The sequence below is a fragment of the Runella limosa DSM 17973 genome (assembly GCF_000482465.1).
Taxonomy (GTDB): Bacteria; Bacteroidota; Bacteroidia; order Cytophagales; family Spirosomataceae; genus Runella; species Runella limosa.
This window is the reverse complement of sequence record NZ_AXVJ01000065.1, coordinates 1-57,671: the sequence shown is the minus strand read 5'-3', so window position 1 is coordinate 57,671 and position 57,671 is coordinate 1. Positions and strand designations below refer to the sequence as shown.

The following is a 57,671-nucleotide window of genomic DNA, read 5'->3' as shown; positions in this document are numbered from 1 at the left end:
GAACTATTTCAAGATAGTGTTTTGCAATAATAATGGATATTTAGACTTCCACCAAAAAATGAATCTCCTAAGTAGCTTTACGAAAATTAAACACTATTTGGCAGAAATAGACCTGCTTCAGCGCGTCTAACTATTGTCCTACAAATACCCTGATTTTTGGGCGTAATGGCTTGAAATAACCCAAAAACAGGTTTTTTGAAAAAGAGTATTTAGAGTTTCACTAACAATTGTGGCGAGTTTGCTACTTCCAAAAAAGTAGTTTCTCCTCCAACAATACTAAAGAAAAAAAGAATAAAAAACTACGAAGGCATTGAAGGAAGGTAATAATTTGTTGACAAATCGTGTGGTTAAGCTTTGAAAAGATAACCAACTCCTTTGAGGGTAATGATTTCGAGGGCAGGGTCGTTGCGGAAGTAGTCGCGGAGGCGGGCGATATAGACGTCGAGGTTGCGCGAATTAAAAAAGGAGTCGTCGCCCCAAACGCGCAAAAGGATGTCGCGACGTTGTACGGTGAAGTTGAGATTTTCGGTCAAAATAGAAAGCAATTCGGTTTCGCGGTGGGAGAGTTTCCGAACGTTTCCTGCTTGGTGAAGTTCGTAGCGGTGAGGTAAAAATTGGTACTGACCGAGCGCGATGGCTTGATTAGGGGAAATGGCGGCGGTTGTAGCGGTTTTTTGTTGGGTAAGGTGCAGCAAATTCTGAATCCGAACAATGAGTTCTTCCATACTAAAAGGTTTTCGGATAAAATCATTGCCGCCTACTTGAAAACCTTTCAAAACGTCTTCGGTTTGGGTTTTTGCCGTCAAAAAAATGATGGGCATATCGGGTTGTAATTGACGGATGTCTTGGGCCAATGCGTATCCGTCGCGGTACGGAAGCATGATGTCAAGCACACAAACGACGGGCTGAAAGGACTTAAATTGAGCAATAACCTCTCTTCCATCGGCAACCATACAGACCTCAAACCCGCGACTTTCGAGGCTTTCTTTTACAATTTTTCCTAAAAATGGTTCGTCTTCGACGTAGAGAATTTTGGTTGACATGGCTTACGCTTTGGGTAATGTAATGGTAAAGGTACTGCCTTTTCCCGCTTCGCTTTCTACGGTAATGGTTCCGTGGTGCTGTTGTACCACCGAAGCGACGTAGTTGAGTCCCAAACCGTAGCCTTTGACGTTGTGGGTGTCGCCCGTGGGTACGCGGAAAAATTTATCGAAAACACGGGTTTGGTATTCGGCGGGGATGCCAATACCCTGGTCGCTGACGATGAGGGTCAGCTGGGTCGGTGTTTCGGACAGTTGCAACGCAATCTCAGGGGTACTTTCGCTGTATTTCAGGGCGTTGTCTAATAAATTATAAATAACGTTGGTCAAATGAACGCGGTCGGCGGTGAGCAAAAAGTCGCTGCCTTGGGTCGTAAACTGTACGTTGGCCCGAAACTTTTCAAATTGAATTTTCATGGATTGAAGCACTTGCTCGACCAGTTGTGCGGCATCCAACTCCTCTTGGTTTAGCTGTAAACCTTGTTGCTCAAAGGTGGCCATTTTTAGTACTTTATCCACCAGCAAAGTCAACCTACTAAGCTCATTTTTAGAGATTTCTAGGTATTCTTGGGTTAATTTTGGGTTTTGAGCCGCGCCAAAATTTTGCAGTGCTTCGATGGCGACACTCACCGTGGCAATGGGCGTTTTCAGCTCATGCGTCATGTTGCTGATAAAATCATTTTTCAGTTCGGTCAATCGGCGTTGCTGCTGAAAGTTTCGATAAATGGCCCCAAAAGCCAAGCCAGTGATGGCTAACAAAAGGAAGGAAAATAGACTTTGCGGGATGATTTTTTTTAACAAATATCCCTGATAATCAGCAAAAATAGCGCGATAGGTGCTTCCCATTGGCAGGGCTGTTTTCACGGCCGAGGTGGCTAATGCCCTCAATGAGTCAGCTTTGGCAGTGGTATCAGTTGTCTTTTTACGAATGACTTTAAAGGGCAACTGAAGGCGCGCTTGCTTTATTTGACGCCCATAGACTTTCTGTATGTCGTTGAGTTGAAGGGAATCTTGATCGAGGCGAATGACGAACTGCTTTTCCAAAGCAGCGTTACTTTTTGTCGTAGTCATTCCTACTTCTTGTTTCTTGCTTTCATCGTCTGTTTTCCGAATGGAGATTTTGATGTTCCCGATTTGTTTAAACTTGGCTGGCTGACGAGTACTGTCATTGGGAATATTTAGACGAATAAATGCCCGCGCGACTTTCCCTACCATGTCTTGAAGGGTATCTGTTTTGGGCAAAGAACGCACAAACATGATGTCCGACTTCCCCGTTGCGGAAGAATCTTGAATAGTCATGGTGGTAATCGTGATATTCCCAACCTGATTTACTCGAATGGCTCGTATGTCTTTGGGTTTTGTATTCATTAAAACCTCGTAAAATCTATCTTTTGTAAAAATACTACTATCTTTAAGTTGAGGAGCATTAAGGCGGGACATGAAACGATGAACAGATGCGCTGGTATCTTTAAACGTTTTGTTAGATTGAACAATGGTGTAAGTGGGAATCGGTGGTGTAAAATCTTTTGCTAGGGCAGCGTGCCTTACCGTTTTTTTAAGATTAGGCTTTTTTTTGATAGCTGTTTTTATACTTGGGTTTTTGATAGTATCAAGCGGCGCAGAAATTTTTTGCTGAATCACCGAGTCTTCCATCGTTTGGATGGTGGTTCGGAAGAGGATGTCGGTTTCTTTTTGGAGGATACTTTTTTGCTCTTGGTATTCTTTACGCAACCAAAATACCAGAAAGGCCGCTAGTAATAGCATACTAGCGACCATAAGCAGCCCTCCTGTGCGGGTAGCGTACGACCCCGACGATAACGTATTTTTCGTGCCTTTGCTCATCTTTCTCCAATTTTCCCTGGTTGGGTCAGGAATTTTTTAATTCCGAATAATCCGAAAACCTCCTCCCGAAGCACCCATTTCTTTCATGTACTCGTCGCGCTTCTTGTTAAACTCGGCATTGGTGATTTTCTTGCCTCCCGATGGCGCTTTCAAGTCGTTGGCCGTGAGGCTTTTGAAATCAATTTTGGTGGTCAGATAGACCATGTCGCCGTCGTTGACATCGACTTCCAAAATTAAGCCAGGAAGTCCACCAAAACCAGCGGGACCACTTGGAACGGGTATCGCTTCCGTAAACCACGCCACAATCGGCTGATTGTTGGCTTTATTAATCATCGTGGCTTTCATGCAGTCGTAATTTTGGATTTTCTTGGTTTCGCCCGTCAATTTCCACGGTGTCCGTTTGAGGGTATCTTCTACCAAAAATTTTTGTCCCGCCAACTCACGAATTTCAACGTTTTTTTGCAAATCATAATTGCGATAAGTCTCATTTTGAGGCACCCGAATCACCATCCGTACAGTTGCGCCGTTACCATCGGTACTTTCCGACTCGTCGTTTTGCTGCTGCACCGCCGCTTTATACAATGACTCACTCCCCTTAAAGGTAAGTTGCATTTTATTAATACGAAACTCAGGCATCATTGCTTTCATCGACTCATCTTGAATACGTTTGTGCATGTTGATTTTTTGGTCGTACGACACCACACCTTCGTTTTGTTGGGCCATGACAGTCACAAAAGGACTCACCGCCAAAAGAAATACTAAGAGTTGTTTTTTCATTGGTTTATAAGTTAAAGTAAAAATTGATTCTTCATTTGGAGTGTTTGGGTTGTGAGCAACCCTCAGCACGGATTCTGTACTCGACACTCAAAAAACTCGGGATGTGAGCATCCCTCAGCACGGATTACAAAAATTGATTCTTTATTTGGAGTGTTCGGGTTGTGAGTAACCCTCGGCACGGATTCTGTACTCGACACTCAAAAAACTCGGGATGTGAGCATCCCTCAGCACGGATTACAAAAATTGATTCTTTATTTGGAGTGTTCGGGTTGTGAGTAACCCTCGGCACGGATTCTGTACTCGATACTCAGAAAACTCGGGATGTGAGCATCCCTCAGCACGGATTATTCGACCTTCTGCACTCTGCATTCGACATTTACTTTTATCCTCGTTGAATCACTCGAATACCTCCCGAAGGCGCACCACCACCCAGCAGATTTTTGAGGCTATAAGTGAAACTGAGCAAGTAGTAGCGCCCAAGTGAACGAATGCGCTCATCTTGAACGAAGTTGGCCTGCGCTGTTCGGTTGATGCTCACGTTGCGATTAAGCATATCCACCACCGAAAACTTCAACTCTCCACGTTTGTTTTTCAAGAAAAACTGCGAGATAGAAGCGTTCCAGATGGGCACTTTTTGGTTGAACGACGAACCCGCAAAGTTATAAATGCTATAGTCGAGCGACGAGCTTAGGTTGAGCGACTTGGTGAGTTTAAAGTTACCTTCTACGTCGTAGCGCTGGTTGACAAACGATTGATTTAGCGCACTGTTGAGCGAATAAGCCGTTTGGTTGTACGTGATACTTCCGCTGCTCGAAATGTCAAAAAACTCTTTATAGCGGTATTCCAAACGGAGGGTGTTGCGGCTCTCGAGGCGGCGCGTGCGATTATCGACGTCATTGACGGGAGTGATGCCACGGTTGAGGAGCAAATTGCTACTGAAATTCACCCGCGTGTTGAGCGCCTTAATGCGGAAGCCTTTCGACAAGTTGGCGTTGAGGGTATAGTCATCTTTGACGTTGACGGGGCGGTAGGTTCGCACCAAGTTTGCGTCTATTTGTTGGGCGTTAGTAATGCGGTTGGCCGTGTAGGTAAAATTGGCAAACGCAAAGAAATTGCTAAAGTTCAACTGGTTGAAATTGAAAAAGTTGAGATTTACGCGATGATTGTATTCGGGACGCAAGTTGGGGTTTCCCAAGACAATGTTAAGCGGGTCGCTGTTGTCAACAATCGGTGAAAGTTGCTGAATACTTGGCTCGCGCACGTCAGCATCGTAGGTAAGGCTGAGATTACGACTGGTTGAGAAATTATATTGGTAACGGAGGTTTGGCAAAAGGTTTGTAAACGAGCGTTTGATTTGGGTATTTTGTAAAATCAACTCCCCGTCCAAGGTCGATTGCTGCACGCTTAGACCCGTCGAGAAATTGTACTTTTGACCGTTGAAACGTAGGTTGAAACCGCCTCGTTGATAGATAAAATCATTACGGAATTGATTGCTCAACAATGCGTTGAAACGAGGCGAGCGGCCGTCGCCGTTGACATCATACACTTGACGATTGACGTCGTTTTGGGTCAAATTGAGGGCATAATTTACTTCTAAAAAGCGACGTTTTCCCAAGGGCTCCGTGTAAGAAGCCGTAAGACCATAGCTTTGGCGGTCGTTGGTTTGCGTATTGGTTTGGCGCAGGGTATCCACGCGGTTTTTCGCTCCCGACGGCGCATAGAACGAATTGACAGCTTGGAGGTTGCCGTTGCGGTCGCTTTGCTCTATCCCAAGGGTGAAGTTGGTGGAAAGGGTACGTCCTTTTTTGGCAAACTTATGACGCCACAACAACTCTGAGTTCAAACGAAAGGTATTTCCTTTGGAAAAAGACTGGCGTGTCCCCTCGTTTTCCAACGCTCCATTGGCGTTGGTGGTGCTGGCACTGCTACCCGTATTGGCACTGTTTTGGGCGTAGTTGGCGTTATTCGTCCATTTGAGCGAGTTAAGTGAGTCAATTTTATGGTCTATTGTCCAACTGGCACGGTGGGTGTTGTTAGTGGTATTTTGGGCGGTATTCTGTTTTGATATAAAACTACCCATAGGGAGAAAAGACTCTCGATTGGTCTCTCTGTCAATGAGTTGGTCGAGTTGGTTGTAGAAATAACTGCTTTGAAGTTCCGTTTTTTTGCTGAGTTGGTCGTTATAATTAATCCCTACCCCACCCGACTTGACAAAGCCGTTGTTACGACCGTTAAAATTGAGGGGAATGATGGCGTCGTCATCGGAGTTAAATTGTAGGCGTATTCCGTTACCTGCCATCATTCTTTGGGCGGCTCCCGTAAAATTCATGTAGTCGTCGATGGAAAAACCTTGCTGGTTGACGTTATTGGCCATTCCCAAAAATGAAAATTGACGTTTTTTACTAAATCGGTTGAGGTTGGCCTTCACCGAATAGCGGCTGTCGGGGCCTAAACCCGCCGTAGCCATCCCAAACATTCCTTTTTTCTTCTCTTCTTTCAGTGTCAGGTTGATGGTTTTTTCGCGTTGGCCATCGTCGATGCCCGTAAACTGCGACTGGTCTGATTTTCTATCAAACACTTGTACTTTGTCCACGGCATCCGCAGGGAGATTTTTGGTAGCCATCTTGGGGTCTCGGCCAAAAAACTCCTTGCCGTCCACCATCACGCGGCGTACTTGCTGGCCTTGGGCTTTTACCGTTCCGTCGCGGTCCACTTCCACGCCTGGGAGGCGTTTGAGGAGGTCCTCCACCACGGCGTTGGGTTGTACCTTAAAAGAACCTGCGTTGTACTCAATCGTATCTTGTTTAATTTTGACGGGGTCTCGCTCTCCCTTGACAACCACCTCGTTAAGATCTTTGGGGACAGGTAACATTTTGATGACGCCAAGGTCAACCAACTCAGTTTTTGAGGGAGTAATGGTCTGTTGGACAGGCTGTAGTCCTACATACGTGGCTTTGAGAAAATACGCCTCATTGGCAAGGTTTTTAAACTCAAAAAGTCCTAAACTTTGAGAGCGAGCAAACGAAACCAACGACGTGTCCTTTCCGTCGAGCAGCATGATGGTAGCTCCTTCCAGCGGTCGGTTGGCGGAGTCGCGCAAGGCGCCTTTGATACTGATTTTTTGGGCAAAAGCCCCGCTCGAAACAAGCGTAAATACTAAAACGTACAAATAGTTCTTCATAAAATAGCTGTTGGGTTAATTTTAGAATGTCGAGTGCAGAGTAAAGTGTCGAGGGTTGCTCACAACCCGAGCGACGACGAGCCCCCGAGCGATGCAAAATGCCGAATAGGTAACGTTAGCCCACAAATTCGACACTCTCCGTTGAATGGACGACTCTATTAGAGTACTCGGGCTGTGAGCAACCCTCGGCACGGATTGAGGGTTGCTCACAACCCGAGCGACGACGAGCCGCCGAGCGATGCAAAATGCCGAATAGGGAACAGTTAGCTCACAAATTCGACACTCTCCGTCGAATGGACGACTCCATTAGAGTACTCGGGTTGTGAGCAACCCTCGGCACGGATTGAGGGTTGCTCACAACCCGAGCGACGACGAGCCGCCGAGCGATGCAAAATGCCGAATATGGAAAAGTTAGCTCACGAATTCGACACTCTCCGTTGAATGGACGACTCCATTAGAGGACTCGGGTTGTAAGCAACCCTCAGCACGGATTCGACATCGCTCGGGCGACCCCGTCTGCATTTTGCACTCGACACTCAACTCGACATTAAAATTCATGGCTGTAAGGATTTTGATGGGACAAAACTAGAGCAGCGTCAGGAAGAAGTAGGTTAAAGGCCGTTGAAAGAATGTTAATTAAGGTTAAAGCCAAATCTCCTATCTTTGTGAGTACTCATCTTATCCTCTAAAAACCATGCATTGTTACTTCAATGGCGCAATCATGCCTGTCGAACAGGCTTCTGTCAACATCAACGACTTGGGGCTTTTGCGCGGCTATGGCCTTTTCGATTATTTCCGCACCTACAACGGTGTCCCTTTTCAGTGGGATTGGTATTGGGCGCGCTTTGTTCGCTCGGCAGAGGTGTTGCATCTCCGTGTGCCTCTTTCTCAAGAAAAAACTGCCGAAATTTTGGCCGAATTGCACCGTTTATCAGGTCAACCCGATATTGCGTTTCGCTTTGTGCTAACGGGTGGCTACTCGCCTGATAGCGTGAGTGTGGTGGAGCCTAACTGGTTGATTATTGCCGAAAACTTACCGAAAGACAACCCTGAGGGGCGGGTAAGGGGCATCAAAGTCCTGCCCTTTGAGTTTGTGCGTGATTTGCCCGAGCTCAAAAGCACGAACTACCTTCACATGATTCGTCTAGCGGCCGAAATGAAGTCGCAAGGAGCAGCTGATTTGTTGTATTATAAAGACGGCGAAGTAAGTGAGTTGACGCGAAGCAACTTCTTCATTTTCAAAGGAGACACGTTGATCACTGCTGATAAAAACATCCTCCACGGTATCACCCGCAGAGTTGTGTTAGAGCTCGCAGAAAAAGAATTTAAGGTAGAGATTCGTCCGATGTTGGTGTCGGAATTGGAAGAAGCCGACGAAGCTTTCACGACGAGTACGACCAAATGGGTAATGCCTGTGGTGCAAATTGGCCGTCAGATAGTAGGCGACGGCAAACCTGGCCCACGTACACTCAACTTACTGGCTCAGTTTGAAACATTGGTCAACGGCTACGGAAAATAGCTTTCATCGTACGTTCTTAACCCAAGTCAATCATTTTCTTGTTGGTGGCTTCGACCTTTGTGGTTGAAAAAACGAACAAGAAAATGAATAAGAAAGACGTATTATCAACGATTTGGGTATTTGTTTCCATCAATTACCTCTACTGCGACCTCATTGGCCTCATGGACGCCTCACTCTTGAAGCAGTACTTGACGGGGCGGGTCGAAGGGATGACTATTTCTAGGGAATTTTTGTTGTATGCGGGTATTTTGATGGAAATTCCCATTTCGATGATTCTTCTTTCAAAAATCTTACCCGACAAGGCAAATGCTTGGGCAAACATCAGCGCGTCGTTGGTAAAAACCCTTGTCATGGTGGCGACGCTATTTATGGGGACGCCTACGATTTATTACCTCTTTTTTGCGGTGATTGAGATTTTGACTACGATTTTTGTTTTTGTATATGCCCTGCAATGGCTCAAAATGCTCAGGGTTTCGTCGCCAATCGCCGCCTAATCCTACTCAATGATTCGGGCTTAACACCAATGTAACTGGCAAGCTGATACTGCGGAATACGTTGGATAAGGCTAGGTCGGGTTTCCATCAGCCGTACATAGCGTTGCTCGGGGGTATCGGTAAGATAGGTAGTGACGGTCGCTTGAAATTCGGCGAAGGTATTTTCGACAATTTTTCGCGCAATAAATTCAAGACGCGGGTGTACTTTAAACAACGACTGTGCGGCTGCGTCGTTGCCAACGAGCAAAACGCAATCTTCGTCGCACACCCAAGAATGGGGTGAAGGTTTGGGCGTACCAAAACTACTGAGTGAAATAATCCATTGGCCTTCCGTGAAAAAAGCAGTTGTTTTTTCTTCGCCGTCCACGAGGCTGTATTGGCGCACAAGTCCTTGAAATACAAAAAAAGTAGAAGTGGTCATTTGTCCTTCTTGGAGCAGAAATGTCCCTTTTTCAAACGTTTTGATGATTGCGCTGTCAGCAATAGCCGTGGCTTCGTCGGGCGAAAGAGGCGAAATCTTGGAAAAATACTCAACCAGTTGGTTTTTCATGATTTTATTGACGTTGTCATAACTTCTTTTTAGACTCTCCAGCTACTTCTTCGCCAGCCGCCGCCTAATTCTGCTCAACGATTCGGGGGTGATGCCCAAATAACTCGCAATTTGATGCTGAGGAACGCGTTGGAGTAAATCGGGTCGATTTGTTTGCAAATTGAGGTACCGTTCTTCGGGCGAAGAGGTGATAAACGTGGCAAACTCTTCTTGGGTTTTACCAAAACCTTGCTCCACCATCATTCGAGTGAGCGATGCTAATTTTGGGAACTTCTGGTACATTTCTTGTTCCTCGCTTGGATTGCCCACGACAGCCGTCACGTCTTCTACGCACACACAATAATGCCTTGAAGGCTTTTGTTGAAGATAACTATCAAATGGCACAACGGCCTGACTTTCTGTATAAAAGAACGTTGTTTTTTCGATGCCATCGTCCAGCAAATACTGCCTGACACAGCCCTTGAGAACGAAAAAGCATTTGGAAGAAATTTCACCTTCCCGCAAAATGTGCGTGCTTTTAGGGAAAGTTTGAATATCCAGTAAAGCCACAATCGCTTCCATTTCCTCCCGAGGCAATGGTGCATCTCCAAATAATTGTTGTAGAAGGTCGCTGTTCATTAGTTTTTCTTGGGGGGTAATCACACTTTTTTGTTCCCCATTTTACCCCTCAAAATACGAAAAGTGTAACGCGGATTTGATAGTTTTATGCCAATTTTTCTACGACAAACCTACATTTATGAAACCAGCGAGTTATTGGGTCGAAAAATACAACATGTTGCCGCATCCCGAAGGTGGTTACTTTGCCGAAACGTATCGCTCGACAGAGGTGGTTCCCCAAGCAGCGTTGCCTGCCCGTTTTGGAGGTGACAGGAGCTTTAGCACGGGTATTTATTTTTTGCTTGAAAACCATCATTTCTCTACCCTTCACCGCATTGAGGCCGACGAAATGTGGCATTTTTACGCAGGAGGCCCTCTCGAAGTGTTCGTTATTTATCCCGATGGAAAACTAGAAATCATCAAGCTAGGCGCCAACCCCGACGTGGGCGAAGTGTTTCAGGCGGTGGTGCCTGCGGGAACGTGGTTTGGTTCTAAACCCATGACCGACAGTGCGTATTCGTTGGTAGGCTGCACGGTAGCTCCAGGTTTTGATTTTGCCGACTTTGAGCTAGGCGAACGAGCGCAACTATTGACGTTATTTCCCCAACATGAGGCAATCGTTCGGTTGTTGACGCACTAATGACGAATGATTCTCCCGTCCGACATTTCAATGATTCGGTCGCTGCCGTTGGCAAAGTCAGGGTCGTGGGTGACGGTAATGATGGTTTGTCCGTTTTCGTGAGCGATTCGGCGAAAAATATCAAAAACAAGCCCCGAATTGGCTTTGTCGAGGTTGCCCGTCGGTTCGTCGCCCATGATGATGGTGGGGTCATTGATGAGCGCGCGCGCAATGGCCACCCGCTGTTGTTGCCCTCCCGAGAGTTTGGACGACTGCTTGCGGGCGTGTTCGGTCATATTGACAAGTCGCAGTTTTTCGTAAGCTCTTTCTTCAATCTCTTTGTTGGAATATTTTCCCAACTTCAACGCGGGAAGCATCACGTTTTGCAAGACCGTAAACTCGGGCAGCAAAAAGTGAAACTGAAAAACAAAGCCCAAATGTTCGTTGCGAAAAGCGGCCAACGTGTCTTGGGGTAATCCCGTGAGGCGTTCGCCATTTACTTCGAGCGAGCCTTCGTAGTCGGTATCCATGGTCGAAAGGATGTACAAAAGGGTCGATTTACCACAGCCTGATTTCCCAATAATCGAAAGAAACTCCCCCCGTTTTACGTCGAAATTCACGTCTTGCAATACCTGAAATTTTTCAGGTTCAAAGAAGTATTTATTGATGTGTGATGCGCTAAGAACTGTCATCTTTTTGTCTTTTTTTATCCTCTCAATATAGCCACAGGGTCGATTTTGGCGGCTTTGCGCGACGGGAAATACCCCGCTAAAACGGTCGTAATCACCCCAAACGCCAGCCCCATCAAGTAATACTGTACCTCAAAAAGCACAGGAAAAGTTTTGAGGCTAATCATATCTCCCGTCTCGAAAGGGGTAATTGACAGGGCATAACTGATACCAAAACCAATGAGTAGCCCTAAAAATCCGCCCAAAATCCCAATAATAACAGCCTGTAATAAAAATACCGCCACGACGTCTTTGCTCCCAAAGCCCGTAGCTTTCAAAATGGCAATGTCTTTGAGCTTGTTGATGACGTTCATGTTCATGATGTTGTAAATCCCAAAGCCTGCCACCACAAGCAAAGTCATTGAAATAACGAAGGTCATCACGTTACGAATCTTCTTCCCCGCCAAAATCGCTTGGTTGGCCGTGCCCCAGTCCTCGGTGTGGATGTCAAACTGTTTTTGAAGGGTTTGGGCAAAATCCAATGCTAAAAGAGGGTCGGTCATTTTGAGGTGAATGTCAGTGATGTAGCTGGCATCTTTTCCCAAAATCTCCTGCACGGTACCGATGCTGGTGTAGCAGCGAATGTTATCAATAGTACCAATGCCAAAACCAAAAATACCTACTACACGCAGGGTAAGGTTCCCGCCCGTTGGGGTCGTAACGCTGACCTTGTCACCTACATTAACGTTTAGTTTCTTGGCCAAATTAGCCCCCACTACGATGCCTTTGGGGTTGGTCAGCAATGCCTGAAAACTCCCCGATTTAATCCTACTATCGAGGTTGTATAGGCGATTTTCGCGCGGATAGTCGATTCCTGCCATGCTTCCTGAAATCTGAATGGGGCCGTTGTTGAAAAATGCTTGGGAACTTACTTCGGGCGAGACGCCCAAAACGCCTTTCATTTTTTCGATGAGTCGCACCATTTGCAACCCATTTTTGATGCGCGGCAGTTGTTGTTTAGGTTTTTGGTGGTGAACGATATTTACATCACTATCGGCAGAATGGGTCTGGTCTAAAATGCTCGGACGCTGCGTGTTTACTTCGTTGTAAATCCGAACGTGGGGGCTCGCATCAAGGGCAGAATCTTCCAAAAATTGATTGACGCCTTGCATAAAACTAATCATGACGATAAACATCGCAATCCCAAACGTAACACCGAGCATGGCCACGAGGGTTTGGCGTTTTTTTGCCAACAAGTGGGTTTGGGCTATTTGGAAAGATAGTTTGAGATTCATGGTTTTACAATGACGCTTTTGTCGGTGAGGCCATTTTTAACTTCTACTAATTCAAAATTCTCCGCCCCCTTCGTGATTTTGATTTTTTGTTTGTCTTTATCAGCCCGTACCCACACGCTATCGTCGCCCATTAAATAGGCTTTTGGAATGGTGAGCGCTTTCGGAGTTTGGGAGACAACAATGTTGGCTTCGACCGTCAGACCATAATAAGCTTGCGGAACTTCGCCAGCAAAATCGGCGTCCACCCGAAACGATTGGTCCACTTTGTTGAGCTTGGGGTATATTTTCGTAATGCGCGCTTTGAACACTTTGTCGCCGTAGGCATCCATTTTAACCTCAATATCTTGCCCAACGCGGAGTTTTGAAAAATCAGTTTCGTCCACCGCCAACTGAAGATACACCTCGTTTGGATTGCCCAGCAAAGCCACGGCTTCTCCTCGGCGTACGAGTTCTCCCACCTTTTTATATACTTCATAGATGCGAGTAGCTTCGATGCTTTTGATGCGGTAGTTGTCGCCTTCGCGGGCGTTTACCCGAAAGTTGGAGCGTGAATTTTGGAGGTCAACGTACAATTGATTTTTGGTGCGTTGCCACGTTTTTTGGCGGGCCGCTACGTCGTTTTTGGACGTCCGATAGGCCAATTCTGCCCGTTCTACCTCGACTTTGGCCGTGGCGTTTTGGTCATAGAGGGCTTTGTACCGAAAATAATTGACCGAGTCGTTTTCCAGTTTGGTACGGGCATTGCGCAGGGAAACTTCCAACTCAGCCAACACGGGCGAGTTGTCCGAAAAATTGGCTTCCGATTGGCGATAAATATTAGCAGCGGCTTCGGCGCGGGCATCTTGCGACAGGCTTTCCAGCGAAAATAGCAATTGCCCTCCCTTCACCACATCACCTTCGGCCACCAGTTGCTGTTGTAAATAGCCGTCGGCGTTTGCGACAACTTTGTATTCATTTTTGGGAAAAACATTACCCGAAGCATACACGGCTTCGGTCAGATTTTTGTAAGCGGGAGTGGTCGTTTCGGCGTCGGGCGAGCAAGCCGCTACTGCCCATAACAACCCTAAAACTGCCGCAGATTGGGTATATCGTTTCATGATTCAGAGGTCTTTACTTTAGCAATTGAATGTAATTTGGGAATTAGTCAATTTGAATACCAGAGCTAACGCCTCAGCTCCAGCAGCTTTCCATTAATCATTACGTCCGAAAGGGTACGGAGGTATTTGTTTTGGGCGGCAAGTGCATCGTTAAAAACGTTCAAGTATTGGTCATAGCTAACCACTCCCCCTTGGTACTTAATACGCACAAGTTTCAAATTCTCTTCACTGAGTTGATAGGCTTCTTCGTTGATTTTCAATGAACTGATTGCTTGTCGGTAAGAGAGCACTATCTCGTCGGTTTCGGTGTCTATTTTGCGTTTTTCGTTTTCGAGTTGGAGCTGTGCAATGTCGGCGTTGACCTGCGCACGCCCAATGGCACTTTCACGAATACGCGCCGTGTAAATTGGCACCTCAAAACGCAGCCCTGCTACGCCAATCCCGTACCATTTTTCATTGAAATTCAGGAAATTAAACGTAGCGCGTTGGGCTTGTTCTTGATAACGGGCAAAAGCCGACAGCGTGGGTAAGCGGAGCAGTTTCTCCTTTTTGAGCTGCGCCTGCGCAATGACCAACTGCTGCGCCCGAAGTTGTAATTTAGCAAGTCCATCGCTGGGCACTTCTCCCACGGATGGAAAGGTAGTAGGCGGGCGATAAGGAGCTAATTTTAGGTCAGGCGTTGCCAACAGCAGCCGCAATTGGCTAGTGTTTTTCGCGTATGCCAATTCGTTTTGTTTCAATACATCTTCAATGGCAAGACGCGTGGTGCGGCTGCGGTTATATTCCAGCTGGTCGATAAGCCCCTTTTCTTTGCGTTCGCGTGCTATCTGAACGATGCTATCGGCATTGGCCAAATTTCGTTGGGTGATGTCAAGGTAGAGTTGTGTAAATACCGCAGCAAAATACAGACGAGCGACTTGCGTACTTAGGTCGTCAGTGAGAACGAGGGTTTGCAACTCCGTCAGTTTTTGGTTGTGTTGCGCAAGTTGTACGTCTTGTTTAAGCCCTGCATTCCACAGCGGAGCATTGGCTTCGAGACCCGCCGTGAGGTTGAACGGCACCCCAAACTGCACCCCACGGTATTCCCCTTCTTTCCCCCCAAAAAACTGAGCGGGAATTAGCTGCGTAGGTAGTACAAAATTGTAATCGAGGGCGGTGGTAAACTTTAATTGCGGTACGCGGGTGCTTTTGGCTGCCGTGACGCTCCACGATTGGAGTTGGGTATTTTGCCGCGAAATGTGCAGGTCGGCATTTTGTTTTTTTGCCAATTCAATGGCTTCATCCACGTTGGCGATGGTGGTTTGACTGCGCCCCAGGCAGACAAACAAAAAAGATGAAACACAGGCAAGAATGAGCTTCTTCATACGGCTCGAAGTTTCAGTATCTGAGGTGTAGTGATTACATTTGGTAAAAATCACACAACAAAGCAAAAGTATCCATGACATACGTCAGCCATGAAGGTTGATGAAGCGGAAGAAAAGCGATTGAAAACGGAATTTTATTAGTAAAAAGCCTGTGTTCTAGGCAAACGGCTTGAGCGCATTAAAGTCTAGCTTTACTATTTATTGCTCCAGAAGAGCTACGTCTTAATAGAAAGAACCACCCAAGTCTCCGCCAAAGCTCCGATGGGACGGCCGACGCTCGGTAGAGGTTATTTTTTTAATGCGTTTAACTCGACGGGCAGTAGGAATAAATTAAAAAGTATATTGCGTTTTATGCTAATTACAGTGTTAGCTAAGGTTTTTTAAGTTTTACCCGCAGATTGACGCAGATTAAAAGCCGCAGATATTCGCTGATGAGACTAGCTTCATTAAGTCATTTATCAGCGAAAATCTGCGTTTGTTTGTATTGTTCTGCGGGATTCTGCGGGTAAAAACTTAACAGTGTACTAAGTCATTTGAAACCAGATTTAATCGACTATCTGACCCCAATCGTATTCTCACAATCTTTACAAAAACCTTTTCCCTAAAACCACCTTTAACTCGCGATGAATTCTCTTTACATCTTGACCATGCTGTGTGCCAATGTCGTATTGGCCGAATGGCTGACCAAGTTCCCTTACCTGCGTTCGATGGGTGCCGCGCTGCTGGTCATTATCACTACGGCCATCACGGCCAACCTAGGTCTGATTCCGTCGTCGAGCGGGGAAGTGCCTGTCTATGATGGCATTTTCTCGTATTTAGCCCCTTTGTCCATCTTTTTTTTGATGCTAAAAGCCAATTTGCGCAGCCTGCGAAAAGCGGGTGGTGTCATGCTTTCGCTGTTTTTATTGGGGTCAATCGGAACCATTTTGGGGGTTATCGTGAGCGTACACCTTTTTGATGTACCCCGCTCGTTGGGCGAACTTCATTATGCCATTGCGGGCATGTTTACGGGGACGTACATTGGTGGAAGTGTCAATTTCAACGCCGTTGCGCTGCATTATGGGGTTTCCAAAGCAGGGACGTTGTACGCGGCTACCACGGCGGCCGACAATATCATCACGGCCATTTGGATGGTAGGAACGCTAGCTATTCCTCAATTTTTGAATCGCTTGTATCCTCGCCAAAAACGCCAAGAAACGGTCTCGTTGGTGGAGTTGGAAGAAGAGTTGAGTGAAAACGAAACCGTAGGCCCCAAAAACGTAGCGTTGTTGGTTGGTCTGGGTATTCTCAGCATTTACCTCTCACAGCAAATTGCCCACTGGATTCCTTCTATCCCTGTGGTGTTGATTCAAACGACCTTGGCGTTAGGTTTGGCCCAAATCCCCGCCATTCATCAGTTGGCTGGCTCGCGGATGCTGGGATTGTTATGTGTCTATTTATTTTTGGCAGTCATCGGCGCCTATTGCGACATCCCCGCCTTGATTCACGATGGGAAGTTGGCCTTTACCCTTTTGGGAATGATAACCGTCTTGGTCCTTATTCACGCTAGTATTGTGTTTGGAATTGGTGCCTTATTGAAACAAGATTGGGACATGCTCGGGATTGCCTCTCAAGCAAACATCGGGGGAGCAAGTTCGGCATTAGCATTGGCCAAAAGCCTTCATCGCCCCGACTTACAGCTTCCTGCGGTTCTGATTGGCGTCTTAGGCAATGCCATCGGAACGTATTTAGGGATTTGGATTGCCGAATGGGTGAGATAATCAATAACTTTGACCCAAAAATTAGACTGAAAGAATGCACGTTACGGGTTTTACCTTTATTCGCAATGCCGTCAAGTTCGACTTCCCTATTGTGGAAGCCATCACTTCTATCCTACCCATTTGTGATGAATTTGTGGTGGCCGTAGGCAAAAGCGAGGATGCGACGCTGGAGCTCGTTCGGCAGATTGACCCCAACAAAATCCGCATCATCGAAACGGTTTGGGACGAGTCGCTGAAAGACGGAGGGGTAGTATATGCCAAAGAAACCGACAAAGCGTTTCAAGCGATTTCGGCTCAAAGTGACTGGGCATTTTATATTCAGGGTGATGAAGTAGTACACGAAGACGATTTGCCCAAAATCAAAGCCGCCATGGAACGCTGGAAAGATGATAGTAAGGTGGACGGACTGTTGTTTCATTATACCCATTTTTACGGTTCCTACGATTACATCGGCGACTCCCCCACGTGGTACCGCCACGAAATCAGGGTAGTGCGCAACAACAAGCGTATTTATTCGTACCGCGATGCGCAAGGGTTTCGGAAAAACGACAACGAAAAACTGCGTGTGAAGCTCGTAGATGCCCGAATTTACCACTACGGCTGGGTGAAAGACCCGCGCGTGATGCAGAAAAAATACGTGCATATTCACCAATACTGGCACGGAGGTGAGGTAGAAAAACACGTAGATGTGTCGGCCGAAGGCTTTGATTATTCGCAGATAGATTCATTGGCCAAATTTACGGGAAAGCACCCCCGCGTGATGCTGTCCCGTATTGAGCGCCAAAACTGGCAGTTTAGCCACGATATTTCGCACAAAAACCTCCGTTTTAAGTACCGCCTCAAAATGTGGGTAGCACGTCTAACGGGTTGGTACATTGGAGAATACAAAAATTACAAGTTGTCTTAAAAACCTGCCATTCGACATTCTCCCCTCTAAACTCGACACTTAACAAATGGTTCAATACGCCGACGCCGACGATTTTTTGGCCAGTCAAACCCCCGAAATTCGGCACTTGTTGTCGTACGTTCGGCAGTTAGTGATGGTGGCGCATCCCAAAATGAGGGAGCGGTTTATGTACAGCAGCACCCTCTTTTTTATGTGCCAAGATTATGTTTGTTATTTTGGTAAAATTTACAAAACCCAGGGCGTTGAGATATGCTTTGTAAAAGGGTTTTTGCTCAAAGACGAAGCGGGAATATTGGAATCGAAAGGCCGAAAAATCATTCGTGGTATGACATTTCAAAACCTAAAAGATTTTCAAGCGCGGGAGGACGCCTTTTTAGAAGTGTTGCAAGAGGCGATTTTATTGAACGAAACTCAGCCCGAAAAAACGTTTGCGAAGATTATGTTCGAGCGGCGTAAAAAATAAGGGCTGCCCAAAAGCTTTTGCTTTTAGACAGCCCCAAAAAGAGCAAGACTCCGTTGTTATTTTTTCTCAGGAAGTAACACTACTTTGATGAAGTTGGCGTCGTTGAGGTACTTGTTGGCTGTCGCCTTTGTACTCTCTACGGTTACTTTATTCAATTGTTTTTCCCAACCCAAAATATCTACTGGGTTTTCGCCAATGCTATACGCTCCAATCAATTGGTTTTGCCAGAATCCATTTTCTTTCATCTGAACTTCCATTGAGCGGCGGGTTTCGGCTTTGAATTTGTCAATATCGACTTGGGTTGCGCCGTTTTTCTTGATTTCGTCCAAAACAGCCAACGTCTTAGTCGCCAATTCTTCTACGCGCTCAGGGCCTGTGCCGTATCCGATACGAAGCGTGTAGCGAGGAGCAGGAGTTTTGCTGTAAGAAGCGCGCGCGCCGATACCATATACACCGCTTTCTTTCTCACGAATAACCTCGATGAGCTTGATGTTCAAGATTTCTTCGAGGGCGTCGAGCTGCCAGTTGTTGTCTTCGTTATAGACGTAATCTCCACTGAAAATCAACGAAGCTTGGCTTTTTTGCTCAATTCCTTTATAGACTTTCTTGTCAAGACGTCCCGACGGAGTGCGGATACCTAAGTCGCGGAAGTTTTCTTTTTTGTTTTGCGACGGAAGCGCGCCCAAGTATTTTTCCAACAAAGGCTTCACTTCATCCACCTTGAAACTTCCCGTGAAGAAGAACGTAAAGTCAGAAGCATCGGCAAAGCGCTCTTTGTAGATTTGGTAAGCGCGGTCGGGATTAATCATGTCCCAACGCTCTACCGAAATAGGCTGACGGCGGAAGTTGTTATTTCCCAAAATACGGCTCAACGAATCCTGGAACACCACTTCAGGCGAAGGCGAAGCGTTGCGGTTTTTGATGGCCGAGCGCTGCGACGTTAAGAAACCTTTGATGATGTCGTCGTCTTTGCGAGGTTTGGTAAAGTATCCATACACCAATTGCAAAGCCGTTTCGAGGTCTTTAGGACTACAGTTTCCGCTGAATCCTTCTTCGTTTTCCCCTACAAATGGGCTCACGTTAGCTACTTTACCCGTAAGGTATTTTTTCAAAGCAGGCGTGTTGAACTCGCCAATGCCACTTTCTTCTACCACGGCATCAGCCATGCCTGCGCTCATATAGTCTTTTTCATCGTAGAGCGATGTTCCGCCTTGGCTACGAGCGCCAATCAAGATTTCGTCGTTTTTGAAGTCAGTTGGCTTCAATACCACTTTTACGCCGTTGCTCAAGGTCAACTCAGTAACCCCAATTTCTGGAATTTGCTTCGTAGAAACCGTACGACCCGCAGCTGGAAGGTTTTCGATAAGCGGTTTGTTGACTACCTTGTCTTCGTAAGCGGTAACGTCTTTGCCCGCAGTATTGATCCACTCCAAAATCGTCGCTTCGGTAGGCAATTTTGCTTTGTCTTTTTCAGAAGCAAGTACCAAAACCGTACGGTTATCAGCAATCAAGTACTTGTTGGCAAGGGCATTGATTTCTGCAATGGTGATGCCATCTAACTGTCCTTGCACAAACTCAAATTGAAACTCGATACCTGGAATAGGTGATTCTTCAAGAAAATTTCCCATGTATTCGTTGACGTACGAAGCTGACTTGGTTTTGTCTCTTTCTTTGAAACGTTTTTCGGTAGCAGTGAGCAATTGTTTTTTGGTACGGTCTAGTTCCGTAGCCGTAAAACCAAATTTCTTCACGCGGGCACCTTCGTCCAACACCGCCTTAACGGCGCGTTCTAGGTTGCCATCTTTGGCTACGGCGATGTTGATAAACGAATCATAATCACCAATAAAACCACCGTAACCTGCGCCCCCGTACAAGAAAGGAGGGTTGGCTTGCTGCGTTTGTTCTTGTAAGCGTGCCTGAAGCATCTGGTTAAACAAGTTACGCTTGATGCTTTCGCGGGAGTCGCCCAGGGTTTTTTCTTCTGCTTTTGGCAACTTCGTAATTATCTGTGCCACCATGTAAGGTTGCTCAGGGTCAGTTACGATGGCAACGCGTGTTCCTTTAAAATCGGCTACGGGAAACTTGCCCAATGGGCGAGGTTTAGCCGCTTTAGGAATCGCTCCGAAGCGCTGTTTGATCATTTTTTCTACTTGGTCGATGTCAAAATCTCCCACGGCTGCAATCGCTTGCAAATCGGGACGATACCATGTTTTGTAGAAATTACGGATGGTCTCATGGCTGAAATTTTTCAAAATATCTTCCGTACCAATGATGTTTCGCTTACCATATTTTGAGTCTCCTACCAAAATAGGAAGCCACTTATCGCGCATCCGTTGTGGTGCGCCTTTTCCACCACGGAGTTCTTCCAAAATAACGCCGCGTTCTTTGTCGATTTCAGCACCTTCAAACGTGATGTTGTGTGCCCAGTCTTCCAAAACCACAAACGCTTTGTTGAAAATATCGGCTGAGTCGGTCGGTACAGGTAATTGATACACCGTTTGGTCTTGTCCCGTGAAGGCGTTGAGGTCATCCCCAAACTTCACCCCTGCGCGTTGGAGGTAGCTCACCAACTCGTTTTTGGGGAAGTTTTTGGTACCGTTAAACGCCATGTGCTCAGTAAAGTGGGCGAGTCCGTTTTCTTTGTCTTCTTCCTGAATCGCCCCTACTTTGTTGATGAGGTACAATTCAGCGCGTTTTTTGGGTTCTTCGTTTTTACGAATGTAGTAGGTCATACCGTTGGGAAGTTTGCCGTAGCGAACTTTGGGGTCCATCGGAATGGGTTTCTTGAGATCGGTTTGGGCACTGGCTGTGGCTGCCCAGCCGAAAGCTACAGTAAGAAAGAGTAGTCTGGCTTGTTTCATAGATGTTTGAAGTCTATTTAGAGGATTGATTTGGAGGTAAAACAACTTATTTACGGAAGTGTTCATAAATTATTGTGATAAACGGTCTGAAACGAGGTTTAGCTCATTAAAACCTGATAGGTTTCTAAAAACCTATCAGGTTTGTACTACTTTTGAATATTTTCACAAAAATGAATGTATTAGTTTTTTTTCTAAAAAGAAATAATTTTCCATGTTATTTGACGATAGCTATAAAACCATAGACGCTCCTACTGAAGGTTTTTTTCGCGACCGAGGTAGCAAATTTTTAGCCTACGCATACCCCATCAAGACCGAAGATGACGCCAAAGGTCACCTAAACGAGTTGTACGAACTCCACCCCAAAGCCGTGCATCATTGTTACGCCTACCGATTGGGGTTAGACCGTACTCAATTTCGCGCCAACGACGACGGCGAGCCTTCGGGGTCGGCGGGAAAACCAATTTTGAATACCATTTATGCCCACGATCTCACCAATGTATTGGTCGTAGTGGTGCGGTATTTTGGGGGAACCCTGCTAGGCGTCCCTGGCCTTATCAATGCTTACAAAGTAGCCACCGACGAAGCCCTCAAGGTAGCAAAGGTAGTGACATTGCATGTGCGCGATGTTTATACCTTGGTCTATCCTTATGAGCAAATGAACGACGTAATGAAGGTCATCAAGGCGTTTGACTTAGTACCCCAACAGCAACATTTTGACAACGAATGTAGTCTTCAACTCGAAATCCGAAAAACGATGCTGAATCAAGTGCTTGGCAAACTAGAAAAAATCGACTCATTACGCTTGGAGTTTGAAGGGACTATTTAGAAAGCCATTTTTGGGGAATTACAGCGTACAAAATGGCCGCCATTTCAACGAGTATGCCAAGCCCTAGTAGAGTGTACCCAAAGGCAGCGGCAGTCGAGGAAACAAACAAGTAGCATCCTGCTAAAACAAGCATGATACCGATTAGAAGAAATTTAAAGTTAGCGGGCATTTTTTTATTGGTTTAAAAAAAATACAATTAATGGTTAGAGACAATCAAGCACATTGCTATGATGAATTTCAATAGAAAATCACGTAAAAACCAAATCGTAACATTAGTTTTTTGGCAAAAAACCGTGAAACCTACTTTTTAGCCCGTGAAATCTACACAGAATTGCATTTTTTCAAATGTTTCACGGAGGGCAATAAATGAAGGAATAAACTACTTATATACTATTGGTATAGTGTATAAGTATATTTAATAAAATGGTGAAAAGAGAGGGTTGTTAGAAAAGTACAAATAGAAGAAATAAATACTTTAGCGGATAGTCCGATAACACGCTTTTTGAGCGCACTATCGGACTATGCTTTTTTACAAATTCTTCAATACCCAATCTGTCATCATTTGGTAGCGGTGAATGAGGGTATTTCCGCCGCCAATGCCATGGTTGCGGTTGGGATAATAAAACGAATCAAACTGCTTTCCTGCTTTGATGAGGGCGTTGACAAAATCAACGGAGTTTTGAAAATGCACGTTGTCGTCGCCTGTGCCGTGGATTAGTAAAAACTTCCCTTTGAGTTTTCCAACGTGCTGAATTGGCGAGTTGTCGTCGTAGCCTGCGGCGTTGTCTTGAGGGCGTTTGAGGTAGCGCTCGGTATAAATCGTATCGTAATAACGCCAAGTGGTAACGGGCGCTCCCGCAATTCCTGCTTTGAAATAGTCGGCGCCAATGGTCATACAAAGCGAGGTCATGTAGCCACCGTAGCTGTGGCCGTGAATCCCAATACGACTCGCGTCCACGTACGGGAGGGTTGCCAAGTACTTCGCTCCTTCGATTTGGTCTTCGGTTTCTAGCTTTCCCAGCTGCGCATACGTACAGGTACGAAACGCGTTTCCGCGCGCTCCCGTCCCGCGTCCGTCCACCGATACAATCAAGTAGCCTTTGGATGCCAATACTTTAAACCAGCCAATGAGGGCATTGGTCCATGTATCGGTGACGGTCTGCGAGCCTGGGCCGCCATAGACGTACATCAACACGGGGTATTTTTTAGCCGCATCGAAGTTGAGCGGCTTAATCATCCAACCGTTTAGCTCGGAACCTTGAGTGGTGGTAAACTTGAAAAAGTTTTGGGTGGGAAGGTCGTACTCGGCCAAACGTTCGCGGAGCTTTTGGTTGTTTTCGAGTACCCGCACGGCTTGGGTGGCGGTGCTTTGATGTAAACTCACCGTCAGAGGCTCTTGCGCCGACTGATTATACACCAAGTAGTAGCTGCAATCGGGGCTCATATTGATGGCGTTATTGCCTGCTTTTTCGGTGAGTTTGACGGGCTGTGGTGCAACTACTGGCGCGGCTTTCTTGGATTTTTTGGCTACTGGCGTTGCAAAACTCAAACTGTATAAGTGGCGCTCCATGGGCGACACCATCGACGAAGTAAAATAAATCACTTGTTTTTTCTCGTCAATCCCCAAAATATCAGTCACTTCCCAGTTGCCCGAAGTCAGTTGTTTGACCAGCGTGCCATTGATGTCGTACAAATACAGGTGCTTGTACCCGCTGCGTTCAGAGGTTTGAATAAACGATTTGCCGTCGGCCAAGTAGGTGAGGTCGTCGGTAAATTCCAAGTCCACGTAGGTTTTACTTTCTTCGCTCCACACGGTTTGCGACTGCCCCGTGGTAGCATCGGCGTGTAAAATATCCAAGCGATTTTGAAGGCGGTTCATACGCTTGATTGACAACACATTGGCGTTTTGGGTCCATTTGATGCGAGCGATGTACTGGTCGGTTTCGGGGCCAACGTCGATTTTGGTTTTTTGGTTATTGGCCAAATGATGTATCCAAATCTGCACAACAGAATTTGCCTCACCCGCTTTGGGGTATTTATAGCGGTAATCTTTGGGGTACAAATCGCCCCATATCTGCATGTTGTATTCAGGAACGCGGCTTTCGTCGAAACGATAATAGGCAAGTTTGGTACCGTCGGGCGACCACTCGAAGGCTTTGGCAAAGCTAAATTCTTCTTCATATACCCAATCGCATGCTCCGTTGATGATTTCGTTGCGGCGGCCATCGGTCGTAATGGCGCGTTCGGTCATGGTGGCTAGGTCGGTGATGAAAAGATTATTATCGCGTACAAATGCTACTTTCGAGCCATCGGGCGAAAGAGTTGCGAGCATTTGTTTGCCATTTTTAGAAAGCTGAACCAGCTTTTTGGTTTGCAGGTCATACACGTAAAAATCGGCTTTAAACGAACGGCGATAGATACGCTCAATGCCCGTAGTAAGCACCAGCTTTTGCTCGTTTGCGCTCAACTCGTAGCTATCAAACTGAATGCTTTGGTTGCTACCTTCAACTTTTACGGTCGTTTGGTCAAACAACGTTTCGACGGCTTCGCCCGTGGCAATGCTGTATTTGACCACTTTACCTGCTTGTTGGGCGGTGTAAAAACCTCCCGCTTGCATCCAATTGACACCCGTCACCGTGCGAGGAGTGAAAACGGAGCCTTGTGGGCCGTAAATGTCGTTGAGGGCGAGGGTTTTCTTTTGTGCCTGCGAGGGACTAGCTAGGGTGGCGATTAAAAAAGCCAATGAAACACCCCAGTTTTTAAGGGAAATAGTGGTTTTTCTCATGTACGATTGATGAATAGGTGAACTGATAAAACTCGACAAAGATAGCCAAATCTTATCCATGAATGACATCACCCATATTGAGGGAAAAAAGTATCTTTGGGGGCTGTTTTGAAAGCAAGAATCTACCAATGAATAAACGTGCGTAAGCACTTGTATATGTTAAAAAAAGAACGTTATCGCCAATTAATTGACCATTTCTCTCAAAAATTCCCGCAAGCTGAAACCGAATTACACTATACCAATCCGTACGAATTGTTGGTGGCGGTTATTATGTCGGCACAGTGTACCGACAAGCGGGTGAACATGGTGACGCCAGCGTTGTTTGAGCGTTATCCCGACCCGCAAGCATTGGCCGACAGCACTTCTGATGAGGTGTTTCAGTACATTCGGAGTATTTCGTATCCCAACAATAAAGCCAAACATTTGGTAGGAATGGCGCGAATGCTCTTGGATAAGTTCGGCGGGGAAGTGCCAAGTTCCATCGAAGAACTTCAGCAAATGCCAGGGGTGGGGCGAAAAACTGCTAATGTGATTGCCTCCGTTATTTATAATCAACCCGCCATGGCCGTTGATACGCACGTTTTTCGGGTATCGCACCGACTGGGCTTGGTTCCTAAAACAGCGACAACTCCGCTTGCTGTTGAGAAAGAACTCATCAAATACATTCCCGATTCGGTGATTCCTGTGGCGCACCATTGGCTTATTTTGCACGGACGCTACGTGTGCCTTGCCCGCAGTCCGCAATGCGGCAAATGCGATTTGACGCATTTGTGCAAGTATTTTGAAAGCCAACAGAAGAAAAATAGTCCGAAGTAGTCAGCAATTTAGCGTATTTTTGTGGCCTACTTTCATTTTGACCACCTACTTACCGATGAAACAAGTGTATTTTACGGCAGGACCTGCAGAGATGTATCCTACCTTCGAGCAACATTTACGTACGGCTGTCGAAAACCAACTTGGCTCCATTTCGCACCGAAGCCAGAAATTCAGAGACATTTACAAGTTCACGGTCGAGCAACTCCGTACATTGATGAACATTCCCGAATCGCACGCGATTTTCTTTACGGGTTCGGCGTCGGAAGTATGGGAGCGGATATTACTTAATTGCGTAGAGCACGAAAGTTTTCACTTGGTCAATGGCTCGTTTTCCAAGAAATTCTACGAGTACGGAGTTTCCTTGCGCAAATTTGCCCACAAACAAGAGAAGCCGTTTGGTGAGGGGTTTGATTACGGCGAAGTAGAAGTGCCTGAGTATGCCGAAGTTATTTGTGTGACTCAAAACGAAACGAGTTCGGGCGTTCAGATGCGCGAACCTGATATTCATAAGCTAAAGCGGAGCAATTCTAAGAAATTGATTGCGGTTGACATGGTTTCGTCGGCTCCTTACCCTGAATTAGACTTTGGCGTGATTGATACGGCTTTCTTCTCGGTACAAAAAGCGTTTGGATTGCCTGCGGGACTAGGGGTGTGGATTGCCAACGACAAATGTCTTACCAAGTCGGAGCGGTTGAATAAGTACGATGACATCACGATTGGGGCACACCATAACCTGCCTGCGCTTTGGAAAAATTTTAAAACCTACGAAACCCCTGCTACTCCCAACGTGCTGGGAATCTATTTGCTAGGGAAAATCGCCGAAGACCTCAATGCCATCGGAGCGGATGTGGTTCGTAAGCAGACTGAAGAAAAATACAAGGTTCTTAATAAATACGTAGAAACGAGCAATGTGTTTAGTCCAGCGGTAGCCGAAGAAAGACACCGTTCGCGGACGGTTGTGGTGGCCAACACCAGCAAGTCATCGGCGGCGGTCATTGCGGAAGTGAAAAAGTCTAATATGGTGGTTGGAAGCGGTTATGGGCCTTTCAAAGATAGTCAAATTCGCATTGCCAATTTCCCAGCGGTGTCGCTTGAGCAGGTGGAATTGCTGATTGAAGAATTGAAAAAACTAGAAAACTAACCCGCCGTCAGACGATAGTCAGACGGCAGAAATGGTCGATAGTCAGACGATTCAAGAATGGTCTGACTATCGTCGAAGCATTAGTCTGACTATCGTCTGACTAATGTTGAATAACAACAAAAAAACGCCCTGCAAATGCGATAAAGCTTCGTTGTTCGTTTTTGGTGTATCTTTGGCCGAAAATTGGGACGTATGAAGTCGAACCTTGCACGCATTGCACTTTTTATTGGGATTTTAGTCGGAATAAATGTCATCGCAGCATTTGTTTTTTTTCGTTGGGATTTGACCCAAGAAAAACGCTACACTATCTCGGACGCTACTAAAAAACTTCTCCAAAACTTGGAGCACCAAGTAGTGATTAAGGTCTATCTGACGGGCGACTTTCCCGCTGGTTTTGAACGTTTGGAACGCGCCATTCAAGAAACCCTGGAATCATTTGCTGATTATGGCGGAGGCAATGTGGCTTATCGCTTTATTGAACCTACTGACCCCAAACTTCAGGAAGAACTCATTGGTAAAGGATTGATTCCGACCAATCTGTTTGCCAACGAAGAAGGAAAACGTACCGAACGCTTGGTGTTTCCAGGCGCTGTTTTGGTATATGAAGGCAAAGAATATCCAGTACAACTGCTCAAAGGGAATAAGTCGGCTACATCAGAAGAACAACTCAATCAATCGTACGAAGGGGTAGAGTTTGAGTTGGCGTCGGCGATACGCCGATTGGCGCAAAAAGACCGGAAGCGAATCGGGGTTTTGGTGGGTCATACCAAAGTTCCCCCGCCACGTTTTTCGGATTTTTTGGCCAACCTCCAGCAGAATTATGACCTTTACTTTGACATTCAAAACCCCGACAATTGGGATAAAGGCGATTTGTTGGTGATTCCCAAACCTGATAGCCCCTTTAGCGAAGACGAAAAATACCGCCTAGATCAGTTTGTCATGCGCGGAGGAAAACTGTTGATGTTTGCCGACGGTGCGCGCGTTGACAGTGTAAGTTTGGAGGGAACGTTTGCGCAACCCTTGGATGTCAATCTCGATGATTTGTTGTTCAAATACGGCTGCCGAATCAACCAGAACTTAATCAAAGATTTGAGTTGTGCCATGATTCCCCTCAACGTGGGTAACATGGGCGACAAACCGCAGATTCAGTCCATGCCTTGGCGCTTTTTTCCATTGATTAACAATTTTGGAAAACACCCCATTGTCCGCAATCTGGATGCCCTTTATACCCGTTTTCCCAGCAGTATTGACACCATTCAGGTGGATGGCATCAAGAAAACACCATTGCTTCTGACCTCGCGTTATACACAGCTACGCAAAGCGCCCGTTTTGGTAGGTTATAACGAAGCACGTCAGCAACCCGACCCGCGTGAGTACAACGCAGGTGAAAAGCCCATTGCGGTACTCTTGGAAGGGTCGTTTTCTTCTCTTTATAATAATCGTTTGTTGCCCAATGACCCACGTACAAAATCGTTTGTGGGGAAAAGCAAACCTACCCAAATGATTGTGGTATCCGACGGCGATTTGATTGTGAATGACATTGATTACAAGCGCAATGCTCCTTTGCCGTTGGGCTACGACCGACTTTCAGGCAATACCTTTGCTAACCGAGACTTTGCGCTTTACGCCGTAGATTACTTGGCAGATTCGGAAGGGTTAATTACGGCACGAAATAAACAAGTGACGCTGCGGCCATTGGATAAACTGCGACTTAAAGAAGAGCGTACGCAGTGGCAACTATTGAACTTGATAGGCCCTTTGTTATTGATTGGTGTGGTGGGCTTGGTGTGGCAATGGAATCGTAAACGCCAATACGGCAGTTAAAAGCAAAGCTCCCTGCGTACCGTGTTTGCAACGGCGCGCAGGGAACAACAAGCTAGGCCGCGAGGTTGGGGTCTTCAACCACGTCTTTCTCGACCCGTAAATTATCAATGATAAACCGCTGACGTTCGGGGGTGTTTTTGCCCATGTAGTATGTCAACAATTTGGGAATAGTCGTTTCTTTTTCCAAAATCACGGGTTCGAGGCGAATGTTTTCCCCAATAAACTTTCCAAACTCTTCGGGGGAGATTTCCCCAAGTCCTTTGAAACGCGTAATTTCTACCTTTTTGTTACCTCCCAGTTTTTTGAGCGCCTTTTGGCGTTCTTCGTCGCTGTAACAATAAATCGTCTCTTTGTGATTTCGGGGATTGCGGACGCGGAAAAGCGGTGTTTGTAGAATATACAAATGCCCGTTTCGGACCAAATCAGGGAAAAATTGCAAGAAAAATGTCAACATCAACAAACGAATGTGCATCCCGTCCACGTCGGCATCGGTAGCAATCACGATGCGATTGAAACGTAAATTTTCCAAACCTTCTTCAATATCTAAGGCGTGTTGAAGTAAGTTAAACTCTTCGTTTTCATATACTACTTTTTTGGTTAAACCAAAGCAATTCAGTGGTTTACCTCGTAAGCTAAACACCCCTTGGGTTTGTACATTGCGGGATTTGGTAATCGAACCACTTGCCGAGTCACCTTCGGTGATAAATAACGTCGTTTCGTAACGGTCGTCCGATTTTACGTCTGGAAGGTGAATGCGGCAATCACGCAGTTTTTTGTTGTGCAAACTTGCTTTTTTTGCCCGTTCGTTCGCCAATTTTTTGATACCAGCCAACTCCTTGCGCTCGCGTTCTGATTGCTCAATCCGTTTTTTCAACGCTTCCTTAACCGCTGGATTCATGTGAAGGAAATTGTCAAGTTTTGCTTTGAGAAAGTCGTTGACAAATGTCCGTACGGTGGGGCTATTGGGGTCGGGAGAGATATTGCTTGAGCCTAGTTTGGTTTTGGTTTGTGACTCGAAAACAGGTTCCTGTACCCGAACGCTAACGGCGGCTATGATAGAAGCTCGAATATCTTCTACGGCATAGTCTTTGCCGAAGTGATCACGTACGGTATCAACCAGCGACTGCCGAAATGCCATCAAGTGCGTTCCTCCTTGGGTGGTATATTGACCGTTTACGAACGAGTAATATTCTTCACCGTATTGGTTGCCGTGCGTCATCGCAATCTCAATATCCGAACCTTTGAGGTGAATAATAGGATAGCGAATCGAATCTTCGTCGGTTTTATTCCGTAGTAAGTCGAGCAAACCGTTTTGAGAAACGAATTTTTGCCCGTTATAATTGATGGTAAGGCCAGCGTTGAGATAACAATAATTCCAAATCATGTTATCCAAAAACTGCGGGATGTAGTGGTAATTTTTGAAGATGGTATTGTCAGGCTCAAAAATCATCAAGGTACCATTGCGTTGATTGGTATCTTCTTCGCTCGATTCTGTCACGATTTCACCTTTGCGAAATTCGACCCATTTGGTTTTTCCTTCGCGGAACGACTGCACTTTAAAGTAAGAAGAAAGGGCATTGACAGCCTTTGTCCCGACGCCGTTGAGCCCTACCGATTTTTGAAAAGCGCCCGAATCATATTTTCCCCCCGTATTGATTTTAGAAACGCAATCTACCACTTTCCCAAGCGGAATCCCCCGTCCGTAGTCACGAACTTCGACGCGGTGTTCTGAAATTTTTATATCAATCGTCTTTCCGAAACCCATGGTATGTTCGTCAATGGAGTTATCCGCAATCTCCTTGACCAATACATAGATACCATCATCGGCAGCCGAGCCATCGCCGAGCTTGCCAATGTACATTCCAGGACGTAATCGAATGTGTTCTTTCCAATCGAGTGACCGAATACTGCTTTCGTCGTACTTTACTTGTTCTGCCATTAATAGTTCAAAGATTATTTGTAGCAGGCTTGTAGATAGCCTTTGGTATGATTTTACAAACTTACAATTTTAAGTCTTGAAGCACAAGTGCAGCCTTATCTCAAAATATTTCTGACCAAATACTTGTCACATTAGAGGTTAAAGTACTTACTTTGTAAAACAAAGTTCTTTTTATTGATTTTGTTTAAAAACTCTGAGCGGAAAACAAAGTAGTAACAAAACCATGAAAATATCGGAAAAATCATACAATAAGCCCAGAAAATGGCCGTAAAAAAGAAAAAAGTTTAAAAAACTAAAAAAGTTACGTTACTTTGTCGGCCAATTTGATTCTGTATAAATATTGGCTTGTCTATCGTGTTAATTTATTGTTAATCAGAATCTACCTTTTTTCTCTGAAACACATTTCATGAAGAAGTTCTTTAAAGATTTTAGCGCAGGACGCGCAGTCTTACACCTATTTTCGATTAGTTTATTAACAGCCACTTTAGTAAACGCCCAAACTCCTGCTGGTCCAGGAAGTAGTAGCTCAAGTTCAAGTTCGGCGCCTGCGCAGGGTCAAGCCCCTGCTTCTACAACGCCAGGCTCAACGGCTCCTACCACGACAACGTCGCCTACTACTACCACGGCCGACAAAGGAACAGATGCTAAGAAAAGCGCTGACCCTAAAGCCCTTATCAATCAGGTAGAAAAAGCAAATGACAAAGAAACAACAGCTGCTGACGCCGAAAAAAACGAAGATACAGAAGAAGCGTATCGTCAGGCAGAGTTGAATAAGATGCGCCGCAAGATTTTTGGATACCAGCTTTTTAATAATCCAAATGTCTCATTTGCACCTTCTGATAACATCGCTACCCCCCGTGACTATACCATTGGGCCAGGGGATGAGTTGATGGCGTACATTTACGGTTACTCACAGTCGATGTTAGAACTGCCCGTCAACTCAGATGGATTTGCATTTGTGAAGGCGGTTGGCCCAGTTCAGTTGAGCGGCCGCTCGATTGAGCAGGCACAAAAAGAATTAATCACTCGCCTTTCGCCTTATTACAATAATCTTGGGGCGCCAGGAAGTAGTGCAAGTACTTATCTTCAATTGCGTTTGGGACGGATTCGTACCATTCGGGTGACGGTATTGGGTGAAGTTACTACGCCAGGTACTTACAATGTTTCGTCGCTTTCGACGGCGTTGAACGCTCTTTATCTTACAGGTGGCCCCAATGAATTAGGGTCATTCCGTCAGATTCAGGTGGTGCGTAAGAACAAAACCGTAGCAACCCTCGATTTGTACGAACTGTTGATGAACGGAACATTGAACTCGGACATTCGTTTGCAAGATAATGACATCATTCAAGTGGGTGTTTACAAAAAACGGGTAGAGATAAAAGGCAATGTAAAACGCCCAGGCTTGTATGAGTTACTTGACAATGAAACAATGAGTAATGTCCTAAACTACGCAGGCGGTTTTACGGACAATGCTTATACGGATCGTTTGAAGCTACTAGGACTTACGGCCAAAGAACGTCGTATTGTGGATGTACGTTCAACAGACTATGGTACATATATCCCCAAAAACGGAGACGAGATTACGGCTGATATGTTGCTGGCGCGTTTTGAAAACATGGTCGTTATCTCAGGGCCTGTGTTTCGTCCAGGACAATATTCGTTGGACCAAAATAAAACCTTGCTTCAGCTAATTAAAAGTGCCGAAGGTCTGACAGGAGAGGCTTTTACGGGGCGTGTGAATGTGATTCGTACGCGGGAAGACTTGTCGGTAGAAAATATTTCATTGAATTTAGCGGATATGCTAAACGGAAAAACCCAAGATCTAATCCTTCAGCGTGAAGATCAAGTGATTATCCCTTCTAAATTTGAGCTTCGTGAAGGGACTTTCATTAAAGTGATTGGAGAAGTAAACCAAGGCCCAGAAGTTAATTTGCCATACAGTGCTAACTTTACCCTTGAAGATGCGATTATTCGTTCGGGTGGTTTTAAAGAATCCGCATCTACTGCTCAAATCGAAGTGGTGCGTCGCAAGCGTGATGTGAACGTACAGTCTGCCACTGCGCAAGTAGCCGATATATTCTTGTTTGACGTTAATCGTGATCTTACACTCGATGGTAATGACAGTCGTTTTATATTGGAGCCGTACGATGAAGTATTAGTGCGTCCATCGTCAAACTACCAGCCACAAACATTCGTGACTTTCAAAGGAGAAATCGTAAGTCCAGGGATATATGGTATCAAGACCAAGGATGAGAAATTGTCGGACTTACTCAAGCGTGCAGGAGGATTGACAGCACAAGCGTATGTAAATGGAGCGACTTTGTTGCGTAAGATTACACTCTCGGACGAAGAAATCGCACAACGTAACCGGGCAGTATCTGAAATTTCGGACGATGCTAAAAAAGGCCGTTTTGACGACGAGGGAGTTGTAAAAGATAAGCAAGAAGCCATCGGCATTGATTTGGGACGTATTCTTCGTAACCCAGGTGGACGTGAAGATATTATTCTTCAAGATGGCGATGTGATTGACATTCCGAAGCGCCTTGAAACCGTTCGCTTGCAAGGAGAGCTTCTTTTCCCAACCACCGTAAAATACCGCAATGGTAATTCGTTTATGGATTATATTTCGCAAGGAGGAGGCTTTACGCGGATGTCACTCAAACGTAAATCGTACGTGATTTATCCCAATGGTTCGATTGACCGTACGCGCAAGTTCTTGTTCTTCAATGTGTATCCAAAAGTAGAACCAGGTTCTGAAATCCACGTTCCACAACGTACCCAATCAGACCTTGCAGAGGCACAAAGAGCGATGCAGTCAGTGATTGGTATATCATCAACCTTGATGACATTGATTACTACAGTGTTGGCTTTCAGAGTATTAGGTGCAAAATAAAAAGAATTAACTAAGAAGCTTTTATGGAACAACAAGAGCAAGTAACCCTCACGCCCAAGCTGATTTTTCAAAAAATAATAGCTACCAAAAACCTAGTTCTTAAAAATTGGTGGATTATTATATTAATTACAGCAATTGGTACGGGAATAGGATACTACATAGATGCGGAAAAAAATAAACGTCTTCAATACTTAGCTAAAATTGTTTTTAGCATCAGTGGCGCGTCTGGCGGACAAGACATGGGAGGTTTTGGAAGCCTTCTGGGGATGTCAGGTGGTGGACAAGGCGGTGATGCAGGATTGTTTAGAGGAGAAAACCTGTTTTATGTCATCAAAACGCGCCCCGTGTTGGAAAGAGCGTTGCTATCAACGGTGACTTTGAGTAATGGGAAAAAAGAGAAGTTTGTCAACTATTACCTCGATTCGACCTACTTGCGTCAAGACGAATGGGCGGGCTTTTTGCCCGAATGGATGAATGTACGTATTACGCATAATCGTCGCGACTCCATGACTAAAGTAGAGCGCCAGGTGTTTGATGGGGTACTTTATCGGGTAAAAGACCGAGAAATCAAAATTTTGCAACCTGACATCAAGACGGCTTTTTATGACCTGACGGTGTCGATGGAAAATGAGCAGGTATCAAAAACATTTGCGGAGTTGTTGTTGACGACTATCGAAAGAGTTTACCAAGAAACCCAAACCCGTAAGTCGCGCGAGATGATGGGTATCATGCAGCGTCGGGTGGATTCATTAGGACGTGTGTTGAACCGTACTGAGAGCAGTTTAGCACGGACTGTGGTCATCAATACCGATGCGGTTGCTCCCACGGCCAAAGTGGAAGAAGGACGCTTAACTCGAAGTAATACTTTTGTTTCTTCGCTCTATTTGGAGGCTTCGCGGAGTTTGGAAAACTTACGGATGTCGATTGTCAAAGAGGCTCCGTTATTTACCATCATCGAACCCGCAGTTTTACCACTTGAAACGCGACTATTCACCCGTGAGAATACCAAGTTTGGGGCGATGTTAGGACTCATTGTGGCTATTATCTTTGTGCTCGCCAAACAAACGTACGGCGAAGCATTGAGAGACATGAAAAATAAATAATTAAAAACAGAAAAGAAGCTTTGGGTGGGAGAAATCCTGCTCAAAGCTTTATTTTTGGCGTAAAATCTGAACGTAAAAAACAATGGCGCATTCGGAAGAAGTAATCATTGAAGCTGGCCACGGAGCAAAAAACTACTGGCGTGACTTGTGGAAAAATCGTGAATTGTTGTTGATTCTGTCTCGTCGCGATTTATCAGTTCGCTACAAACAAACGGTAGTTGGGGCTGGCTGGGCTGTCATTCGGCCTTTTGCAACCATGCTCGTCATGGTTTTTGTGTTTGATAAAGTAGCCAAATTCAAAGGAGATGAAGGAATCCCTTATCCGTTGATGGTCTTGGCGGGAATCACCATTTGGAACTTCTTCTCGACAACCTTTACCCAAATTAGCCACAGTATTTTGTTGAATTCTAACTTGGTCACCAAAACCTATTTCCCGCGTTTAATCATGCCATTAAGTTCGGTGGTTGTGGGGTTTGTCGATTTTATTATTTCGATTGTTCTTTATGTACTCATTGCCATCTGGTACAAACATTTTCCGAGTTGGCAACTTTTGCTTTTTCCCGCTTTTGTGCTTTTGACATTGGCGGCTTCGCTGGCTTTTGGATTATTTTTTGCCGTGATGAATGTGCGCTTCAGGGACATTGCCCAGTTGATTCCTTTTATTGTTCAAATCGGGTTTTATGCCTGCCCTATCGCTTATAGTAGTAGTATGGTAGAGTCTAACCAAGGAGCTTGGTGGTATGACTTGTATTATCTCAACCCGATGGTAAGTATTATTGATGGGTTTAAGTGGTGTCTTTTGGGCGACGGCGCCTTCTTTAAAGTAAGTAGTTTGTACAGTACAATAGGTTTCACAGTAGCTGTATTGGGTATTTCGATTTACTATTTTCGTAAAGAAGAAAATTCGTTTGTTGACTACATTTGATTACTTTTGAAACTAGAACAATACCTATACGACCAATGGAGGTTATCGTTGCGGAAGATATTAGCAAAAAATATATCATAGATCACCAAAAAAAGGCTCGTAAGAATTTTACACTACGAGATACTTTTTCGGAGAAGTTTAAGCATTTTTTTGGCAAGGGAGAGGAAGACGAAGTTGAGCACGAGGAGTTTTGGGCCTTGCGTGATGTGAATTTTAGCGTGAACCAAGGCGACCGCGTTGGTATCATTGGTCACAACGGTGCAGGCAAATCGACTTTGCTGAAAATTTTGAGTAAAATCACGGAGCCTACTAACGGTCGAGTGACCATCAAAGGACGAGTCGCTAGTTTGCTTGAAGTAGGAACTGGGTTCCACCCCGAACTTACTGGGCGCGAGAATATCTTCTTAAACGGGGCTATTTTAGGCATGAAACGCCACGAAATCAAGGCTGCGTTTGATAGCATTGTTGATTTTGCGGGAGTCGATAAGTTTTTGGATACGCCCGTAAAACGTTATTCTTCGGGAATGTACGTTCGTTTGGGCTTTGCCATTTCGGCGCATTTGAGTCCTGAGATTCTTATTATCGACGAAGTATTGGCCGTAGGAGACGCTGATTTTCAGAAAAAATGCCTCGGTAAAATGCGCGATGTGTCAGAAAGTGGGCGCACGATTTTGTTTGTGAGCCACAACCTAGCCGCAGTGCAGTCGTTGTGTAATCGTGCTTTCTATTTCGAACACGGCCGTCTCAAATTACAAGGAGATACGACACACGTAGTTAACAACTACTTGAGCCACGTTGCAAAAACTACCCTTGAGCACACTTGGGAAACGCCCGAAGAAGGCCCAGGAACGGATGAAGTTCGCTTCCGTAGCATTCGGGTGAAGCCTGCGTACGCCAGTGGAAAATTGTACATCGACGTAACGACCCCCATAAAAGTACACATTGAGTTTTGGAACATGGCCGAGCGCGCCGACCTTAACTTGAGCTTGCACCTTTATGCCTTTACGGGCGAGTGTATTTTTAACGTTGGGACGACCTCTCAGTCTTTTGACAAAGGTTTAGTATCGGCAACGCTTGATATTCCTGGAAACTTCCTTAATGATGGTTCGTACGTAATATCGGTGATGGTTGTCAAAGATACCTCTACCGTTTTATACCAATTGGCCGAAGCGGTTTCGTTTGAAGTCGAAGATCACCGTGAAGGTGTGACGTGGTATGGCAAATGGCCTGGTTATGTACGCCCTCAGTTTAACTTTCAAATCAGCCAATCAGAAGTATTGGTTTAAACGGCTGGATTGTCCAAGCGAATGATTAACGTTACCAAAACATACCTTCCCGATTTTGATGAATATGTTTCTTATTTAAAACAAATCTGGGACAATTCACAGCTGACCAACAATGGCCCCTTGGCCCAGCAGTTGGAAAAAGGACTTAAAGAATACCTTGGAGTCGAGTATTTGTCTTTTTGCGGAAACGGCACCATCGTGCTTCAAATGGCATTAAAGCTACTTGAACCCGCTGGGGAGATTATCACTACGCCTTTTTCGTACGTAGCGACTACCAACGTTATTTTGTGGGAAAACCTCAAACCCGTTTTTGTCGATATTGACCCCGCTACCTATTGCATCAATCCCAGTTTGATTGAAGCGGCTATCACCGAAAATACACGGGCGATTTTGGCCACCCACGTCTATGGCAATGCCTGCGACGTGGAAGCCATCGAGAAAATAGCCCGAAAATATAAACTCGTTGTCATTTACGACGGAGCTCATGCCTTTGGAGCTAATTATTTGGGGAAATCACTGCTATCCTACGGCGATTTTGCAACGTGTAGTTTCCACGCCACCAAATTGTTCCATACCGTAGAAGGAGGGGCAATTGTGACCAATACCTCCGAACGGCACGAAAAAATGCACTTGATGCGCGCTTTTGGACACCGAGGAGATGACTATTTCTTTATGGGTGTAAATGGCAAAAATTCGGAACTACACGCCGCAATGGGGCTCTGCAATTTGCCAATGGTTCCCCAATTGATTCAGGCACGGAAGGCTGTTTGTGATGTATATACGGAGCTTCTCGACTGGAGCCGTTTGTCAGCACCTCAGTGGGCTGATGGACTAGAGCGTAACTACTCATACTATCCAGTAGTATTTGAGTCAGAAGAAAAACTACTTCAGGTGAGAGACGTTTTGGCACAACACGAGATTGTACCACGTCGTTATTTTTATCCTTCGCTCAATCAGCTTCCGTTTTTAAAGGAAGCCGAAGCTTGTCCCGTGTCAGAAGATATTTCGTTGCGGGTGGTGTGTTTGCCGCTTCATGCCGAGCTACCTCACGAAGATGCCAGACGAATAGCTACGTTGATAAACCAACATCTATAACTATGGCATTGCTTAGTTTAGTATGTTTCGGGGTATTCGTTGGATACATCGGACGGACAGCCGCTCAAATTTGTCGCCCGTCGCTTATCGACTGGCTACTAACTTCGTTTCTCCTTTTTGCGAGTAGTATTATTCTCACGGGTTTTTGTTTATCCCCTTTACACCTCACCAGTGCTACATGGGCTTGGGCGCTGGGCGTATTTGTACCTCCTACGTTGATTTGGGGTGTTTTTTCAAAAATAGCCCCCCAAAAAACGCCCTTTGCACCGCTGACAATGCTAGTGCAGCGGTGGCACGCAGCACAACGCTGGTACGTGAGCGGTGGTGCTTACCTTCGTTTTTTATTCGGGGTCATGATTGTAACCCTAGCAGTAATTGGTATCACCAACTTAATCCTTGTCTTGTTTACTGTACCCAACGAATGGGATAGCATGACAGGCCACCTCAATCGGGCTGTGCAATACATCCAACGGGGTACGATGGCGCATTTTGGTGGAACCAACTGGAACATGGATACCTACCCTAAAAGTGTGACCACCATTCAAATTTATTCCTATTTGATGACGGGGGGCTTTGAAAACGCTTTTAAACTTATCCATCATTTATCGTACTGGATGACGGTAGTGGCCGTGTTTGGCATTGCGCAACGCGTTGGAAAAAATCGCTTGAATGCGAGTTTCTTTGCCGCTTTTGCTTTTGCCATGTTTTTGGATTTTTTAATGCAAGCCATCACCACCGAAACCGACATTGTTTTGACGGCTTACTTTAGTACGCTTTTGTATTTTTTGTTCACCTACCGCATCACGCGCGAAGACCGTTATTTATACTTGGCAGCATTGGCGTTTGGGGTAGTTTATGGTCATAAAGTAACATTTACGCTGTTGCTACCTTCGGTATTTGTGGTGATGATTTATACCGTATTTTTACAAAATGCTTGGGGAGAAAAAAAGGGGCTAAAAAAAGGCTTTTTTAACTGGCCAGCCATCGGAAAGTTGGCGATTGCGATTCCACTCTGTTTTTGTATTTGGACATTGCCAACGGGCTATTTAAAAAACATTGAAGTATTTGGCCACCCCATTGGTCCACCTACTTCCCTCAAACACCAATCTATCGAACGAGCTACTTCCAACGGAGGCCTTCGGAATTTATTTGAACAAGGTTCACGCAATGCGGTGCGCTATGCCTATGATTTTGTCAATTTAGATGGTATTCGCAATGTGGAAATAGGCCAAAAAGCCAACCGAGTTATGCGTAAGCCACTCGTTTATTTGGAAGACAAACTGAAGATGCGCTTGGACGAAACGACGGAGTTTTCGATTGTTCCTTTTACGTTTGAACGCCGTTTTGAGTTTATTAACGGAAATCCTTATTGGGGCATCTTCGGTTTCGCGTTGGTATTTCCTTTGCTATTTTTGGTACTGATTGGCCTAGTGCGTTCACCTGCGCATTGGTTTTTGGCGATTGCGTTGCTGTTGCACTTTGCCGCTTTATCCTATTCGGCACCTTACGACCCTTGGAAAGGACGTTATTTTCAGGAAACAGGAGTACTGGGCGTGCTATTTTTGACGCTGTTGTTTAGCCACAAATATAGCCTCGAAAAATCGGGCTACTCGTGGGCGCTTAAAACGTACGTAGGCATCGTGACGGTATTGGGCTGTATTTCGGCCTTGTTAGCGGTATTTTTGAACGTGCGCTGTTTGCCCTTTGATGCACTTGGGCATAAGTCGGCATTTAAGACCGAACGGATTGAATTGATGACCTTTGCTCGTCCTGATATTACCAAAGCCTACCAAAAGTTTGACCAAATAGTACCCGACTCTGCCACGGTGGCCTTGGGTACTATCAACGATGATTTTGAATATCCGCTATACGGAAAACACCTCACTCGTCGCTTGATTACCATCAATCCTTTTGAAAAAGGCGTTCAGCCCATTCCTAAGGAAGCCGATTACCTGTTTTTCTCAAAAAATGTCATTCCTCCTCTTCCGACTGATATTCGTTTGGGGACAGACACAACCATGAAAGACCTGATTGTGCCAGGAGAAGATTACTACCTAAGAAAATTGAAATAGCCCAACTTCTCGAAAGTTCAAAACTTTCGAGAAGTTCTCTTTCTACCCCTGTGTACCTCTTTTATTTATCATTCTAAAAACGATTAATCTATGCGTCTTGCCATTATGCAACCTTATTTTATGCCGTACATCGGGTACTTACAACTGATGAATGCCGTAGATAAGTTTGTGCTGTACGATGACGTCAACTACATTAATAAAGGCTGGATAAATCGGAATCGTATCTTGGTCAACGGGCAAGAGTATTTGTTTACGATTCCGCTTAAAGAGGCCAGCCAAAATAAGCTTATCAACGAGATTTACCTTTCAAATGACCCAAAATGGAAAGGTAAATTGTTGAAAACTGTCGAACAAGGGTATAAAAAAGCGCCATTTTATTTAACGGCCTTTGAGGTAACGGAAAAAATTATCAATTTCGATGCTGAGAAATTGAGCGACTGGATTGCGGCGGGTTTTGGGTTTTTGGCAGACCATTTGTCGATTAAAACGGAAATTGTCCCTAGTTCGGCGATTTACCAAAATACACACCTGAAAGCGCAAGAACGAATCTTGGATATTTGTTTGCAGGAAAAAGCGCAGCATTACATCAATCCGATTGGTGGCATGGAGCTTTACGACAAAACAGTGTTTGAAGAAAAAGGAATTCGGCTCAATTTTATAAAATCAAAACCCGTGGGGTATGCTCAATTTAAAAATGAGTTTGTACCTTGGTTATCAATCATTGATATTCTAATGTTCAATGAAGTAGTTGACATTCAGCAGTTTTTAAACGAATACGAACTGGTATAATCTTATGGCAAAAGTGGTCATCTTTGGTGTTCTTGACACCGCAGAACTAGCTCATTTTTATTTAACGCACGATTCCGACCACGAAGTGGTGGCATTTACGGTCAATCAAGAATACCTAAAAGAAACCGAATTTAAGGGGTTGCCTATTGTGCCATTTGAGGAGGTAGAAACGTTTTACTCGCCGTCGGAATTTAAGTTTTTTGCGCCTATGACGGGCCGAAAAATGAACAAAAACCGAGAAAAAGTCTATCTCGAAGCCAAAGCCAAAGGATATGAGTTTATTACCTACATCAGCTCAAAAGCGACGTGGTTTGGCAACGAAATCGGCGAAAATTGCTTTATCCTCGAAGATAATACCATTCAGCCTTTTACAAAAATAGGGAACAACTGCGTGCTTTGGAGTGGCAACCACATTGGGCACCACGGAATTATCAAAGACCACGTATTTTTTACTTCGCACGTCGTGCTTTCGGGGCACTGTGTGGTAGAATCGTACTCGTTTTTTGGAGTAAACGCGACCATTCGTGATTATACGACCATTGCCGAAGGCACCCTAGTCGCTATGTCGGCTTCTATCACCAAAAATACCGAGGCTTGGGGCGTTTATATGGGCAGTCCCGCCGAAAAAAGACCTATTCCAAGCTTTAAAGTATATTAAAAAAAGCGGACTACTGCCTGCTGAATATGGACGTTTCGATAATCATTATTCATTATAAAACGCTCAAACTAACCATCGACTGCATTCGGTCGATTTATACGCATACAAAAGGGGTTAGTTTTGAAGTGATTGTGGTTGATAACGACTCCCAAGACGGAGCAGATGCCATCATTACCAAAGAATTTCCTGATGTTCAGTGGCTGCAAATGGGCTACAACGCAGGTTTTTCAAGGGCTAATAACAAAGGCATAAGAGCTTCTAAAGGTCGTTATTATTTACTTCTGAACTCCGATACTGAGTTTTTGGATGATATTCTGACCAAGTGTGTCACGCGCCTCGATAGCCAGCCCGAAACGGCCGCTTGCGGGGGGGTACAAATGTTTTCAGATGGTACGCCACGCCCTTTTTACCGCAGTCTAGCTATATTCAAGCGGACTTTATACGTGATGCCTCCTGGGCGTATTTTTCAACGTATTCTCGAAAAACTCATTCCAGAAACGCATTACGACGACCCCGACCAAGTGGACTGGGTACCTGCAGCTTTTCTGTTGGTCAAGCGGGAGGTAGTAGCCAAGGCGGGTTTGTTGGATGAAGACTTTTTTTTGTACGGCGAAGACGTGGAGTGGAACTGCCGACTTGGGCGCGTAGGCAAGCTCAAAGTCTTTGAAGACTGCGGTTACATTCACCACGAATGGGGGAGCAACCCCAAACGGAAAGAGGTCTTGATTACGATTATCAATCGTTTTTATCCCCAAATCCAGCTTTCCAACTTGGTGTGGATACGTAAAGAGTTTGGGATTGGCCGTTTTTTGGGGCTAATGCTCAATTATTATTTGATGATTCCCATTTATTTTGGTTGGAAAATAGCCCTCAACGTCTCTAAGTTTCGCAATCCGTTTGGAGAATTGGAGCAACAAAAAGACTTTACCCGTAAAGTGTGGTTGTTTTCTACCTATTTTTGGAAAATCATTCGTAACAAACCCTATTTCTACAAGCTCGACCCAAAGAGCCACGTCTAAGGCATGAAGATTTTATTTTTTACACCGACAGGAGCGCGGACGGGTTCAGAGATGGTTCTTTGGTACATGATTAAACACCTTTCGGGGAGTGACATCAAAACCGCTGTTTACTCGCGCCAAGCGGGGGAATTGTTTGCCAAATCCTCACCTGCCGATGCTACCTATCTCCATAAATTTCACCGTGGACTGCCGTACTATTCTGTAGAGGCGGTATATCACAAAATCGTCGGACTGACCCCCGAGGAGAGTTATATCAAACGGATTCATAATGAGTTTAAGCCTGATTTGTGGTATTTTAACACCATGACCATGCCGCAGTTTGCCAAACTTGCGCGCAAGCTTAACGTGCCTTACGTAGTACACGTACACGAGTTGTGGGAGACGTACGACATGGTGCGCGCTGATTCGTTTTCGGAGATGCTTACCTATGCCAAAGCGTCGATTGGGTGCTCTAGCGTAGTGGCAGAGCAATTGGAACGAATGGGTACGCCCAACGTAAAATTGTTACACTCATTTATTGATACCGAAAAAATCACCCTCAAAAAAGACCCTGCTGTACTGAGAAAAGAACTTGGACTCCCAAGCGATGCCTTTGTGTGGTTGATGTCAGGGACGATGTGTATGCGTAAGGGCTACGACATGATTCCTGATATTTTGGCGCAATTGCCCAAAAATGCGTACATCGTGTGGTTAGGAAGCAAGAGCGACTACGGCATTTCGTACTACCTCGAACAGCGCGTGAAGCGTGAAGGCTTAAATTTTCTGGCCTTAGGCTCAAAAGGAGGACAAGATTATTACGACTACCTCAATATCTGCGATGGTTTTGTGCTTACTTCCCGCGAAGACCCTTTTCCGTTGGTGATGATAGAGTCAGCATACCTGCAAAAACCCGTCGTTGGGTTTAACTCAGGAGGAATTAGCGAGTTTGTGCAAAAAGGAATGGGCGAAGTGGCTCCCGCTTTTGACATCCAGAAGTTAGCACAAATTATGAAAGATGTAATGAGTGGTAAACTTTCGATTGACAAAGAAGCGCTGCGTAATCGAGCCATGGAGTTCGATATTCATAACCAGCTCGAGCATTGGAAACAGTTTTTTGCGACACTTTAAAACCTTCCCGAAAGTTTTAAACTTTCGGGAAGGTATCAGGTCTAAACAATGAAAAAAATTCTCTTCATAAGCCACGACGCAAACCGAGCAGGGGGGCAGATTGTCTTGTTGCAGTTGCTACGACAATTGAAGCAACAGGGACTTCCCATGCACTTATTGCTTTGTAGCGATGGCCCATTGGAAGAGGAGTTTCGGGAAGTAGTACCCACTACGCGCTTGCCTCGTTTGGGGGATGTTCATTTTTCGCCTTTAGTGACCAAAGTGTTACGCTTGGTTGGCTGGGAAGAACGCATTAAGCATCGAGTATTGGCCAAGCGTTGGGCGCAGTTTCGGGCCGAGATGGAAGCCCAAAGTTTCGGATTGATTTTTGCCAACACCATTGCGGCGGCCGCAGCTTATCGACACCTGGGTTTTTTATCTGTGCCTACCGTCTTGTTTGCACACGAATTGGAAATGTCCATCAAAAAATATAGCCATCCCGACGACATGGCGCATTTGATGGCCAATACCAATCACCTGATTGTCGTGTCGAAAGCCGTTGCTAATTATTTCAAAGCTACCTATCAGTACCCCGATGCTCAGATTAGTACGTTTCAAATCATAGACATTCCATTAATTCTTCAAAGAATAGAGGATGGCCGAAAAACGGACATTCGGAAAGTATTGGGAGTTCCTACCAACGCGGTACTTATAGGCGGGTGTGGCCATGCCGAATGGCGAAAAGGCAATGACGTCTTTATGATGGTAGCCCAGCAAGTTATTCAGCATTTTGGTGAACGTCCTGTGTATTTTGTGTGGGTAGGGATGCGCGAAGATTCGGAATTGTACGAAGTGCAGCGCTTTGACGCCGAACGCATGGGGTTATCAGAACGCATCATTCACGTTGGACTCACGTCGGAAGTATTCCAGTATTTGAGCCAATTCGACGTATTTACGCTAACCTCCCGCGAAGACCCGTACCCGTTGGTGGTATTAGAAACGGCTTTGGCCGAACGCCCCATTGTTTGTTTTGAAAAAAGCGGTGGAGCCCCCGAATTGGTAGAAGAAGATGCAGGCTTTGTGGTGCCCTATTTGGACGTAGTTGCGATGAGTAAAGCCGTCATTACGCTCATTGAGAACCCAGATTTACGTCGTCAGCAAGGGAAACGAGGTAAGGAAAAGGTATTAGAACGGCACGAAACCGACGCCAGCGTTGCCAAAGTAGTAGAAACCATTCGCCGCTTAAACCCCTAACATTTGTGGATTAGACGACGGAATAGTTGGCATTTACCCGTGTAGGTCAGATATTTGCACATTGATTAGCACGATAGCACCCAAACAATGACATTAGCTTTTACGCTGTGTTCGATTAACTACTTGGCTCAGGCACGTACCTTGGGCGATTCGTTAAAAAGAACCAACCCTCATATTCGTTTTATCATCGGATTGGTCGATCGCTTGGACGTAGCCCAAGTACCAGAAGATAAACTCCCTGATTTTGAGCTGTTAGAGTTGCATCGCATAGGTGTCGATGGCCTAGATCAGATGTGTGAGCATTATAACATTACCGAACTTAACACGGCCGTAAAGCCTTATTTTATCCGCTATTTTTTTGAAAAGGTGCCGCAGGTGCGAAATGTGATTTATTTCGACCCCGATATTATTGTCTATCAGCCTTTGACTCAGCTCGAAAATTTGCTCGAAGCCAATGATATTGTGGTGACGCCTCACCTTGCCACTCCCATCGACGACCAACTGACGCCAAACGAACTTCATCACCTCAATACGGGCGTGTATAACCTTGGTTTTATCGCCTTACACAAAAGCATTGAAGCCATGGAGTTTGTGAAATGGTGGGAAGAAAAGCTTTTCGATGAATGTAAAATTGATCTTTGCAACGGACTGTTTGTTGACCAAAATTGGGTCAACTTCGCTCCTGTTTTTTGGAATAATATCCACGTCGAAAAGCACCCAGGATGGAATGCCGCCTACTGGAATATGCACGAACGGCGTTTTTCCCAAAATAAAGGTGAGCATTGGGTGAATGATAACCAGCCCGTTGTGTTTTTTCACTACAGTGGTTATGACCCTGCCAAGCCGAGTGTCGTATCAAAATACCAAGACCGTTTTGATTTTGAAAAACGTCCTGATTTGAACCCTTTGTTTGATTACTATCGGGAAGAATTGCTCCGAAATCACAATGCCTACTACCGCCAGTTTCCTTGTTTTTATATCAAAAAAGAACCTGTCTATAAATACCAGCGCGTTCGTCAGTTGCTGATTAAACCGCTGGAAGCCGCTTTGCGATTGTTGAGCTAAGACTTTCCAGTCTGACCTTCCCGAAAGTTTCAAAACTTTCGGGAAGGTTCTGTAAAGACTTTCCAAGTTTAACTTACGCTAGAAAAAGAAACTTGGGAAATCTCGAAGAAGGTTTTAAAATAAATACCTGTTGAATCAAAACTCCTCTGTTCGATTGAAAACGATTGTTTTTACTGTTTGTACTCCCGACCAATATCCTTTTGTAAAAGTATTGGCCGAAAGCCTACCAGCTGGTGTTTCTTTTAAAATTGGAACCGTCGCAGGAACGTTAGAAAAGGGAGTTTCATTCGCTGACTTGGGACATAGCGAAGTGGCATCGATGCAACAACGCTATGATGCCACGGCACTTGTCGCAGCGAGTAAACCTTTTTTTGCCGACTATTTTTTGCAAAAAGAGCAAGCAGATGCAATTGTTTATTTTGATCCAACCATCTGGTGGTTAGGGGATTGGTCAGAGATAGAAGCCCAGCTTCAAAACTATGATGTGATTTTGACACCGCGTTTGACGCGTACTTTTGGTCAGTCTTCGTACGGGGATGAAAAGCTGTTTTTGAACACGGGCATGTACGATGCAGGTTTTTGGGCCATGAAAGCGACAGATAACACGCGGAAATTGTTAAAATGGTGGCAAGAACGCCTGACCGACCGTGCTTATTTCGATGTGTGCAATGGCATGAACCACGACCAACTGTGGCTTAACTACATCCCCATTTATTTTGATAAGGTTAAGTTAAACAAAAACCTAGGTTGGAACGTCGCTTTGCACAACCTGCACGAACGTATCGTTACTTCGACGCCCAGCGGTTGGCGAGTGAACCAAGAAACGCCATTGGCATTTTTTAACTTCAAGGAAAGTATTTCCAATAACATTGTCAACCAGTATGCAGGAGCATTGGCGTTGCAAAAAGCGTATCTTCAGCGCGTTCAATCGCACGGAGGAGTGCCAGCGGCGCCTTTTTCGGTGCGGACTCAACTTCGTCCAACGGTGCCTGGGTGGAAACAATCGCTCCGACAAAGTATTCAATCCATGATTGATTCGATTCGGTACTTTCCACTTTACCATAAAATCGACCAGTAACTCAAACTGTTAACCCTTTTTTTGTACTTTTGCGGGAAATCTCCGCAAAATGCGGTTCGTTTTTTATCGGTAATGCGTACTGCATGAAAATTTTATATGACCACCAGACTTTCACTGGCTCCCAGTATGGAGGTATTTCGCGGTATTTCTTTGAGTTAATGAACGCTTTTTGGGAACGAAAAGATGTTGATTTTGAGCTCTCTTTGAAGTTTTCTAACAACGAATACTTACGCAATGTGCCCTACGCTCACCCTTGGGGCTACGCACGTTTGGCAAATAATTTCAGGGCTAATCAAGCCTTCTCGCTGGTTAACCGTCTTTGTAGTTCTACCAAGCTAAACGCGGGCGATTTTGATATTTTTCACCCTACCTACTATCATTCCTATTTTTTGGATAAAATAGGGAAAAAGCCCCTCGTTATTACGTTTCATGATGCACTAAGTGAAAAGTACGGAAGGCAATTTCCAGTGCTTGGTGAAGGGCTTACCGAATTAAAACAACGATTGCTGACGCGAGCGGATGTGGTTATTTCGGTTTCGGAAGCGACCAAGCGTAGTATTTTAGAGTATTTCAGCATCGACGAAGCCAAGGTCAAAGTTGTACCGTTGGGGAATTATTTTGAACGGCCCACGGCCAATCATTCGCTGGCACTGACCTTGCCCGACCGCTTTGTACTTTTTGTAGGTAAACGCGATTTTTATAAAAACTTCGACCGCTTCTTTGAGTCGGTGGCGCCATTGTTAAAAAACGACAAAGATTTGCACTTGGTTTGTGCGGGAGGAGGAGGGTTTTCTCCCGAAGAAAAACAAGCGATTGCGGAGCAAGGGTTGCAAAGTCGCGTGATTTACCAACCGATTATCGACGACATGACCTTGATTCAGCTGTACGAAGAAGCGCAAGTATTTGTGTTTCCGTCGTTGATGGAAGGGTTTGGACTTCCCATTTTGGAAGCGATGAGCTGCGGTTGTCCCGTCGCTGCTACCACAGGGACATCGTTTGATGAAATTGCCCAAGATGCGGCTGTCTATTTTGAAGCAGAAAACAAGGAGTCGATACGGGCAGCGGTAGAAAAGGTGGTCTATGATGAAACCCTCCAGCAAACCATGCGTCAGCGAGGCTACGAACGTGTTCCGTTGTTCAGGGCTGAAACCACCGCCCAGAAAACATTAGAAGTATATAAAGCATTGGTATAACGCATGATGAAAATTCCCGAACGTACGCTTATTTACGACCGAGACATCAGCGGGCACCATTTGGACTATTTGCAGTTTTTGGTAGAATACCTCAAAAAAATGCCCGAAACTGTTCGTAGCCAATTTGTATTTGTGCTCCACGAAGGAGCAAAAGCGCGATTTGGTAAAGACGAGAAGTACGTCCAGTTTCGTTATATTCCAGAGAAACAATTAGAGGCATTCATGGCGCTAACAAGTGTATTGCGCCGTGCTTCTGCCGAAATGAATTACCTGACGGGTTTGGTCAACGAATACAAAGCCAATCGCATTATTTTTATGCACATCGATGCCTTTCAGTACGAGGTCGGGCGTGGGGCAATTCGGCGATTAGGGGTTAAGTTGTCAGGCTTGCTGTTTTTGCCTTTTCGTAAGGACTACGAAGATGGTTCGACATTCAAAGCAAAAGTACGCCGTGACTTGCGTGGGTTACGAAAAGGATTGCAAATCAACTGGATGTTGCGTAATCCGAATTTGGAGAAAATCTTTTTTCTCAATGACAAACAGGGCGTAAAAGAATACAACCGACGTTTTGGGCAACGTTTCGATTTTTTACCTGATCCCATTGAAGTGGGGCAAATGGCGGAGAAATCGGTCGAAATCCTTAAAAACGAGTACGGAGTGGAGGCTGCTCGCCGCGTGTTTTTAATTTATGGGCATTTATCTGCCCGAAAAAATGTACCGCACATTCTTGAAGGGCTGAAGCAAATTCCTACCGAAGAGCGTCAAAAAATGTGTTTTTTGATATGTGGTGAGCCAGAAAAAGGGTATGAGAATACCTTGTTTACAGCCATCCATGAAGCCGAAAAAAACTACCCCGAAATTCAATTTCTAAAGCATTTTCGGTTTTTTGATCCACACAGTACCAACGAAGTGTTTAAAATCGTGGATGTGGTCTTAGTACCTTACATCAATTTTTATAGTTCGAGTAATATTTTAGGATTAGCAGCTAAGTACAGTAAACCTTTGATTGCCTCCAATTTGGGGGTTATGGAAGGTTTGGTGACACATTATAAACTGGGGGTGACTGTTCCTCCGCATCGCCCCGAAGCCATAGGGGAGGCGATGCATCGTTATTTACACCTAAATCAGATTGACATAGACGGTAAGCCCTATCTGCAAGACCATTCTGCGGAGGTTTTCTGTCAGAAGTTATTATTTTAATGAAAACAAAAAGGAATGTTTTCCTTCTGGCAACGGCCTCGCTGGTGTTGCTGTGGGTTGTGTTGGAGCTGACGGGCCGCGTGGCCCTCGCCGTGGTGATGAAGTATCCTTTCTGGAAACCTACCGATAAGTTCTATCCCGAACTGGTCAAGATTCAGAAAGAAAACATTTCGCAACAAGACGATACGTTCGACTTGTTGATTTTGGGTGGTTCGGCGGTGAGTTTAGAGTTTGGACTACCTATTAATAAAACACTGGATTCGTTGTTGAAACAGACAGCAAACGGTCAAAAAGTTCGCATTTTCAATGCCGCGACTCCAGCCCATACCTCGTTGGATAACCTCAATAAGTACCGAATGTTGGGTAAACAGCGGTTCGATTTGGTGATTTACTACGAGGCCATCAACGAAACCCGTGCGAATAATATTCCGAGCCAGCTTTTTTCGGACGATTATCGGCACGTGATGTGGTATTACGACTTGGCGCTTATCAAACAACACCCCGAGGTCAACTGGACGGTGTTACCGTTTATTACCCATAAAGGGTTTAACTTGTTGGTAGATAAGTTAAAAGGAAAGAAATTTTTAGAATTAAATACGGTTAATCCAGATTTGGTTCAATACGGCAAAGAGATAAAAACGGGGAAGCCTTATCAAGCTAATATTGAGCAACTTATCTTGGAAGCACGCAAAAGAAGCGAAAAACTGGTGTTGATGACCTATGCTTTGTACGTGCCACCAAGCGTGATAGGAAACGGTGGATATACCGACTACCGCGATTTTGCCAAGTGCCCTTATCCATCGCCCTTGTGGCTTTGGGGCGACCCTGTAAATGTCGATACGGGGGTCAAAGCGCACAATGCCATTTTGCGGAAGTTGGCAGCCCAGTATGGTACCTTTTTTGTGGATATGGATCAGCTTTTACCCCGTCAAAAGGACTATTATTGTGATTTGTGCCATTTGACTGAAAAAGGAGGAAGTGAGTTTGCGACGTTGATTGTTCAGTATTTGTCCAAAGAGCAGTTGATTCCGATGGCGGTGAATCAATGAATTAAAAACCAAAATTTCACTTTGAAATACAAAGTGAATGATTTTACTTTGTAACACAAAGTGAAAAAGGACGATATAAGAACCATGCATCAACGACTAGCAACACTGGATACATTTAGGGGAGTGGCAGCACTGGCAGTCGTGCTTTTTCACCTGACATTGCACCAGTACGATGCTCCTTTTCACTTGAATTGGGGCGCAACGGGCGTCGATTTGTTTTTTATTATCAGTGGTTTTGTCATTTTTTTGACCCTCAACAAAACCCAAAGTGTGCTTGACTTTGTAGTAGCTCGGTTTTCACGATTGTACCCTGTGTATTGGGCAGCAGTGACCCTCACGGCACTTTTTATGGCCATTGGGAGCTGGTTAGGGTACAGCCAAATCAGTTTGGGGGAGTACATTGCCAACATGACGATGTTCCAATATTACTTCGGTATCAGGGACTTAGACGGGTCGTACTGGACATTAATTGTCGAAATGCTTTTTTATGGCGTCATGCTTTTAGGTCTTTGGCTCAACCAAATAGGGCGACTGGAATGGTATGGATTGGGGCTGGTGGTGGTACAAATTGTCCTCCACGGATGGGTGCGGGTGGCAGCTCCTAGCGTGTATGAAGTGATATTGAAAGGGTTTCCGTTAATGAACCATTTTCAGCTGTTTTGGGCAGGTATCTTGTTTTACAAAATGTTCACCCAAGGATATGACAGATGGAGGTTAGTCGGAATAGCAATTGCCTACGGAGTTACACTATATTTGTACGATAAAACGGGACGTAGCAATCTATTTCTGAGTTTTTGGGAATATAGTGGTACTACCACGGTTTATTTTGTACTCTTTTTCTTGTTTGTGAGTCATAAGTTAGAGTGGATTAATAACCGCGTCACGCTTTATTTAGGAACAATCTCATACAGTCTGTACGTGATTCACCATTATTTTACGGTAGGGGTAATCACAGTATTAAAAGATAAATTTGGGTGGTCGTTTGTGCAAGCGAGCACCGTAGCTTTGGCCGCAGCGTTCGTGTTGGCTACGGCCATTACCTATTTTATTGAAAAGCCTTCGTTACAGTACTTACGTGTGTGGTACAAAAACAGAAAGGCATTGTATCAAACACTTTAATAGTAGTTACTTGTGAATCAAAAGCTTAGTGTCATCATTCCAGCCTACAACGAAGAAAAAACGATTCAAACGGTATTGAAGGCTGTTGCATCTGTAGAGTTGATTGGAGGTTTTGAAAAAGAAATAATTGTGGTCAATGACTGTTCAAAAGACGGTACCGAAGCCCAGATTTTGGCGTTTAAGGCCAACAATCCACAGGTAGAATTGGCCTACTTCAAACACGAAGTAAACCAAGGAAAAGGCGCGGCGCTGCATACAGGAATTCGTCGAGCTACTGGAACGTACTTGGTGATTCAAGATGCGGACTTAGAGTATGACCCTCAGGAGTTTAATATTTTGTTACAACCCATAGTGGACGGTCATGCAGATGTGGTCTTTGGGTCGCGTTTTATGGGGGGGAAAGCGCACCGAATTTTGTTTTTCTGGCATTCCATCGGAAACAAAATTCTGACGTTTGGAAGCAATATGTTTAGCAACCTCAACTTGACCGATATGGAAACTTGCTACAAGTTGTTCCGTACCGATATGATTCAAGGGTTATCTTTAGAGGAAAAACGCTTTGGTTTTGAACCTGAAGTCACGGCCAAGATTTCGCGCATTCCGAACATCCGTATTTATGAAGTGGGCGTTTCGTATTACGGAAGAACGTACGCCGAAGGCAAAAAAATTAACTGGAAAGATGGCTTCAGGGCTATTTACTGTATTTTAAGATACGGCTTGTTTAAATAACAACAGCTATGTTAGACGATTTTAAATACTACCGTCAGGCACTAGGAGTGAACATGCTCTGGAACTCTTACCCCATCGTATTTATCTTGCGCGATGGGTTTGGGGTAGGGCCTAGTGGAAGTACCTTTACCATTTTATATTGGGGGCTGGGCTTATTGCTACTGATGCCTATCAATATCTTTCGTACCATCTATCTCCCAAACCGAATGTTATTTGCATGTTGGTTTGGATTTATTGTATTGGGGTGGTTGTATTGGAAATACTATCCAAGTATCAATGGCGAGCCCGAACGACTTCGTGAAACATTGACGTACATTATCCCGCTGCTTTTTTTGTTTGCCTCCATGTACTATCCCAATAATAAAGTCCATATCATTCTGATTGTCATGGTCTTTTATTCGTTGTTGGCAAGTACGGGGCTTTTGTACAGCCTCACGCGTGACCCGCACTGGACTTTTGGCGAACGGGCTGCCATTAAGTTTGCCGCAAACACCCAAAATAGTAACCCGCACGCCTACGCCAACAATGCCCTCTGTGGTATTCTGGCATCGTTTATTGTGGCTGCTCGTATGAAGAGCGTCTTGGTTAAAATATTCTATTATTTAGTAGCTATTTTTTCGGTGGGGGTATTGATTTTGGCACGTACCAATACCAGTTTGATTGCCCTTGGTGTCATGGCTGTCATTTATCTGACCTTTCACGGGAAAAGCGTAGTAAAATCGGTATTTCAGATGCGTACGTTAGGCTTAGTTGCCGCAGTTTACGGAATTGTGGCATTTTTGCTGTCGCAATTTGCCTTCGCGTCGTATGCCCTCGAAGTGTATTTACAGGCGTTTATTACGCGTTTTGGGAAGGTAATCTATACCGTGACTGGGGTTGAAGTTGATCAGGCATCCGCCGAAATTGATTATTCTTCCGTCAACCGTGTGTATAGTTTTAGGTACGTTTTTGAAGAATTTTTGGGGGAAGGTTCACTCGGGCTTATTTTATTTGGGGAAGGTTATAAATCGCAATTCTTTGACGTCCCTGCACTGGAAGCGCTTGTGAATCAAGGAGTTTTGGGGTTTATTCTCTTCAATAGCTTCTTCTTTGTCATGGGGATTATTGCGGTACAGCAATTCTTTAAACCTGCCAATGACCTCTCGTTGTTTATGGCCTATTTTTCCATCATCGTCCTAATCGCGCTATTTTCGGGAGCTCGCCCCATCGACTTGAGTATGTGGTTAGTCTATGTTTTTTACATCCGATTCTTCGGAATTTATTCAAGCGATTCTTCCATCAAACCTCTTCAACCCCAACCTGCCTAAGGTAGCGTTTTGTTTTACATGGTTCTTTTCAACAAAATATTGGCCAGTCGATGGCTGCTTGGGGTATTGCTGATTGCATTTACGATAAGTGGTTTTTGGGTTGCATTGGTATTGGGAGAAGACCCAGGATTTGGCTTATCGGTATGGAACGACATGACCAACGGAGGGCCATTGAATCAATTGGCCATTCCTTCGCCTACTGACATTGCACAGCATAAAGAGTTGTTCCTAACGTGGTGGAGTCCAGGACAATACGCTGTTCCAGGCGTAGTGAGTCAGTTGTTGGGCATTTCTACGGGTACGGCCAGTATTTGGGTAACGCTTTTGTTTTCGATAGTAGGATTGGTCGGCTGGTATTTTGTCTATCGGGAATTGGGTTTCGACGAACTTGTGATTGGACTTTGCTTGTTTTTGATTGCCACCTCACGTCTTTTTACCATCAATTTTCTAAATTATACGGGTGGTGAGTTGCTGCTATTTGGGAGCCAATCTTGGACTATTTGGTATTATCTTAAATACCGCTCCGCTCCGCTGAAGCTCTTTGTGGGGCTGTTGTTGCTTTCGTTGGTTAGCTTTTTCTTAAAGTCAGCTTATACCATTGGCTTTGCCGCGCTGGGTGGGTGTGCAGGACTTGCTTTTTTGGCAGACCTTGCCAAAACCCGAAAATTACTTACCCCGAGTTTGGTGAGTGTATTGGTTGTAGGGCTGTGCATCGTTTGCTATTTAGGAATTACTCAGTTTGGGTTTGTCGCTTTAGGCACTAGCCCGATTACGAGTACAAGCCAACCGTTTAAAATGGTTTGGGCTTCTTTTGAAACGCTTACCTATCCGCTGACCCACTGGTTTAGTATTGCCGAAATCTATCCTCAATTACTTCAGCGCACGAGTTTTCCGCTTTGGGGGCATGGGTTGTATTATGTGCTGCTATTGGTAGGTTTTGTGGCAATGATTCGAATTACTTTGGAGACGCGCCATGTGGCGGCTAGAGCGGTATTTGTGGGGTTTTATGTCGTGTATTGCGGCGTTTTTTTATTGTTGTACAACAAAGGCGCCGATATATCTATCGAATATCGCCATACCAAAGTCGTGGCGTATCTATTTTTGCCTTTGCTGGTGGCTGCGCTCCAACAACCGATTGCTACTTCATACCGAGCTGGCGTTTTATGGTTATTATTGATTCTGAATACGGGCTACGGCCTCAGTACGTTTGTGTTGAAGAAAATAGAAATTACGCATGAATCGGCGACTGGAACGTCAGGATTTGCTCTACGCCATGCTTCCAACGAAGATCTTGCCTTTATTCATTCGGTCGATAAACCAGGGAATATTCTGTATTTTACTTCGGGTTCTATGAATGTCGATGCGATTCATGCCCGCAAATTGGTAGGAAGCATTGATTACAAATTTGCGCGGGGATGTGGCTTTATTTTTGACAAATACGAAGGCAAAGCGGGTAATATCTATGCGTTTGTTCACGAAGCGTACGAACAGCTTCCCACCAACCCGTCGCTCAAAGCTCAGTTTCCTGGTTATACATTCCGTTTGGTGAAACAAACGAAACGATTTAAGATTTACGAAGGGCTGTAAAAGGCTCGTTTAAATACACTACAATGAAGAAAAATTGGCGCAAGTATGGATTAATTTTGGTGGCTTTGTTGGGGCTGTCTGAGTTGATTTTGCGCTTAGGTTTTGGCTTTTGCAATGCACCACTTTACATCGAAGATCCTGATTTTGAGTACGTTTTTGTCCCAAATCAGTACCGATTTCGTTTCCGAAACGTGGTAAAAACAAACGAGTTTTCGATGCGAAGTGAGCCAATAAATCCTACCGACACAACGGTCGTGTTGCTGATTGGCGACTCGGTTATCAATGGTGGAAATCCTACCAGCCACGAGGAGTTAGCTTCTACATTGTTAGAAAAACAATTTACGGAACACTATCACCAGCCCGTTCGCGTGCTGAACGTTTCGGCGGGATCGTGGGGGCCTGACAATGCTTTTGCGTTTTTGAAAAAGAACGGATTCTTTGGAGCTGATGTCATCGGTTTGGTGACAAGTAGCCACGATGCTTACGACAACATGAGCCATCATAAGTTGGTGGGTGAAAATCCGAATTATCCCAATAAACAATACAAAGTAGCCTTGTACGAGTTTTGGCACCGCTACATTTACACGTTGTTTATTTATCATTACATCGAGGCGCCGTTGAAAGAGTGGTTGGCACCTGCTACCCAACACGCGCCCAACGACGTGATTCATAAATTTGGAACGACCTTTAATACGGGTTACCAACAATTGGCCGATACGACCAAAGCCATGGGGATTCCATTTCTTATGTACTTGCACCCTGAGCTACCCGAAATTGCTCAAAATCGTTACGATAGTCAAGGAGAGGAAATTTTGGCGTTTGCCCGCAAAAATCACATTCCTGTGATTGATGAACTTAAATTGCATCCGCCCAAAGACCTTTTCCGTAATCCTGATTTTGACAGTATTCACTATAATGCCAAGGGACAAGCGTTTATGGCCAAACATTTGTACCCTGTTTTGAAACAATACCTCGACGCTTATTTTGCCCAACATGCGCGTTCTCATCGTCCATAACCAACTTTGGGCACACTACAAGTCCAAGTTATTCAGCGAACTACATCGTTTTGCTCCCCAGTATGGGCTTGAAATTAAGGTGGTGCAAATTGCACTTTCTGAAAAAAGTCGGGCCAATATGGGTGAGGCGGAGGCTTTTCGGTACGATTACGACTACGAAGTACTTTTTAAAACATCCCTCGACCAAGTGAGCCTTTGGGCTCGAACCAAAGCCCTGCTGGCGAAAGTTCATGCTTATCGTCCTGATGTGCTGAACCTCACAGGTTGGTATGATCCTGCGCAGTGGGTGTTGCTTTTTTATGCCAAACTGCGGGGTATTAAAGTAGTGATTTCTAACGAATCGAACGTTCGCGACCACGTTCGGATGGGACTCAAAGAGCGATTTAAGCAATTTTTGTTGAGTCAGGCCGATGTCTTTTTCTGTTTTGGGAAATCTTCAGCCGCGTACTTGGAAAAATTGGGCGTAAAATCTGCTCAAATAGTGACGCAAAGAGCTGCTATTGTGGACAATGACGTCATTTTAGAACATTACCACCGAGCTTTTGCCGAACGAGAAAGCCGTAAAAGCGCTCGAAATTGGGCATCTTATAACTTCATTTTTGTGGGTCGATTGATTCCGCCCAAAAACCTGCCACTGCTGCTGCAAGCTTTTGCCGAAGTACAGAAAAATGCGCCTGACTGGGGACTGGTTCTGTTGGGAGAAGGGGAACAAAAAGCGGAACTACAAACGATGGCCGCGACAATTTCCAACGTTCGATTTGAGGCGGGCGTACCTTGGTACGAAGTAGCCGAATACCTAGCCTTGGCCGATGTGTTGGTGCTGCCAAGCGAGTCGGAGCCTTGGGGGCTGGTGGTCAATGAAGCCATGATATGCGGCCTGCCCGTATTGGTGTCGGAGCCTTCGGGTTGCGTGGACGATTTGGTACAAGTGGGCACAAATGGCTGGGTGTTTAACCCACATGTGTTGCCTGATTTTGTGAATAAGTTACGCCTTTTTGTGGATAATGTTGAAAATTTGACCCAAATGGGAGAAAAATCAAGGCAAATAGTAGCTGATTTTGAACCCCAAAAAGTTGCCCATGAAATGCTTCGAGGAATAAAAAGTTTGGGACACTAGACCTTCCAAGTTTGGTTAGCTACGAAGTAAGTAATTGTGCGTAAACTTTAGTGTATTAGTGGTTTATATCGCTTCGGCGAAGCGTAACCTTTGTAGTAGAAAAATTCGTTCATAAAGTTTGAATCTTTTTTGCTTCGGACAGGGCCGCCTGTGCGGAAGCATAACCTGTTGCTTTGTTATGCTTCTCCGAAGCAAAAATTAAAAAAAAGGCTTGCTGCTACTACAAATGTTGTGCCTCTACCGAGGCTACTTTGAATTACTCTAGAACTTTTGCTTTACTACTTAAAAACTTGAAAGGTCTGAATTGGCAACTGGGTGAGACTGTGCTAACCGCTAATTATTGGACACGTAAATGATAGAAAGTTAGAGACTTCAAGCACAGATTTTTGTCTTATTTTGAGTTAAATTTTTCATGTCAATGTTATGTTTGAGCAAATACTTGTAAGGGCTTTGAAAGTTGATTCCTCCATGTATTCTCTCGAAATTATAAAAACTTCTAAATTCCTCCAATGTTTCTCGAGCTTGCTTCAAATCGTCAAATTCAAACCTCTGACATACAGAGCTTTCCATGATGGAATGGTAGGCTTCGATGTGCGCATCTTGTTGGGGTGTTGCAGGTTTTGTGAATTCTTGTTTGACTTGTTTATCTCGAAAATATTGTTGGAC

General features: G+C 45.0%; 47 protein-coding genes. 32 read left to right on the top strand and 15 right to left on the bottom strand.

All coding sequences use genetic code 11. The features are described 5' to 3' along the window. Positions 1-347: 347 nt before the first annotated feature. The 4 genes from K339_RS0107990 to K339_RS0107975 form a co-directional block, all read right to left on the bottom strand. Positions 348-1,043, bottom strand: a complete 696-nt coding sequence (locus K339_RS0107990; protein ID WP_028523144.1) for a response regulator transcription factor — start codon at positions 1,041-1,043, stop codon at positions 348-350. Positions 1,044-1,046: 3 nt separating this feature from the next. After that, positions 1,047-2,882, bottom strand: coding sequence for a sensor histidine kinase (locus K339_RS35810; RefSeq protein WP_051397875.1), 1,836 nt, complete (start codon positions 2,880-2,882; stop codon positions 1,047-1,049). Between the two features lie 36 nt (positions 2,883-2,918). Beyond that, on the bottom strand, positions 2,919-3,659 hold the full coding sequence (locus tag K339_RS0107980) for a GLPGLI family protein (RefSeq protein ID WP_051397874.1): 741 nt from the start codon (positions 3,657-3,659) through the stop codon (positions 2,919-2,921). Between the two features lie 382 nt (positions 3,660-4,041). After that, positions 4,042-6,840, bottom strand: a complete 2,799-nt coding sequence (locus K339_RS0107975; protein ID WP_028523142.1) for an outer membrane beta-barrel family protein — start codon at positions 6,838-6,840, stop codon at positions 4,042-4,044. Between the two features lie 694 nt (positions 6,841-7,534). On the opposite strand from K339_RS0107975, the gene K339_RS0107970 reads away from it, so the two are divergent. After that, positions 7,535-8,359: an aminotransferase class IV gene (locus K339_RS0107970; protein WP_028523141.1), complete on the top strand. Its 825-nt coding sequence runs from the start codon at positions 7,535-7,537 to the stop codon at positions 8,357-8,359. An 83-nt stretch (positions 8,360-8,442) separates the two neighbouring features. After that, positions 8,443-8,853 (top strand): DUF6326 family protein, encoded by a 411-nt coding sequence (locus K339_RS0107965; RefSeq protein WP_028523140.1) that lies wholly within the window; start codon positions 8,443-8,445, stop codon positions 8,851-8,853. Here the strand turns inward: K339_RS0107965 and K339_RS0107960 are convergent. After that, positions 8,825-9,403 carry a Crp/Fnr family transcriptional regulator gene (locus K339_RS0107960; protein WP_028523139.1) on the bottom strand — a complete coding sequence of 193 codons (579 nt, stop codon included), beginning with the start codon at positions 9,401-9,403 and terminating at the stop codon, positions 8,825-8,827. The genes K339_RS0107965 and K339_RS0107960 overlap by 29 nt on opposite strands. Before the next feature lie 42 nt (positions 9,404-9,445). Beyond that, on the bottom strand, positions 9,446-10,021 hold the full coding sequence (locus tag K339_RS0107955) for a Crp/Fnr family transcriptional regulator (protein ID WP_028523138.1): 576 nt from the start codon (positions 10,019-10,021) through the stop codon (positions 9,446-9,448). A 118-nt stretch (positions 10,022-10,139) separates the two neighbouring features. Here K339_RS0107955 and K339_RS0107950 point away from each other — a divergent pair, with 118 nt between their 5' ends. Continuing rightward, the gene (locus K339_RS0107950) at positions 10,140-10,640 is read left to right on the top strand and encodes a cupin domain-containing protein (RefSeq protein WP_028523137.1); all 501 of its coding nucleotides are present in this window, start codon (positions 10,140-10,142) and stop codon (positions 10,638-10,640) included. Here K339_RS0107950 and K339_RS0107945 read toward each other — a convergent pair. From K339_RS0107945 to K339_RS0107930, 4 genes are all read right to left on the bottom strand, one after another. Then, the gene (locus tag K339_RS0107945; RefSeq protein ID WP_037299623.1) at positions 10,637-11,311 is read right to left on the bottom strand and encodes an ABC transporter ATP-binding protein; all 675 of its coding nucleotides are present in this window, start codon (positions 11,309-11,311) and stop codon (positions 10,637-10,639) included. The genes K339_RS0107950 and K339_RS0107945 overlap by 4 nt on opposite strands. A gap of 14 nt (positions 11,312-11,325) precedes the next feature. Further along, positions 11,326-12,582, bottom strand: a complete 1,257-nt coding sequence (locus K339_RS0107940) for an ABC transporter permease (RefSeq protein WP_028523135.1) — start codon at positions 12,580-12,582, stop codon at positions 11,326-11,328. Continuing rightward, entirely contained in the window at positions 12,579-13,679 is a 1,101-nt protein-coding gene (locus tag K339_RS0107935; RefSeq protein WP_028523134.1) for an efflux RND transporter periplasmic adaptor subunit, read from the bottom strand. The genes K339_RS0107940 and K339_RS0107935 overlap by 4 nt, the downstream gene beginning before the upstream one ends. A 65-nt stretch (positions 13,680-13,744) precedes the next feature. Next, positions 13,745-15,043 carry a TolC family protein gene (locus K339_RS0107930; protein ID WP_028523133.1) on the bottom strand — a complete coding sequence of 433 codons (1,299 nt, stop codon included), beginning with the start codon at positions 15,041-15,043 and terminating at the stop codon, positions 13,745-13,747. Between the two features lie 623 nt (positions 15,044-15,666). Between K339_RS0107930 and K339_RS0107925 the strand changes: the two genes are divergently transcribed. Genes K339_RS0107925 through K339_RS0107915 form a run of 3 tightly spaced genes read left to right on the top strand, consistent with a single transcriptional unit; the run spans position 15,667 to position 18,173 of the window. Beyond that, on the top strand, positions 15,667-16,803 hold the full coding sequence (locus K339_RS0107925; RefSeq protein WP_028523132.1) for a DUF819 family protein: 1,137 nt from the start codon (positions 15,667-15,669) through the stop codon (positions 16,801-16,803). 34 nt (positions 16,804-16,837) lie between these two features. After that, positions 16,838-17,710 (top strand): glycosyltransferase family protein, encoded by an 873-nt coding sequence (locus tag K339_RS0107920; protein WP_028523131.1) that lies wholly within the window; start codon positions 16,838-16,840, stop codon positions 17,708-17,710. 46 nt (positions 17,711-17,756) lie between these two features. Continuing rightward, positions 17,757-18,173 carry a DUF1801 domain-containing protein gene (locus K339_RS0107915; RefSeq protein ID WP_028523130.1) on the top strand — a complete coding sequence of 139 codons (417 nt, stop codon included), beginning with the start codon at positions 17,757-17,759 and terminating at the stop codon, positions 18,171-18,173. Between the two features lie 56 nt (positions 18,174-18,229). Here K339_RS0107915 and K339_RS0107910 read toward each other — a convergent pair whose 3' ends face one another. Beyond that, a complete protein-coding gene (locus K339_RS0107910) occupies positions 18,230-21,034 on the bottom strand; it encodes a M16 family metallopeptidase (protein WP_028523129.1) in 2,805 nt (934 codons plus the stop codon). A gap of 211 nt (positions 21,035-21,245) precedes the next feature. On the opposite strand from K339_RS0107910, the gene K339_RS0107905 reads away from it, so the two are divergent. Continuing rightward, positions 21,246-21,860: an IMPACT family protein gene (locus tag K339_RS0107905; RefSeq protein WP_028523128.1), complete on the top strand. Its 615-nt coding sequence runs from the start codon at positions 21,246-21,248 to the stop codon at positions 21,858-21,860. Here K339_RS0107905 and K339_RS37030 read toward each other — a convergent pair. After that, the gene (locus tag K339_RS37030; RefSeq protein WP_157607514.1) at positions 21,853-22,029 is read right to left on the bottom strand and encodes a hypothetical protein; all 177 of its coding nucleotides are present in this window, start codon (positions 22,027-22,029) and stop codon (positions 21,853-21,855) included. The two genes, K339_RS0107905 and K339_RS37030, sit on opposite strands and share 8 nt — an antisense overlap. Before the next feature lie 360 nt (positions 22,030-22,389). Further along, positions 22,390-24,645, bottom strand: a complete 2,256-nt coding sequence (locus tag K339_RS0107895; protein ID WP_037299631.1) for a S9 family peptidase — start codon at positions 24,643-24,645, stop codon at positions 22,390-22,392. Between the two features lie 156 nt (positions 24,646-24,801). On the opposite strand from K339_RS0107895, the gene nth reads away from it, so the two are divergent. From nth to gldG, 3 genes are all read left to right on the top strand, one after another. Next, a complete protein-coding gene (gene nth / locus K339_RS0107890) occupies positions 24,802-25,461 on the top strand; it encodes an endonuclease III (protein WP_028523126.1) in 660 nt (219 codons plus the stop codon). 55 nt (positions 25,462-25,516) lie between these two features. After that, a complete protein-coding gene (locus K339_RS0107885; protein WP_028523125.1) occupies positions 25,517-26,602 on the top strand; it encodes an aminotransferase class V-fold PLP-dependent enzyme in 1,086 nt (361 codons plus the stop codon). 192 nt (positions 26,603-26,794) lie between these two features. Beyond that, positions 26,795-28,426, top strand: coding sequence for a gliding motility-associated ABC transporter substrate-binding protein GldG (gene gldG / locus K339_RS0107875; RefSeq protein ID WP_028523124.1), 1,632 nt, complete (start codon positions 26,795-26,797; stop codon positions 28,424-28,426). 52 nt (positions 28,427-28,478) lie between these two features. Here gldG and K339_RS0107870 read toward each other — a convergent pair whose 3' ends face one another. Beyond that, positions 28,479-30,365, bottom strand: coding sequence for a DNA topoisomerase IV subunit B (locus K339_RS0107870; protein ID WP_028523123.1), 1,887 nt, complete (start codon positions 30,363-30,365; stop codon positions 28,479-28,481). Between the two features lie 406 nt (positions 30,366-30,771). Here K339_RS0107870 and K339_RS32905 point away from each other — a divergent pair, with 406 nt between their 5' ends. The 22 genes from K339_RS32905 to K339_RS0107760 all read left to right on the top strand — a co-directional run bounded on the left by K339_RS32905 (position 30,772) and on the right by K339_RS0107760 (position 57,005). Beyond that, complete coding sequence (locus K339_RS32905) at positions 30,772-33,258, top strand: SLBB domain-containing protein (protein ID WP_037299618.1); 2,487 nt, start codon at positions 30,772-30,774, stop codon at positions 33,256-33,258. Between the two features lie 23 nt (positions 33,259-33,281). Continuing rightward, positions 33,282-34,361, top strand: coding sequence for a hypothetical protein (locus tag K339_RS0107860; protein ID WP_028523122.1), 1,080 nt, complete (start codon positions 33,282-33,284; stop codon positions 34,359-34,361). An 82-nt stretch (positions 34,362-34,443) separates the two neighbouring features. Continuing rightward, positions 34,444-35,286, top strand: coding sequence for an ABC transporter permease (locus K339_RS0107855; protein ID WP_028523121.1), 843 nt, complete (start codon positions 34,444-34,446; stop codon positions 35,284-35,286). Between the two features lie 35 nt (positions 35,287-35,321). Then, the gene (locus K339_RS0107850) at positions 35,322-36,572 is read left to right on the top strand and encodes an ABC transporter ATP-binding protein (protein ID WP_028523120.1); all 1,251 of its coding nucleotides are present in this window, start codon (positions 35,322-35,324) and stop codon (positions 36,570-36,572) included. 21 nt (positions 36,573-36,593) lie between these two features. Then, positions 36,594-37,667: a DegT/DnrJ/EryC1/StrS family aminotransferase gene (locus K339_RS0107845; protein ID WP_028523119.1), complete on the top strand. Its 1,074-nt coding sequence runs from the start codon at positions 36,594-36,596 to the stop codon at positions 37,665-37,667. 2 nt (positions 37,668-37,669) lie between these two features. Next, on the top strand, positions 37,670-39,739 hold the full coding sequence (locus tag K339_RS0107840; RefSeq protein ID WP_028523118.1) for a glycosyltransferase family 39 protein: 2,070 nt from the start codon (positions 37,670-37,672) through the stop codon (positions 39,737-39,739). 90 nt (positions 39,740-39,829) lie between these two features. Next, positions 39,830-40,528 carry a WbqC family protein gene (locus tag K339_RS0107835; RefSeq protein WP_028523117.1) on the top strand — a complete coding sequence of 233 codons (699 nt, stop codon included), beginning with the start codon at positions 39,830-39,832 and terminating at the stop codon, positions 40,526-40,528. A 4-nt stretch (positions 40,529-40,532) separates the two neighbouring features. Beyond that, positions 40,533-41,186, top strand: a complete 654-nt coding sequence (locus K339_RS0107830) for an acetyltransferase (RefSeq protein ID WP_028523116.1) — start codon at positions 40,533-40,535, stop codon at positions 41,184-41,186. A 26-nt stretch (positions 41,187-41,212) separates the two neighbouring features. Beyond that, positions 41,213-42,205 (top strand): glycosyltransferase family 2 protein, encoded by a 993-nt coding sequence (locus K339_RS0107825; protein ID WP_028523115.1) that lies wholly within the window; start codon positions 41,213-41,215, stop codon positions 42,203-42,205. Positions 42,206-42,208: 3 nt separating this feature from the next. Then, the gene (locus K339_RS0107820) at positions 42,209-43,312 is read left to right on the top strand and encodes a glycosyltransferase (protein WP_028523114.1); all 1,104 of its coding nucleotides are present in this window, start codon (positions 42,209-42,211) and stop codon (positions 43,310-43,312) included. A gap of 48 nt (positions 43,313-43,360) precedes the next feature. Beyond that, positions 43,361-44,545, top strand: a complete 1,185-nt coding sequence (locus K339_RS0107815) for a glycosyltransferase family 4 protein (RefSeq protein ID WP_028523113.1) — start codon at positions 43,361-43,363, stop codon at positions 44,543-44,545. Between the two features lie 87 nt (positions 44,546-44,632). Continuing rightward, positions 44,633-45,610, top strand: coding sequence for a glycosyltransferase family protein (locus K339_RS0107810; RefSeq protein WP_028523112.1), 978 nt, complete (start codon positions 44,633-44,635; stop codon positions 45,608-45,610). A gap of 154 nt (positions 45,611-45,764) precedes the next feature. Then, positions 45,765-46,688, top strand: coding sequence for a hypothetical protein (locus K339_RS0107805; protein WP_037299614.1), 924 nt, complete (start codon positions 45,765-45,767; stop codon positions 46,686-46,688). A gap of 83 nt (positions 46,689-46,771) precedes the next feature. Then, on the top strand, positions 46,772-47,881 hold the full coding sequence (locus K339_RS0107800; protein WP_028523110.1) for a glycosyltransferase family 4 protein: 1,110 nt from the start codon (positions 46,772-46,774) through the stop codon (positions 47,879-47,881). Between the two features lie 3 nt (positions 47,882-47,884). Continuing rightward, positions 47,885-49,081, top strand: a complete 1,197-nt coding sequence (locus tag K339_RS0107795) for a glycosyltransferase (RefSeq protein WP_084332140.1) — start codon at positions 47,885-47,887, stop codon at positions 49,079-49,081. After that, the gene (locus K339_RS0107790) at positions 49,081-50,130 is read left to right on the top strand and encodes an SGNH/GDSL hydrolase family protein (RefSeq protein WP_028523108.1); all 1,050 of its coding nucleotides are present in this window, start codon (positions 49,081-49,083) and stop codon (positions 50,128-50,130) included. The genes K339_RS0107795 and K339_RS0107790 overlap by 1 nt, the downstream gene beginning before the upstream one ends. Positions 50,131-50,214: 84 nt before the next feature. Then, a complete protein-coding gene (locus K339_RS0107785) occupies positions 50,215-51,249 on the top strand; it encodes an acyltransferase family protein (protein ID WP_028523107.1) in 1,035 nt (344 codons plus the stop codon). Between the two features lie 12 nt (positions 51,250-51,261). Next, a complete protein-coding gene (locus tag K339_RS0107780; protein ID WP_028523106.1) occupies positions 51,262-51,978 on the top strand; it encodes a glycosyltransferase family 2 protein in 717 nt (238 codons plus the stop codon). 8 nt (positions 51,979-51,986) lie between these two features. After that, entirely contained in the window at positions 51,987-53,285 is a 1,299-nt protein-coding gene (locus K339_RS0107775; RefSeq protein ID WP_028523105.1) for a hypothetical protein, read from the top strand. Between the two features lie 18 nt (positions 53,286-53,303). Then, positions 53,304-54,872 carry a hypothetical protein gene (locus K339_RS0107770; protein ID WP_028523104.1) on the top strand — a complete coding sequence of 523 codons (1,569 nt, stop codon included), beginning with the start codon at positions 53,304-53,306 and terminating at the stop codon, positions 54,870-54,872. A gap of 23 nt (positions 54,873-54,895) precedes the next feature. After that, positions 54,896-55,888 carry an SGNH/GDSL hydrolase family protein gene (locus K339_RS32900; protein WP_051397872.1) on the top strand — a complete coding sequence of 331 codons (993 nt, stop codon included), beginning with the start codon at positions 54,896-54,898 and terminating at the stop codon, positions 55,886-55,888. Beyond that, complete coding sequence (locus K339_RS0107760) at positions 55,866-57,005, top strand: glycosyltransferase family 4 protein (protein WP_028523103.1); 1,140 nt, start codon at positions 55,866-55,868, stop codon at positions 57,003-57,005. The genes K339_RS32900 and K339_RS0107760 overlap by 23 nt, the downstream gene beginning before the upstream one ends. Positions 57,006-57,377: 372 nt before the next feature. Here K339_RS0107760 and K339_RS32895 read toward each other — a convergent pair. After that, the coding region (locus tag K339_RS32895; RefSeq protein WP_028523186.1) for an integrase core domain-containing protein at positions 57,378-57,671 on the bottom strand (294 nt) is incomplete at its 5' end.

Excerpts from the sequence above, each read along its gene's own strand:
- K339_RS0107990 (WP_028523144.1), bottom strand. The coding sequence starts at position 1,043 with ATGTCAACCAAAATTCTCTACGTCGAAGACGAACCATTTTTAGGAAAA.
- K339_RS35810 (WP_051397875.1), bottom strand. The coding sequence starts at position 2,882 with ATGAGCAAAGGCACGAAAAATACGTTATCGTCGGGGTCGTACGCTACC.
- K339_RS0107980 (WP_051397874.1), bottom strand. The coding sequence starts at position 3,659 with ATGAAAAAACAACTCTTAGTATTTCTTTTGGCGGTGAGTCCTTTTGTG.
- K339_RS0107975 (WP_028523142.1), bottom strand. The coding sequence starts at position 6,840 with ATGAAGAACTATTTGTACGTTTTAGTATTTACGCTTGTTTCGAGCGGG.
- K339_RS0107970 (WP_028523141.1), top strand. The coding sequence starts at position 7,535 with ATGCATTGTTACTTCAATGGCGCAATCATGCCTGTCGAACAGGCTTCT.
- K339_RS0107965 (WP_028523140.1), top strand. The coding sequence starts at position 8,443 with ATGAATAAGAAAGACGTATTATCAACGATTTGGGTATTTGTTTCCATC.
- K339_RS0107960 (WP_028523139.1), bottom strand. The coding sequence starts at position 9,403 with ATGAAAAACCAACTGGTTGAGTATTTTTCCAAGATTTCGCCTCTTTCG.
- K339_RS0107955 (WP_028523138.1), bottom strand. The coding sequence starts at position 10,021 with ATGAACAGCGACCTTCTACAACAATTATTTGGAGATGCACCATTGCCT.
- K339_RS0107950 (WP_028523137.1), top strand. The coding sequence starts at position 10,140 with ATGAAACCAGCGAGTTATTGGGTCGAAAAATACAACATGTTGCCGCAT.
- K339_RS0107945 (WP_037299623.1), bottom strand. The coding sequence starts at position 11,311 with ATGACAGTTCTTAGCGCATCACACATCAATAAATACTTCTTTGAACCT.
- K339_RS0107940 (WP_028523135.1), bottom strand. The coding sequence starts at position 12,582 with ATGAATCTCAAACTATCTTTCCAAATAGCCCAAACCCACTTGTTGGCA.
- K339_RS0107935 (WP_028523134.1), bottom strand. The coding sequence starts at position 13,679 with ATGAAACGATATACCCAATCTGCGGCAGTTTTAGGGTTGTTATGGGCA.
- K339_RS0107930 (WP_028523133.1), bottom strand. The coding sequence starts at position 15,043 with ATGAAGAAGCTCATTCTTGCCTGTGTTTCATCTTTTTTGTTTGTCTGC.
- K339_RS0107925 (WP_028523132.1), top strand. The coding sequence starts at position 15,667 with ATGAATTCTCTTTACATCTTGACCATGCTGTGTGCCAATGTCGTATTG.
- K339_RS0107920 (WP_028523131.1), top strand. The coding sequence starts at position 16,838 with ATGCACGTTACGGGTTTTACCTTTATTCGCAATGCCGTCAAGTTCGAC.
- K339_RS0107915 (WP_028523130.1), top strand. The coding sequence starts at position 17,757 with ATGGTTCAATACGCCGACGCCGACGATTTTTTGGCCAGTCAAACCCCC.
- K339_RS0107910 (WP_028523129.1), bottom strand. The coding sequence starts at position 21,034 with ATGAAACAAGCCAGACTACTCTTTCTTACTGTAGCTTTCGGCTGGGCA.
- K339_RS0107905 (WP_028523128.1), top strand. The coding sequence starts at position 21,246 with ATGTTATTTGACGATAGCTATAAAACCATAGACGCTCCTACTGAAGGT.
- K339_RS37030 (WP_157607514.1), bottom strand. The coding sequence starts at position 22,029 with ATGCCCGCTAACTTTAAATTTCTTCTAATCGGTATCATGCTTGTTTTA.
- K339_RS0107895 (WP_037299631.1), bottom strand. The coding sequence starts at position 24,645 with ATGAGAAAAACCACTATTTCCCTTAAAAACTGGGGTGTTTCATTGGCT.
- nth (WP_028523126.1), top strand. The coding sequence starts at position 24,802 with ATGTTAAAAAAAGAACGTTATCGCCAATTAATTGACCATTTCTCTCAA.
- K339_RS0107885 (WP_028523125.1), top strand. The coding sequence starts at position 25,517 with ATGAAACAAGTGTATTTTACGGCAGGACCTGCAGAGATGTATCCTACC.
- gldG (WP_028523124.1), top strand. The coding sequence starts at position 26,795 with ATGAAGTCGAACCTTGCACGCATTGCACTTTTTATTGGGATTTTAGTC.
- K339_RS0107870 (WP_028523123.1), bottom strand. The coding sequence starts at position 30,365 with ATGGCAGAACAAGTAAAGTACGACGAAAGCAGTATTCGGTCACTCGAT.
- K339_RS32905 (WP_037299618.1), top strand. The coding sequence starts at position 30,772 with ATGAAGAAGTTCTTTAAAGATTTTAGCGCAGGACGCGCAGTCTTACAC.
- K339_RS0107860 (WP_028523122.1), top strand. The coding sequence starts at position 33,282 with ATGGAACAACAAGAGCAAGTAACCCTCACGCCCAAGCTGATTTTTCAA.
- K339_RS0107855 (WP_028523121.1), top strand. The coding sequence starts at position 34,444 with ATGGCGCATTCGGAAGAAGTAATCATTGAAGCTGGCCACGGAGCAAAA.
- K339_RS0107850 (WP_028523120.1), top strand. The coding sequence starts at position 35,322 with ATGGAGGTTATCGTTGCGGAAGATATTAGCAAAAAATATATCATAGAT.
- K339_RS0107845 (WP_028523119.1), top strand. The coding sequence starts at position 36,594 with ATGATTAACGTTACCAAAACATACCTTCCCGATTTTGATGAATATGTT.
- K339_RS0107840 (WP_028523118.1), top strand. The coding sequence starts at position 37,670 with ATGGCATTGCTTAGTTTAGTATGTTTCGGGGTATTCGTTGGATACATC.
- K339_RS0107835 (WP_028523117.1), top strand. The coding sequence starts at position 39,830 with ATGCGTCTTGCCATTATGCAACCTTATTTTATGCCGTACATCGGGTAC.
- K339_RS0107830 (WP_028523116.1), top strand. The coding sequence starts at position 40,533 with ATGGCAAAAGTGGTCATCTTTGGTGTTCTTGACACCGCAGAACTAGCT.
- K339_RS0107825 (WP_028523115.1), top strand. The coding sequence starts at position 41,213 with ATGGACGTTTCGATAATCATTATTCATTATAAAACGCTCAAACTAACC.
- K339_RS0107820 (WP_028523114.1), top strand. The coding sequence starts at position 42,209 with ATGAAGATTTTATTTTTTACACCGACAGGAGCGCGGACGGGTTCAGAG.
- K339_RS0107815 (WP_028523113.1), top strand. The coding sequence starts at position 43,361 with ATGAAAAAAATTCTCTTCATAAGCCACGACGCAAACCGAGCAGGGGGG.
- K339_RS0107810 (WP_028523112.1), top strand. The coding sequence starts at position 44,633 with ATGACATTAGCTTTTACGCTGTGTTCGATTAACTACTTGGCTCAGGCA.
- K339_RS0107800 (WP_028523110.1), top strand. The coding sequence starts at position 46,772 with ATGAAAATTTTATATGACCACCAGACTTTCACTGGCTCCCAGTATGGA.
- K339_RS0107795 (WP_084332140.1), top strand. The coding sequence starts at position 47,885 with ATGATGAAAATTCCCGAACGTACGCTTATTTACGACCGAGACATCAGC.
- K339_RS0107790 (WP_028523108.1), top strand. The coding sequence starts at position 49,081 with ATGAAAACAAAAAGGAATGTTTTCCTTCTGGCAACGGCCTCGCTGGTG.
- K339_RS0107785 (WP_028523107.1), top strand. The coding sequence starts at position 50,215 with ATGCATCAACGACTAGCAACACTGGATACATTTAGGGGAGTGGCAGCA.
- K339_RS0107775 (WP_028523105.1), top strand. The coding sequence starts at position 51,987 with ATGTTAGACGATTTTAAATACTACCGTCAGGCACTAGGAGTGAACATG.
- K339_RS0107770 (WP_028523104.1), top strand. The coding sequence starts at position 53,304 with ATGGTTCTTTTCAACAAAATATTGGCCAGTCGATGGCTGCTTGGGGTA.
- K339_RS32900 (WP_051397872.1), top strand. The coding sequence starts at position 54,896 with ATGAAGAAAAATTGGCGCAAGTATGGATTAATTTTGGTGGCTTTGTTG.
- K339_RS0107760 (WP_028523103.1), top strand. The coding sequence starts at position 55,866 with ATGCGCGTTCTCATCGTCCATAACCAACTTTGGGCACACTACAAGTCC.